The organism is Paraburkholderia oxyphila NBRC 105797 (assembly GCF_000685075.1).
In the GTDB taxonomy this organism is placed as follows: domain Bacteria; phylum Pseudomonadota; class Gammaproteobacteria; order Burkholderiales; family Burkholderiaceae; genus Paraburkholderia; species Paraburkholderia oxyphila.
In genome coordinates this window covers 1-56,390 of record NZ_BAYD01000065.1, presented here as the reverse complement: position 1 = coordinate 56,390, position 56,390 = coordinate 1, and the positions used below count along the sequence as shown (strand labels likewise).

Sequence of the window (56,390 nt, the reverse complement as noted above, 5' to 3'; positions counted from 1 at the left end):
CTAATGAGCGGCCGAAAGCACGCCGCGGATGTCCGTGGAGAGGGGTATTGCTTTGCCGGCGCAATCATTGGTACTGTCGTTTTCTATTTTGCACTGTCACTCTGCTAGCTAGAATATCAAGCGGAAACGTCGCCTGGAGGAACTGCGAGGCAAGCCGGCCATTCCGAAATAGTGCATCGTTACTGCCGCGGGATCGACCATATAGACTGCAATCTGGTCCTTTCGGCGTATCGCTGCGACTGATGAACACGGTGCCATTGTTGACGTGGCGGAAGAATTCGGCCATTGGGATTTCGGTTGCGATTAGCCGCTACATCGATCATTTCGAGGTGCACGATGGAGTATAGGCGGCCGCCGGACGTGTGTGTATTACCAAATCTATTAAAGAGTTGATGCTGTGGGCGGCTATATGGCGCGGAACCATCATGTGTTACCGTCAAAGGTCACGTGAGTTGAGTGAAATATCTTATCGAAGATCGCTCAAGATGTGCGATTAAGCATACCTAAACGAGATCGCAGCCAAGGAGTCAATCAGGCTTTCGGTCTTATAGTCGACCTCGTATAAGTCGCTACTGGAGTATCGGCGTGGCATCGACTCCTGTTCAAGTCTTTTATGGTGGAGCATGCAGGGTTTGCGGAAGTGAGAATCGCTTTAAAGGCCTATAGGGAGGTGCTGGGCGATATGCGGCTCGGGCCGGGTGTTATAGACGGCAACGAGGGTGACCTCAAAGTGACTCCCTTCATTTCGGATCTGATGAGTATTACCTTGTCTCAGTTAGCGGAGAAGAAGCCGGGTATCGGAGCTAGGCTGCAAATTACCCCGGAATCTCGCGAGCGACTGGCGACAGCTTGCAATCCCGGCGTATCGGTCGCGAAGCTGGTTGGTAGGATGGGATCAAAGCGCGCATGCTGCTCAGCCGGCGGCGATGATACCTTGCAGATCAGCAAGCCCCGGTTTGCGGGTCTCATTCCGGACGTATTGCGAAGTGATATGCCAACGGAGGTCATGGCATCATCTCTTGTAGAGCCGTAAGCGCAGGGCACGGAGCGTGTATCACATGTCGGCGCAATCGAGATCAGAATTGGTGGTGAGGTGTTTGGAGAGTCAAAGGGACTTCCCCTCCCGCTGGTGTCGATGAACGTACGCGACTTCATCTTGGCAGATTGATGCAGACACGCGGCTTTCGCCGCAGTCTCGGGACGGTGAAGTCGCTCTTTCATTCTCTAGTGAGCAAACCTCTTTTGGATCATGCGTAGAATGCGCAGCGGATTCGAAATTCTTCCCTGTAAATTACTCTGTACTCTGGAGATGCGATGTCTTTGTTGGATGATCACTGTCACGACGCTTGCACAAGGCTGGGTAGCATTGGCGTAAGACGTGCACGTGCGTTTGACGCGGCACGGTTTGAGGCAGCCGTAATAAGCCTGCTTGATGCGAGCGGGGTTGATATGGATACGGTGCATACATCCAGGACTGCGCAGCGCGTACGGGAGCTGTGGCAAAAACGCCTGCTGGATGGCTACGATGTGGGCCTCGCTGAAGCGCTGGGCAACGGATTCGAGGATGCACGACGGGACATGGTGGTCATTCGCAACATCGCTGTGCACGGTGTTTGTCCGCATCATCTGCTACCGTTCCGGGGTGTCGCGCATGTTGCGTATCTGCCCGGCGGTCGTCTCCACGGCTTTAGCCGTATTACGCGCATGGTGGACGCCATCAGCCACCGGTATACCTATCAGGAATGGATTACAAACGAGATTGCCCATGCCCTGGTGACATATGGACAGGCGCGCGGTGCGGCGTGTCTTGTCGAGACCGAACAGTTATGCCTGCTGATGGGAGAAAACCGTCGCGGTGATGAGCGGGTAATCACTCAATGCTACACGGGTGAGTTCGAGCAGGACATGCAGGTGCGTGCAGAGTTCCAGCGTGCCGTCGCCAGTTGATGGTGACCACAGACGGCCTCCAGGCGAACGGGTGGGCTACTCCCGCTATAGTCCGTCCTGCGAGGAAAAGTCGGAAAGATCGGAAACTCCCGAGATCCAGCAAAGGTACGATGCTGGCCTTGTTTCCAGCCGAGACGCGCCGACAACTCCCATAGATCCTCGACTGGATGAGCGGCGCGATCGCCAAGGATGCTCGTTAGCATGAAATATGACAACCCGACCCCTCCGACCGACGGCACCCGCCGGGTTACGACACCGCACTGGTCGTTCGTCGACGTTCGGGGTGTCGTTGCGTTTGTATTCAAAGCCATGACGCGGTGCGCCCCCGGGTAATAGTGCATAGGCAAAATGAATCTGAGTGAGACCGAGCGCGAAGAACCGATGTCGATGCAGCGCAGCCGCACGAGGGCCATCGCCCGAGTGAAGCGTGCGCGGTAGATCCTGCTGCTCGACGAAGGTGTATCGCGTGCGACGAATCATGGCCGAGTTGCGTTGCGATTCGCGTTTCATCATCAAATGGCAAACACGTTTTGCGAGTGAGCAATTGGCCGGCTTGTACCGCAGACATCCGGGCCGGGCGCCGCGACCCGACCTTGCGGGTCTTGAAGCGAGAGTGCTCGACTACACGCTACGACGTAAGCCGGCCGACGGCTCGACACACTGGAGCAGCCGCAAACTGGCGGCACAGTTGGCCATGGCCTTCATGACAGTGCAACGTACCTGGCGCAAGCACGACCTTCGGCCACATCGTCTCGACACCCACATGGTGTCCAACGATCCCGATTTTGAGGCCAAGGCCATCGATGTGATCAGGCTGTAGCTCAATCCGCCGCTGCATGCGGTGGTGTTCTGCCTGGACAAGAAGACAGCCATCCAGGCGCTGGATCGCGAGGACCGGATGTTGCCGCTATCAAGCCTGTTCGCCGCATTGAATGCCCAAGCAATTCGCTGAGCGGTCAGCATGGCGGATCGATGCTGCGTTCGTACACCATGATCGCCGCCGCCAGGTCTTCCAGTGCCGTGCCCACGGCCTTGAATACGGTGCGTTGCATCGAAGCAAACCGGTTCGCGCGTGTGCCTCGGCACAGATCGAACATGGTCCCCTTGATATCCGCTACGCTCAGGTAACCGTCACGAACGGCATTCAGGATATCGCCGGACTTCTGCGTGGCCTCGTTGGTATCGACCCATACAAATGCGTCGGCAAAGCATGCCGGCGCCGCTTCCGTCATCGTTGGGGTGAAACTTCCGATAAGATCGAGGTGGCTCCCCGGCGGCAACCAGTCAGCCTTGATCAACGGCGAGGTGGCAAGTGTGGCGCAACTGACAATGTCGGCGCGACGAACGGCGCTTTCCAAATCGTTGACGGGGATAGCGGGTATGCCCATTTCCCTCCATTGCGCGGCGCATCGCGCAGCAGATGGAGGTGTCGGATTCCACACCTCGACTTCACACAATTCTCGAACGCTCGCTATGGCTGGAGCGACGAGGCTGGCGACGCGGCCCGCGCCGACCACCAGCAGGCGCGACGCATCTGGCTTCGCAAGGAGCGAGACGCCCAGAGCGGTGGCCGCAGCCGTACGCCGGGAGGTGATGACGTCGCCATCGAGTGTGGCCAACGGTACGCCCGTACTGCCGTCGAAAAGCACATAGACCGAATGAAGGCCCGGGAGCCCTTGCTTTGCGTTTTCGGGGAATATGTTCACCAGCTTGACGCCGTAATACCTGCTTCGATTCCAGGCGGGCATCAGCAGAGAAGTGCCCAGCGGCGCCGTTTCGTCGGGGAGTTTCAGCGTCTGCCGCAGCGGCACTGATATGTCCGCGCAGAACGCTTCGCGCAGCGCGGCAATCAGTTCGGGAAACGGCAGCAGGCGCTCCGCGCTGGCTTTGTCGATATGCTTCATGTTGCGCTGATCTCCTTGTCGCACTGCCGTGTCGTGAGCGCTCAACGCACGAGGAAGCCGTGCCTCATCGGATCGCGCTCGTCGATGACCCAGTTGGCGAAGCCGCACAGGTGCGCAGTGCCTTCGACCTCGGGAATGACGGCGTCGAACTCGCCTTCGCGCGTGCGCGAGAGCACCTTGGCGCCGAAAGCCGATCCCACGATTGACTCGTTGACGATGCGCTCGCCCAAGCCGATTTCGCCGCGTAGGAAGAGCTGCGCCACGCGGCCCGCCGTACCGGAACCCGTTGGCGAACGGTCCACTTCGCGGTCGGCGAAGATGCAGCAATTAGCCTGCGTGGAACCCTCGAAACGCGGCGCGCCATGGATGATCGTGCCGTAAATGTGATTGATTTCCGGAATATGCGGATGGACGACCTTTACGGCTTCGTTGGCCGCGGCCTTGACCTCGGCACCGAAGCACTCGAGCGCCTGGACGTTGGCTTCGCGGATAGCAAGGTCGAACGGTGCGCCGTCAGTGTAGAAATAGAACGCGCCGCCGAAGGCGATGTCGCCGGTCACCGCACCGAAAGTTGGTGTTTCTACGGTCACGTTGCAGCGGTAGATGAACGACGGCACATTGATGAAGCGGACCGCGCCCGCATGGGTGCCGTCCCACTGGACGAAGGCTTCGACGAAGCCGCAGGGGGCGTCGATGCCGACGCGCGTTTCCGGTGACGTGCGCGTGACCCAGCCCAGTTCGACCGCCGCCGTGGCGAGCGCAATGACACCGTGGCCGCAGTGGTCGCTATAGCCCGCGTTGTGGAGAAAGATGACGCCAAAATCCGCCGACTGCGATACCGGCGACGTGAGGTAGCCACCGTACATGTCAGCGTGTCCGCGCGGCTCCCACATCAGGAAGCGGCGCACGTCATCGAGGTTGTCGGCCAGCCACGCACGACGCGCGACGATCGTGTCGCCGGGCAGGCGCGGAAGGCCGGACGTGACGATACGGAACGGCTCGCCGCCCGTGTGCATTTCCACAGTACTGACGGTCCGACTAATTTGCATGGTGCTCACCAGGAGATGTGAAGAGGGCGCCGCAAAGGCGCGAAACAAGCGTGAGAGAGACGTCGGCCGCCTTGCCGCCAGGCGGCCGGAACAGCGCTACGCAGATTCGCAGAGCCGGCCATCGCGCTTGACGAGCGTCCCGCCCTTCAAGACAACGGGAATGTGCTCGCCCTGGCCAAGCAACAACGAAATATCCCGCAGCGGGTCGCCTTCGACAATGACCAGATCCGCAACGGCACCAACGGCCACGGTGCCGCGTCTGCCTTGCTCGTTGATGATTTCAGCGGCCACCGATGTCGCGGAACAGATCGCCGCCTCATTGCCGACGACCTTTGCGCGTGCAAGGAACTCGTCTGACTGATGCTGGTGCAACTCGCCGAGCATGTCCGAGCCAAAGCCGATTCGCACGCCCACATTCGCCAGCATCGCCAGCGCCTCGCGTCCCACCGAGCGTGCCGCGTCGATTTTCGCAAGCGACGCGGCTGGAAACCCCAGCTTCGGGCCGTATTCCATCAAGTGATCGAGCGTTGCGAGTGTCGGCACCATCGACACATCGCGCTCTACCATCAGGCGTGCCGTCTCTTCATCGACGAGATTGCCGTGCTCGATGCATTTCACACCGGCGTCGATTGCCCGGCGGATGGCTCGTGCGGTATACGCATGCGCCATCACATAGGTGCCGGCGGCTGAAGCTTCCTCTACGGCCGCACGCAGCTCGTCTTCCGAATACTGCGTGTTGGTAATCGGGTCATTGGGAGAAGCGACACCCCCCGACGCCATCACCTTGATTTGCGCAGCGCCCTTCAGGATCTCCTCACGCACCGCTAATCGCATGGCGTCCACACCGTCAACGACTCGAGCAATGGCACCCTGACGGCCGAGGCAACCGCATGCATCGTCAAGCTGATCGCTACGTTGGCGGAAGTCGCCGTGACCGCCGGTCTGCGAAAGCGCCTTGCCGGACGAGAGGATGCGTGGACCAGCGACCACACCGGTGTTGACGGCCTGGCACATGCCGAAGTCCGCACCACCGGCATCGCGTACCGTGGTGAAGCCACGATTGAGCATGCCGCGCAGGATAGGTAGCGTGCGTAGCGCGGCGAGAAAGTTGGGCTGCGCCGCATTGGCGCCGAGATTCGTGTTCGACGCCACGACGTGCACGTGCAGATCGATGAAGCCGGGCAGGACGGTGTGTCCTGAGAGTCGCAGCCGGACTGCGCCATTAGCGGCCTCCGCCGCAATCGTGCCGATTGCGGCGATGACTCCGTCCTGAATCAGAATGTCGACGCCGCTACGGCGCTTGCGGCTTTCTGGATCGAAAACATCGACGTTCTCGAGAACGCAATTGCTCATGGAAATCAACCTCGGGTGGAATAGGGCTTCATCAACATCGCGCCTATCAAACTGACCACGGCGGCAAAGAGGATGTACCAGGCTGCGGACTTCGGGTCGCCCGTGAGCTGGATGAGCCAGGTAATGATGAACGACGCGAAACCGCCGAAGATTGTGACGGCACCGTTATAGGCGAGCGAAAGGCCGGTTGTGCGCACACGGCTCGGGAACATTTCGGTGAACAGCGCCAGTATCGGTCCCGTGTAAGCAGCGATAAGGATACCGAAGGTTACCTGGAAGATAAGCAGCGTCGCGAAAGTCGGCGAGTCGTTCAGCCAGGCGAACAAAGGGTAGGTCAGTGCGAGGATTGCCACAGCGGCCACGCGCAGCACGCGTTGCTTGCCAATGCGGTCGGACAAGGCACCAAACATCGGCGCCATCGCCATGAGGACCGAGCCGCTGACAATGCCGGAGATGAAGCCCTGCTGTTGTGGCATGTGCAGCGAGCGTGTGGCGTAAGTCGGCACGTAGAACAAAATGACGTAGGTGCACACCGTCCAGAGCACGACCATCAGCAGGCTCGAGATCACCTGGCGCGGATACTCGCGAATCACGTCGCGAAGCGGACTCTGCGCATGCACTGTTTCCGTGGAGAATTCAGGTGTTTCGTCGATCTTCAGGCGAATGAAGTAGCCGACGGGCGCCACGAGCGTGCCGATCACAAACGGGATTCGCCAGCCCCATTGCGTCAGCGATTCGGTCGGCATGGCGGAGACGATCAGCGTGCCGACCAGACTACCGATGACAACGGCGAAGCCAATGCTGGTCTGGATCCAGCTGGAATAATAGGCACGCTTGCCGGCTGGCGCGTGCTCTGTCAGGAACGCGGTGGCTCCCCCCATCTCGCCGCCCGCCGAAATGCCTTGCAGCATGCGGGCGAGGACGATCAGGCAAGGCGCGGCGATACCGATGGCTTCATACGTTGGCGCGAAGGCGATGAGGGCGGAGCCGGTCGCCATGACAAGCATTGCCAGCGAGAGGGCTTTTTTGCGCCCGACGCGATCGGCGTAGATGCCGAATACGATGCCACCCAGCGGTCTCACGACGAAACCTACGCCGAAGGTCGCAAGCGCGAGCAGCAACGAGGTTGTCTCATTGCCAGCCGGAAAGAAGAGTTTGCCGATGATGGCTGCAAAGAAGGCGTAGCCCGAAAAGTCGAACCATTCGAGGCCGCTGCCGATGACGGTTGCAAAGATCGCGCGGCGGCGTGTGACCGTACTGGAGGTGCGCGGCACAGCGGCCATTACGGCTTGAGATGCACCAGATGACATGATTTCCCCTTTATCCGAGACCCTGCCTACTTGTTCCGTTGACGTGAACCGGACAGCCCCGCGCGTCGGGGCCTCCATGAGGAATCAATGTAATTTTTGGCGCGTCGGAACGACAACGATAGTTCTGCAAAGGCGTTTGCGAAATTTGCATGCAGAACGCCGCAGACCGCGAGCAGGACTGTCGAGCGACAGGAAGGGGGCAATACGTCAGTTCATTTGCTCGACGACCCACGCACGAAAACGTCGTGCCGCCGAACTTTCGGCTCGCTCGGAGGGCCACGTCAGGTAGTATGAGCCACCCATCGTCGCGCTGCCGTGCGACGCCCTCACGAGTGCGCCGCTATCCAGCAGCGGATCGATGACACGCTCCCAGCCGAGCGCAATGCCTTTGCCGAAGACCGCAAGTTCGACCAGCAAGGGATAACTGTTGACGATGATTGTCGATGCGGGCGAGACACGAGGCACACCGTTCCTTTCGAACCAGCTGTGCCACGACATCCAGCTGCGCTCGGCGTCCTCGAGGACAAGAAGGGTGTGGGACAGGAGTTCCAGAGGTTCGACGCTGCGTCCTCCGAGATAGCCGGGCGCACAGACAGCGTGCACTCTTTCGTCGAACAGCTTCTGCACATCCGTGCCTGGGAACTCGGCGTTGCGCAGGTAGAAGATGCCGACATCGTATTCCGCAGGCGAAACCACGCCGAAATGGTCTCGAACGATGATGCGTAGATCGATATCCGTATGACGTGCGAGAAAGTCGCCGATGCGCGGTGCCAGCCAGAACGCGGAAATGCCTGCAGTACATGACACCGTCAGCCTGGATTTGACGACACGCGCCATCAGGCTGGTGGTTGAACTGACACACATTTCAAGTATGCGCCTGACGTCAACCGCATAGGTTTCGCCAGCGGGAGTGAGGCGTAGAGCGTTGTGCTCCCTGACAAACAGTCGCCTCCCGAGGAATTCTTCGAGTTGTGATATTTGTCGGCTAACCGCACTGGGCGAAAGGTGAAGTTCTTTGCCTGCCCGCGTGAAACTAAGATAGCGGGCACTGGCTTCGAAGGCTTGCAGGCATGCTAACGGCGGTAGAGGCGTCAGTCCCATTTCGCGTATGAGAAAGTTGCGGTTATCGTCACGAACCTGGCATTGCGATGTCGAAAGGCGGCTACAGTCAGTGTCTGTCGGGAGATTGCGTCACTTCAAGAACTCCGGTGTCAAGTATCGTCTATTTGCGACATAGGCAGGCTATCGACTATCGAAGTGAAGGGACGTCTTCGTTGGCGGGATACCAGAGGGCCAGTGGCATCGACTCGACAGGACAGCGAGACGTGACAACGTTAGTTGCAAAGCCGTCGGATGAATCGGTCCAGGAGTACCAACTGTGCAAATGTCGCCCGTCTCGTAGTGCGCAGGATAACCGGCGCAAGACGCGGGCGAATGAATACTATGCTGGGGCATCCGGAGGATCGGGACGCAGTTCGGCCTCGATCTGACCGATGGTCGGGAGGCCGGGTTAGAGCGACGGGGCACGTAGCGTATGAACTGGAATGCGGCGCCTCCCAACGGTTTGGTCGCACCGCGCAGAGCGTATTCCGCCATGTGCCGGTTTCTCTCCTGGCACGATTGAGGTGGAGGCTGGCGTTCGGCAAAATTGGTATCCCTTTCCGAGTGTCAGAACCAGTGCACGACCGCTGAGCGAGAATACGGTGAATGTTGCTTTACGTAGGCTGGGTTACCGGGCGATGTTGGGACTGGGTGCGTCGGAAGTCGACGCACAGCGGCTGTGCGCGAACAGTCGTAGTTGGTTGGCGTAGCAGCCGCCTGTTGCTGAACCGAGCCATGCCGATCGCCTACTTCGACCGCCTCGGCATACCTCGGCTCCTATAACCTCAACTGCTCGAACCGCCCGGTGCGGACCCGAATGCCGGGTGGTGTAGAAGGGGATCGGTCAGATTGCCTGACCGCCCCTATGCCGATTTATCGGCACTTTTTCCATGCCAACCGATAGCTTGGCGCCACCTTGACGGTGGCTAAAGTCGCGACTCTCCTCGCATACCCGTGTTCGTCGGGGCGGCAGCGACGTCGCCATTCGTGGCGTTTTTACATTCATTCCGCATACGCAGCGCCTCGCTGACCATGTCCCATGCACGCTTGAAAAGCAATTGGCGCATTTGTCTATAGAATGGCTTGGCCGGTGGCAGAATGAATGTTGGCTACCAGGCGATTGCGTTAAGGTGAGTAACGCTTGCGCGGGAGGTTGTATGGGCTTCGACCGTCAGCAGCTGGAAACATTAGCCGCAGTCGTAGAGTTGCGGCATTTCGGCCGGGCAGCTAGCGCATTGAACATCACCCGCGGCGCGGTATCCCAGCGAATAAACGCGCTGGAGGAATCTCTCGGGACACCCTTGCTAGTGCGAGATGGGGCTGTACCTACCCCGGCGGGTGAAGCGCTTCTGCGGCATATCCAGTTGCTTCGGACGCTCGAATCCGACACGTTGAAACAAATCAAGCCGGAGGCGAGCCAACGTACGCGGGTTGCCATCGCGGTCAATGCCGATTCGCTGGCAACCTGGTTCGAGCCTGTCGCATGTGCTATTGCAAAGGAAGAGTTCGTGCTTGAACTCATTGTCGACGACCAGGATCACACGCTGCCCATCTTGTCCAGGGGGGAAGCGATGGGATGTGTCTCGACGGATAGTGCTGCGCCGATTGGATTCGTAGCTGAGCCCATCGGCGCTATGGAATATGAATGCGTCGCCCATCCGGCATTTGCGCAGACCCACTTTGCTCAGGGGCTGGGTTTGCACGATATCCTGGCCGTGCCGGCCGTTCTATTCAACCGCAAGGACGGCCTTCACGCTCTGTTCTTGGAGCGTTTGCTGGGTTTCCCCGTGAGCGGCTATGCCACGCATTATTTTCCATCGCCCACAGCTTTGCTCGCAGCCATTCAGGCGGGGGTCGGTTATGGTCTCGTGCCGTCCATGCAGGTTCAGGCGCTGAAGGACTCGGGCGATCTGGTTGCCTTGGCGCCGCGCCGCAAGATACTCGTCGATCTGTATTGGCATCATTGGGAGGCAGCGCCGCCCAACGCGCGGGCGGTCAGCGAAATCGTGATGTATCACGCTCGACGGAGTCTGGTTCAGTTGTCCCCTGTGGTACCTGGTAAGGGAGAAGAAAGCGCCGCTGGGACATGAGCGTCAGCCATAGCGAGCGTTTCGGATGTTCGGAGTCGCGATATGGCGAGACGGTGTGGTTGTGGCGCGCAATTGCAAGCACAAGCGCAATAAGTAACGAGAGAAGTGTGGTGGCCCCTGACGGTAGCGAGATCACGCCCATCCAGCGTAACAAGTAACAGCTCAGTGCTATTCCGCATCCCGCCGCCATCGATGTGTTTGCCGCGATGTCGCATACACGCAAGCGCAGCAGCCTGAGAACAAGCAGCGGTCCGACTGCCGCGAGATAGACCATGTTGAGGTCGACCATCATGTCGACAAGACTTTGCCCACGCGCTGCCACGAGCAAACTGAGGACGACGGGCAAGATGCGTGATGAGATGGGCCGCCGAACGGATTGGGGCCCAATTGCGGCGACTACTTCTGACATGGCGCGCAGGATCGCGCACCCCGCACCGAGGGTCGCGGCACTCAATAACGCGATGACAACGTTCGAGGCCATACTGTCCGACAGACTGCGCATGAGCAGTATCGGAACGACCTCTGCGGGGTCACTCACCTCGTTTAGATGCCAGAACGATCGGGCGGCGATGACAGCGGAGGCGGGCAGAAAGCCGATGATGAACACAAATCCGGCTGCGACGAGGCATCCCGTACGAGCTGCGCTCGGTTTATCCGCTGCAATGACAAACTGCTGGTAGTCGGCACCGCAGATTACCATCGCAACGACAGACGTCACAGTGATGCCGACACGGCCAAGCGAAGTTTGTCGCATTGCATCGGCAAAGAGCATCGGGGCGTGCAACCAGACACCAATTCCCCCGGTTTCGAGCAATGCGCTGACGAGCATGGTACCGCAACCCAACATGCAGATGGCTAACCCCGCTGAAAGCCATGAGAGCCGGACGAGGGATAAGCCTATCAGGATGCTGGCGATCAACGGGAGCGCGACAGTCTCGGGCAGGCCCGAGAGGGCGAGTATCGCCGATCCTCCACGGATTTGCGCACCAAGCGCACCTGTCATCCAGATGAGAGACAACAGCGCTGCGCTGTGACTAACCGAAGGGCCGTAGAGTTGACCGAACAAACCCCAGATGGATCGACCTGCGTTCCATAGCGCGGATGAGCATACTGCGAGTATGGCGAGTCCCAGTGCGCTGGCGAGGGCGTAAACGCAGCCCACCATCCCTTGGTATAAGGCAAGCTCGCCCGTTCCCAAGAGAAAGCCGATGCCGCAACTCGTGGATGCCAGCATGCTTGCGACCTGCCTCGTATTCAGTGAGCGTTCAGGCATGATTCGCTCCCCATCCATCGACGCCGGTATGTGTACCGTTGAAGTACGCCTGGCAAATTATTGCGCGTTGGCTGAACTTAGAGTCCCGTATCAAATGAGCGTGTGCGCGAGGTAGGTGGTGGTACGGAATATGCGGGAATAAATGGTGTGTGAGGTGGTACCCGTTATGATGTGGATGGAGCAGAACAGACAGCAATCCGTGAGTGGGGATCTCCCTTGTGTATTGAAAGATCCCGCCCGGTTTCAGGCCATAGTGATCCGTCATCTCACGGAAGGTTGTGATGGCGTGAAAGATGGTGCCTTTGGCGGCTATCCAGAGTACGAAGCATAGCCACGCCATATGCACACCTAATAATATTGCGATTAAGGTTTCAAACAAGATCCACCAAAACACGATAGCGGACCATTGGCGCCAAGCGAGGCGCCAACCAGTCAAGTGCCCGAGGAGCGAGCCCTCCCAAACCGGATAGTCAAAGACCACGCGAGCATAAACATCGAGCCAGCGGTCACCGTCCTTGACGGGACAAGCAATGAAATCCGGGTCATGGACAGAATCGCCAAGCCAGGCATGATGCATTGCATGTTGACGGCGGTAAAAGGCCAAGCTGTTGAAGAGGGGCGCTGCCAGCAGAATCCAGGCGAGCGCGTCGTTGAGATGGCGCCAGGGACTTAGGTTTTGATGACTGGCTTCATGTAGCAAATTGCCAAGCGCTCTCTGCCGGTTTCCGATAAAAATAATGGAGAGCGGCGCAGTCCAGCCACCGATTCGGTAGGTTGCCCAGACGGCCAGACAGATGATGCCCCAGTCAAGCACGATATCTCTGACTGACCGCCATGTACTCGCAGTTACAGCCGGAAAGTTCTCTCCTAAGGCAGATTGTAAAATCGCTTGATCGGCAATAACCGACGCTGTTTGGGGTGACCACATCGCATTCTCCTTCCGATGGGATGTATGCCCCGATGGTTCGGACTCTGAGTTCCGTTCGTGAGACAAATTAGAAGCGATGACCGGATCATAGGAAGTCAGCGGCATAACGGAAGGGGCAATCAAAACTGCTATCGGCCGGTTAGACTTTCTATATGCATATGCGTATCGATTGAGTTGATGGCATAAAGCAATCAGGAACATAGGAGGACCAGACATTGGGCGAGATCGATCTTGTAAAGCTGTGCGCGACGCTGAAACCGGTGATGGCACCGGCAGTGTACGTCTACTGCTCGTTTCCCGAATTCAATATTCCGGAGGGCTTGCCCTGCTTGTGCACCATCCGGGAAAGTGAGGGGTTGACCGCGATTGTCGAGCGTACTGAGGCTCAGCGCTTGGGCGTGCCCTACACTTACGTTGCTCGCCTCATTACCCTCTCTGTGCATTCCAGCCTTGAGGCAATTGGTTTCATCGCGGTGATTAGTCGGAAGCTCGCGCAGGCGAAAATTCCCTGCAACGTGATCGCCGGCTATTACCACGATCATGTTCTCGTGCCCGTCGATCAGGCGGATGAAGCGATGACTCAGTTGCATGAGATCTCGGCTTCCGCGTTCTGACGCAGAAATTCAGCCAAGCGAATCACATTTGGTTGGCATGGTATGGGCCGCCTGTTACTTTTTCTATTCAGCCGATAGCACTTCTTCAGTTTGCGGATTTGGCCTTGCGGTGCACGCGATCCCCCAATAGATTGAAAGAGCCAAAACACTGACCCGTCTGTAGGTGGCTGATTCCCGGAATCGACGCACGCGAAATTCCTGACGGCGTCGTCAGAAGTTACTTGATGTTGAGAGATTCGGTCGAAGTCGATGGAAATTGAGATTTGGATACCGACAACTCAAGGCGCTTCATTCTCTGGTTCGTAGAAGCACTTTCGCGACGTACCTGTGCGGTAGCGTGACGAGATATCTGATCCGGTTGTGCGGGTTCCAAGTCGTTGCACGGACATCAAGTAACTCCGCGAAGACCGAAAGGAGGAGGTATGTCCGAATCGACCGACAATCAAAGTCTAAAGTTGAACGACTCTCCGACGGCGTCTGACGAGGAGGTTTTGCGCCGAAGCGCTGAAGCATCACAGGCGGCGGTGTTGCGTCTCACGGGGCGCTTGAGAGGACGGGATCGCCGTATCCAGCTCCTGGAACGTGCATTGGCGCGGACAGTCGTTATGCACCACATATGGGCAGTGCATTTGGAGCGTAAGCTCGATCGTGCGGCCCCAGAAACCCTAACTGAACTAGCCGATCGCGTACCGGTGCGCGCCCAAGAGGTAACGAAAGGTGTTGTCGTACATCTGCCTCACGTGACCCAGACACTTGCTGCCCTCTTCGAGGTGATGTGGTCACACTGGTCTGACTGGGACCCGGAACGCCCTCCAAAGTCCTCTACAGTCGCTCGTGCTATTGACGAGAAACTCGGGTTAAAGAGTCAAGCGAATGGTGAGGCCTCACGGAGCGCACAAACGTTCGCCGCGGCATTGCGCCCGGATTCGGTCAACGAGGTCGACGGCCGCCATCGATGACCCGCTTTTCCCGTCGAAATCTTCCGACGGCATGACGGAATTGCCGGTCTGGCGCTTCTGCTGCTTGAATGAGAGCCATGCAGCAACTCTTTCGAACAGGACAGCGGGAGGTTGGCCATGTCGGTCCAATTGAGGGGAGCAGGCGCAATACTACGGCGCGGGCAGGTCGAACGGGAAGTTGGACTAAAGCGTTCGACGATCTACCAGCGGATGCAGGAGGGCACGTTCCCGCGCCCGATCCGCCTCGGCGAGCGCGCGGTGGGCTGGCGCGCATCGGATATCGAGCGATTTCTTGAGGATCCCGCCGGGTATCGCGTCTCATCGCCAGCTAAGGACGGCGGCGATGTGTGAGCGTGCCTCACAGCGATCCCTCGATGCGCGGCTGGACAACTGGGCGAGTGCTAGCCGCGGCTCTTACGATCCTGTCGATGCCCAGTGCATCGAGCATGCATGGCAGCGTTTATCTGTACGCCAACGTGAGCTGCTGCGCATGGCGTATCTCTGGCGTGCGGGTCGCGAGGTGATATGCCGCCGCTTAGGAATTTCACGGTATCCCTGGCACGGGTATGAGCTTGAACTGTCGTCTGCAAAGCGGGCACTGGCGGGCCTGCTGGCGGAGAAGCCATGAATTGAAGCGTCGGGGGGCATGCCGGAAGAACACGCGGTCGGTCGATGCGACACGATCTCGCGCTTTGGTGGCATTGCTCCGGAAGTAATTTGACAACCTGTTCCGGCCGACGTGCGACATGCACGGCCGAGTACGCATGAGCGGCCCCGACGTATCGACGGATGCGTATGAGAATGGCCGTTGTTTTCCGATCCGAGACCTGCGTTTGCAGGTCTTTCTGTTTCTGTGCCTGATCCGGACGACTGATCCCCCTTGAGCCCGCGGTTTGCCTGCAAGGCGACGCGGGTTCCTTTTTTCCCCCATCCGGTTCGACACCTCGGCGTTGCATCGATGGGAGGAAGCGGATCATGAACTTGTCCCGACTGAAAACGAATGGCTGGCGGTTTCAGACGAAGCACGGTATCGCGCATCGGTGGGCAATTGCCCTGGCACTGTTCGCCGGTACCTCGCTTCTCGCGCCTTGCGTGGCGCGCGCGGACGACTGGGGCTGTCAGGTGCTGCTTTGTCTGTCCAACCCGGGTGGCCCAGAGCAATACGGTGCGTGCGTGCCACCGATCGAGCGACTCTGGAGCGCGCTGCGCCATGGCGATCCGTTTCCGACATGTGATTTCGGTGCGGGCGGCTCGCACGGGACGTTCGCGACCAATACCTTCGCGAGCGATGCCTACTGCCGCGAAAACCTGCTGTACTGGGGCGGCCCCGAGCAGAGCGAACTGTTGTGCTGTGCCACTGGGGCGATCAATGTCGACATCGACAATCAACTCTATACCCGTGTCTGGTGGGACGTTGCGGGTGCGGGGTCGACGATCACCGAGTTCTACGGCGCGGGCAGTACGCAGGTGCCATACGACCCGTCGCAATCTGCTGCGCTATTTCTCCAGCAGAGCGAACAGCAGAACAGCGCCGGTGGCGGGGGGCAATGATGCTGCCGCTCGATTTTGCCACGCTTGTACAGCAGTGCGCGCCCCACGTCTCGCCGGTGACGATGGCCGCGATCGTGCAGACGGAGTCCGGGTTCAATCCCTATGCAATTGGCGTGGTGCACGGCCGGCTGGTTCGCCAGCCGTTGAGCCAGGCCGAGGCTGAGGCTACCGTCCGCGCGCTCGAGTCCGGCGGCTGGGACTTCAGCGTCGGTCTCGCGCAGGTCAACCACGCGAACTGGGCGGCGCATGGCCTGAGCGAGCAGAACGCCTTCGATCCGTGCCGCAATCTGGCAGCGGGAGCTGGGGTCCTCGAAGGCTGTTTTGCTACAGCACGCGCTGCGCGGACCGAAGGCCGACGCGATCCGCAGGCTGCATTGCGATCGGCTCTCTCGTGCTACGTGAGCGGCAATTTCTCGACGGGGTATCGCACCGGGTATGTGCAAAGGGTGGTCGATAACGCCCGCCTGCCCGCGTCGATTCCCGTACAGACAGTCGTGCCGGCGATTGAGCCCATTCCTGTTGTTCCGGTTGACCGGGCCGTGCCCGGAGCGCGGGCGTCGTCACAACCGGCGAGCCATCGGCCGCCGAATCCGCCGGATACCGCATCCGGCACGAATGTCGGTGACTCAACCGGTAGTGCAGTGGTGTTCTAGCCCGGTGTCCCTTCGATTGCAAATCCAATTCAGGCGGAAAGGAGTTTTGTCATGAATTTAGGAATCCATATCACAAATGGAAAAACTGGACACATACCTGTCCCGCTTTCTTCTAACCGTCGGATGGCGCGGTGGGCTGCTGTCATCGCGACTGCACCGCTGATGGCATCACCCGCTTGGGCGCAGCTGTCGCAGGTCAATACGCTCCTGAGCACGATCCAGACGACCCTTTTGGGTGTCGGCGGTGTGATCTGCTCGATTTCGATCATCTGGGCGGGCTTCCGGATGATGTTCCAGCATGCCCGGTTCGGCGACATTGCGAACGTGTTCATCGGTGGTCTCTTCGTCGGCTGCGCGACGGTGATCGCCGGCATGCTCATTCCGACGAGCTGATCCGGGGCCAGCAACCATGAACCCCATCATGAACTCGCTCAAGGATCCGGTCTTCAAGGGGTGCACGCGACCCGCGATGCTCTGGGGTGTACCGCTCGTGCCATTCCTCATGGTCGGTGGCGGCATGCTGATCCCCGCCATCTGGGCATTGCTTGCCAGCCCACCGCTCGGTGTCGGGCTCCTGTTCCTGATGATCCCGGTGTTCGTCGCCATGCGTGTTGTCACGCGCCGCGACGACCAGCGCCTCGCACAGTACGCACTGCGCCTGCGCATGGTCCTGCGACAGGGCAATCGGCGCTTCTGGGGTGCGCGCGCCTACACGCCGGTTCGCCTGAAGAGGAGGGTCCGACATGCTGGCTGACCCTAGCCACGGCGCCGTTGCCAGCCGCGAGGTGGCGCTTGCCGACTACATCCCTTACTCGACGCACGTCACGGATCAGGTGATCAGGGCGCGCGAGGGTGACTACCTGCGGATCTGGAAGCTTGCCGGTATCGCATTCGAGGCCGCCGATCCGGTGGACATCCTCGTGCGTCATGATGGATTCAACCAACTCGTGCGCGCACTGCCTGGTGGTCACGTCGCACTCTGGGTACACCGTCTGCGCCGGCGTGTATCGGACCAGTTTGCCACGCCTTATAGCAACCGCTTCTGCCAGGAGTTGGCGACACGCTACTACGCGAGCTTCGCGGGGTACCGGATGATGGCCAACGAGCTGTATCTGACGCTTGTCTATCGTCCCAGCCGCACGAAGCTCGGACGTGTCTTCAGCCGCGCGGCGCGCCGCACGCGCGAGGACATCGGGCGCGACCAGCAGGAAGCGCTGAAAGTGATGGGCGAACTCGGCGTCCAGGTCGAAACGGGGCTGAAGCCCTACGATCCGGTGGCACTCGGGGTCTATCGCAAGTCGAGCCCCTTTACGAAGCGGCCGCGCCGGTATTCGTCGGCGCTGGAGCTGCTCGGCTATCTCGTCAATGCCGTCTGGGAGCCGGAGCCGGTTCCCGCCGGAACGATCCGTGAGGCGCTGCCGACTTCGCGCCTGTTCGTGGGCGTCGAGAAGGTCGAGATCCGCATGCCGGCCATGACGCGTTACGCCGCGCTGCTCGACCTGAAGGACTATCCCGAAGAAACCGAGCCTGGCATGCTCAATGGGCTGTTGTATGGCGACTTCGAGTATATCGAGACGCAAAGCTTCACAGTCCTCGACAAACCCGGTGCGAAGGAAGCGCTGGAGCGCCAGCGTAACCAGTTGATCGCCGGCGAGGATGTGGCTGTCTCCCAGGTCGAGGCGATGGACCGGGCACTGAACGATCTGATCAACGGCGATTTCGTGCTGGGCGAATATCATTATTCGCTCGCGGTGCTGGCTGATACCCCCGCGGCAGTCTCGAAGCACGTTGCGAAGGCCCGCACGCAGCTTGCCGACGCCGGATTCCAGACTGCGCTGATTGACCTCGTGGCGGACGCCGCATGGTTCGCGCAGTTGCCTGGCAACTGGCGCTACCGGCCGCGCGAAGCGAAGCTGACGTCCCGCAATTTCTGCGGCTTGGCCAGTCTGCACAACTTCGCGACCGGCAAACGCGACGGCAATCCGTGGGGTGAGGCGATTACGATCGTCAAGACGCCGAGCGGCCAGCCACTGTACCTGAATTTTCACGTCACGCCGGAGAAGCAGGATTCGGCCGACGAGAAGGCGCTCGCCAATACGCAGATCATCGGTCAGGCCGGTGCGGGCAAGACGGTACTTGAACTGTTTCTGCTCGCGATGGCGACGAAGTTCGGGCTGACCGCGGTGCTGTACGACAAGGACCGTGGTACCGAGATCGCAATCCGGGCGATGGGCGGAATCTATACCGTGTTCCATCGTGGCGAACCAACGGGACTCAATCCGTTCCAGATGACGCCGGACGAGTCCGTGCTCGACTTATGGGAGCGGCTGGTGCGCAAGCTCGTCGCTACGGGTTTGCCGTTGTCCGCTAAAGACGAACTCGACATCTCGCGCGCCGTGCGCGAGGTCGCCCGCATGGAGCGACCGCTGCGACGCCTGTCGATGGTGCGGCAGCTTCTGCCGAACGTCGGTGAGAACAGCCTCCATGCACGTCTCGCGAAATGGTGCGCCGGTGGGCGTCTCGGCTGGGTGCTCGACAACCCGACGGACACTGTGAACCTCGCGGGTGCAAGTCTCTTCGGTTTCGACGATACCGAGCTGCTCGACGACGCGGAAGTCTCGACGCCCGTCACGATGTATCTGCTGCACCTGACGGAAAGCCTGATCGATGGTCGGCGCTTCATCTATGTGATGACCGAATTCTGGAAACGGCTGGGTGATCCGGTTTTCACGGACTTTGCGAAGAACAAGCAGAAGACGATCCGCAAGCAGAACGGGCTGGGCATTTTCGATACCCAGTCACCGGCGGATGTGCTGCGCAGCGATATCGCGCGCGCGCTGATCGAGCAGAGCGCGACCTTCTTCTTCCTGCCGAATCCGCGGGCCGACTACGACGACTACGTGCATGGCTTCAAGCTGACCGAAGCCGAATTCAACATTGTGCGCAATCTCGGCGAGAGCAGCCGCATGTTTCTGGTCAAGCAGGGGCACCGGTCGGCGATCGGAAAACTCGATCTCGCGGGGCTTGGGGATGTCCTGGATGTCCTGTCGGGTACGACCGACAACGTCGAGCTTCTCGACACGATCCGTGCGCAGGTGGGCGATGACCCGGACGTATGGCTGCCGGTCTTCCACGCACAACTAGCGAAGCGTCGGGCGACCCAGGCAACCCGGGCGGGAGGTGCGTAATGAGTGGCCTCTTTACCGCGATCGGCGGCACGCTCGAAAACGGCATGTCGACCTATGTTACGAACGTCTCGTCGGCGCTGTCGGGCGCGCTTGTTCCCGTCGTGACGACGGCTGTGACGATCTGGGTCATCGCCTATGGTCTTGCAATCGTGCGCGGTGAGGCGCACGAAGCCGTACCCGCGTTCGCGTGGCGCGGATTGAAAGTGGCCGCCATCCTCGCGTTTGCGCTCGGTAGCGGCATCTACCAGCAGCAGGTCGTGACGGCCATTAGCGGTGCCACGTCGGGGCTGGCCCAGACGATCCAGAACGCCGCCAACACCACGAGCGGCGGCAACCCGGGTTGTGGATCGGTGAGCGGCAGCAGCGTGACATCGACGAGCGCAACCAGCATCTACCAGACACTCGACTGCTACGACCAGCAGATCGATCTGGTTCTGGATGCCTATTCTGAAAAGGCGACTCATGAAGGGCTCAGCCCAAGTGGCCTTGCTGCCGCCATAGGCGACATCGTGTGCGGGTTCATCGCAGCGATCGGCGGCTCGATCTTCCTGATCGTGCTCGCGTTCGAGGTCGTGATGGGTCGCATGCTGCTCGACCTGGTGCTCGGGATCGGTCCGATTTTCATTGCCTGCGCCGCGTTTGCGCCGACTGCGCGCTTCTTTGAGGCATGGACCGCGAAAGTCGCGAACTACGCGTTGCTGCAGGTACTGGTGGCCGCTTTCCTGGGGATGGCGCTGACGGCGTTCTCGACCGAGCTCGCGCCATTCCAGGTGACGACGTCAGCGCCCGGTTCCAACGCGGCAGCGCTGGTGGCGGCCAGTCAGGCGGCGCTCGAAGCCGCGTCGGCCTGGGGCGCGGCGCTCGGCATGTTCGCGACCTCGATTTTCCTTGCGATGGTCGGCTGGCAGTTGCCGTCGGTGGCGTCTGGCCTGTCCGGTGGCGCGACCGTGTCCGGCTTCGGTGCGTTTGTGGCGGGTGTGGCGTCGCGGCGTCTCGCCACCGTGATCGGTCAGGTGCTCACCCGCGGCGGGAACGGTCCGCGTCCGGGCGGCACGATCCGCGACCGGACAGGATCCGGCGGCGGACCGGGAAATTCATCGGGCGGCGTGGTGCCAGCGTACCAGCGGGCTGCGCACGCCAACCTGGGACAGGGCAGTTGAGAGAGGTGGACATCATGAGAGCACGATTGAATGTAGCCGCTGCTGCGCTTACCTGGGCGGCAGTTTCTCCGGTGGGCTACGCCCAGGGCATTCCGGTATTCGATGCCCAGAACGTAGCCCAGGCCATTGCGACGGTGGGCCAGCTTGAGCAGGAGGTCCAGCAGGAGATCCAGATCTACCAGTCGACGGTTGGCACACGGGGCTTCGGTGCGTTGCTGACCAATCCGGTGGTGGCAAATTCGCTGCCGTCGAACTGGCAGAGTGTCTATACGGCAGTCCAGAGCGGCGGCTACGCGGGTCTGACCGGAAGCGCGCAGGCGCTGCGTTCGGCCAGCGAGATCTATAACTGCGAGGACCAGGCCGGCATTGACCAGCAGGTGTGCCAGCGGGCGCTGAACAAGCCCTTCCAGGACAAGGCGTTCGGCCAGCAGGCGTACCAGACGGAACTGCAGGAACTGAACCAGATCCAGAGCCTGATGCAGCAGATCGATGTCACGCAGGACCCGAAAGGTATTGCGGAACTGCAGGCGCGCGTCCAGACCGAGACCACGGCGGTCGGTGACGAGATGACGAAGCTGCAACTCTTCCGGATGCTGGCCGATACGGAAGACCGGCTCGTCGCCGAGCAGCAGAGCGAACTGGTATTGAGTCGTGCGGGCAATACCGTCCGGCTGCAGGACCAGATGGTGCCGGCTTCATTCGGAAACTGAGGGGGCGATCATGAAAACATCGCTGATCGGATCGCTCCTTGTAAATTTCGTCATCCTTATCAGTGGATGCTCGTCGGGACCACCAAAACCCGTCCTGCCGGATGGCTCGCGTCGCGTGCCGATCAACCGCGAGCTTCCCGTTCCGCCGGCGCCGTTCGCCGCGTCGGGAGTGGGGGCTGGATCATGAGCATGGACAACGACTATGGACGCGTGCTCGACATCGAGGCGTCGCTGACGCACCTGCAGGAGCGCTCCGAGCGACGGGCGTGGCACGTGGCGTACGGGGCGGTTGGCGTGGCCGTGCTCAGTGTGATGGCGCTCGCCGTCATGGTGCCGTTCTACCGCGTGGTGCCGTTGCCGATCGAGGTCGATCGTCTGACAGGTGAATCACAGGTGATCGACGTGCTCGATGCACGTCACGTGCATACGAAGGAAATCCAGGACAAGCATTGGGTTGAAGCGTATGTGCGCGAGCGTGAACGCTATGACTGGGGGCTGCTGCAGATGGACTACGACAGCGTGCTTGCCATGAGCGATGACGTGGTCGCGCGCGACTACCGCGGCGTTTACAGTGGTCCCGATGCGCTGGACCGGCAGCTTGGCCCGAACACCGAGCGACGCGTGCGGATTCTGTCGACCACGCTGCCGCCCGATGAACCCGGGCACGCGGTCGTGCATGTCGAGCGTACGACATTGAAGAACGGTCAGGCGAACGCCGAACCCACGCAACGGTACGTCATCACGCTGGCCTACACGTACCGGCCGCCGGTCTTCACACGTGAAAGCGTGGCCGTCGCGAATCCGTTCGGCTTCAAGGTGACGGCTTACAGCCGGGATCCCGAATATACGCCGCCGGCATCATCGTCGAGCGCGAGAGGTGCGCCATGAGAACGCGCTCTGTTTCGATGTTCTGTCTTGTGAGCCTGCTGGTGATGAGTCCGGTCGCCCGTGCCTGGGACGTGCCGGGCTGGTCCGATGACTCGCGGGTGCGGAAGATCGTGTACGCGTCCGACGCCGTCGTGCGCATCGAGGCGCAGCGCGGGTTCGCCACCCATATCGCGCTCGATCCACACGAGCAGATCCAGGTGGTCGCCCCGGGCGATCGCGATGGCTGGCAGGTGGTGGCGAATAGGGGTGACCATGACGTTTACCTCAAACCGCAGCTCGTCGCGCACAACTCGAACCTCGAGGTCCGTACGGATAAACGCAGCTACAGCTTCGACCTGGTGGTGCTGCCCCTGAAGGCGAAATTCGGCAACGACGAAGAGATGTATCGCGTGACGTTCGTCTACCCGGATGAGGTCAGCGCCCAGACGCACGCTCAAGCCGATGCGGCGCTGGTGGCGCAGCGCCTGGTCCAGCCTTCCGTGGTGCGCAACACCGGGTACTCGATGCAGGTCATGCCGCATTCGGACGACATCGCACCGGTCGCGGCGTGGGACGACGGACGGTTCACCTGGATCCGCATTCCTGCCAATCGGCGTATTCCGGCGATCTTCCGGGTGGCGGATGACGGCACGGAGAGCGTGGTCGACAAACACATGGAGAACGACACGATCGTCGTCCATGAAGTGGCGAAGCGCTTCGTACTGCGGCTCGGCGACGAGGTCGTCGGTATCTGGAACGACGCGTACGACATGGATGGTGTACCACCCCGCGACGGCACAACCGTCAACGGCGTGAAGCGCGTCTCGCGGAGTCCGGATCATGAGTGACGATATCCGCAACACGATCGAACCGGACGATCCGTCCGATAGTCGCCTGGATGGTGCGGACCGGAGTGCCATGAACGAGGCCGCGGAGCCAGTCGATCGCGGCATGCCCGCACTTGGTCAGTACCGGGGCACACGCCCGCGCGCCTGGTGGTTGACGCCACTTGTCGTCGTCCTTGTGGCCGGTGCCGGTGCGGTCTGGACGGTTCACACGTTCCTCGCACGTCACGACGCGGAAGCGAAAGCGCATCGCGATGCGGTCGAGGGCACTGCGACGCAGGGACGTGTATTCAGGGACGTGCCAGTGGCCGCAAGCGCGGCGTCGACACCAACCGAGGCAAGTGCGCCTGCTGCGGTCTCGGGGCCGGTCGTTGCCCGTCCTCCCGTTGCGGTTCAGCGTGCGGCACCGGTCCGCAGTTACTACGATGCGCCGTTACTCGCGAACGGTGGCGCAACCGGGGTGAGTGGTCAGGGTGGAAGCCTGAAGGGCATGCTCGCTGCGGAGGGTATTGCTGGCGGCGCCGCGGTAGCAGCCTCTTCGGTGGCGGCATCGGTATCCGGCCAGCCGTTGACAACGCCGGGCCAGAGTGGGATTGGTGCGCTTGCCCAGGCGTTGACTCCGACCGCCACGCCACGGGTGCGTGCCAGTACGCTCGGTGACCGCAGCCTGGTTCTCGCGCAGGGCGCGAAGATCGATTGCGCAGGCGATACCGCGTTCGATTCGACGGAAGCGGGGTTGTCCACCTGTACGGTGACGAAGAACGTCTATTCCGATGACGGGCGGGTTGTGCTGATCGAGCGAGGTTCACAGATCAACAGTCAGTATCGCTCGAACCTGTCGCCCGGACAGAAGCGGACTTTCATCCTCGCGGCCCGCATCGAGACGCCGCAGGGTGTGACCGTCGAGATAGACTCGCCGGCGGCCGACGCTCTCGGCCGCATGGGGATTGACGGCTACGTCGACAACCACTGGGGGCAGCGCATCGGCGCCGCGATGATGCTGGGCGTTACCCAGGACGCGATCGGGTATCTGGCTACGCGAGGCGGCAACAGCAACGGGCCCGTCGTTTACGAGAACACGCAGCAGCAGGGCAACGACATGGCGACGCGGGTGCTCAACAGCACGATCAATATTCCGCCGACGCTGACGCAGAACCAGGGCGCTGAATTTACCATCGTTGTGGCCCGCGATCTGGATTTCGGAACGGTCTATGCGCTTCAACCGGAGCGTGCGCCATGATATCCAGTGCTGACACGCCCGATCGGTCTGTCGATACTGTGCTCGCGCGGCTTCCCGACGACGCGTCGGTACGCGAGTTGATGCGGCCGTTTGCGCCGCTGCTCGACGATGCCGACGTGACTGAACTGGTCATCAACCGGCCGCAGCGCGTGCTGACCGAGACCCATCTCGGCTGGCGCGGTCACGACTATGCCGATCTCGATTACGAGCGGCTGATGTCGTTCGCGGTCGCGGTCGCAACGCTCACGAACCAGGAGGTATCGGCGCAGCATCCGGTGCTCTCCGCGTTGCTGCCAGGTGACGCGCGCATCCAGATCGTGGTGCCACCCGTCGTGCCGCCGCGCACGGTCTCGGTGACGATCCGCCGGCCGTCTTCGCGTGAAAAGAGCCTCGACGCATATCGCAACGAAGGGCTGTTCGACGACACCGTCTGGCACCGCCCGGATGGGCTCGATGCCGTGCTGCCGGCGCTGCGCCCGACGGACCGGAAGCTCGTCCAGTGCCTCGAAGCGCGGGACTGGAGTGCCTTCTTCGAGTGGGCCGTGACCGGGCGCCTGAATATCGTGGTCGTTGGCAATACGGGGTCAGGCAAGACCAGTTTCATGAAGACCCTCTGCCGGTCGATCCCCTCGACGGAGCGCATCGTGACAATCGAGGATGTCCGGGAACTCTTCATCCGGCATGTCGAAAACTGTGTGCACCTGCTGTACAGCAAGGGCGGTCACGGCCAGGCGCGTGTGACGCCGGCCGACCTGATCGCGAGCACGATGCGCATGCGCCCGGATCGCGTGCTGCTCGCCGAACTGCGCGGCGCCGAAGCCTACGACTTCCTGAAGCTGCTGACGACCGGGCACGCCGGGTCGATCACGAGCTATCACGCATCAAGCGCGACCGTTGCAATCGAGCGCTTTGCACTGATGGCCAAGGAGCACCCCGAAGCCGCAGCCTATAACGAAGCGGCGCTCAAGCGCCTGCTTGCGCTGACGATCGACGTCGTCGCGCACATGGAGGCATCTCCGCTCCACGATGAGGCGGGCAAGCAGGTTGGCAAGCGCTGGGGCATGACGGAAATCTGGTTCGATCCGGTGCGCAAGGCGCGTACGACGTTTTCGTGAGACCGGCATGGATACGAACCGTCGATCCTCAATTTCTTCCGACACCGCGGGTCCGGCAGCACATCATGTGCGTACCGCCCTGGTCACGCTCGTAGTTCTGGCGATTCTCGCGGGGGCTCTGCTGGCCTCGTCATGGCTCGCATCATTTTTCCTGTACGCGAGCCTGCGGCTGAACCCGTTCCACGCGGGCCTATGGGGCTGGCCCGATGCACTGCTGGCATGGCATGGCGGCCTGATGCCGAACGGCGGTCGGCGTCTCGCGGGCGCGGCCTTGCTCGGCGTGCTGGTCGCTGTGGGTAGCCCGGCGATGGCGTTGTATTCGATCTGGGAGCGGACTGGACGGCGGCGTCTCTACGGCAGTGCCCGGTTCGCCAGCGAAGCGGAAATCCGCGCGGCGGGGTTGCTATGAATGCGCGGACACTGATCGATGCGCCGCCCATTGTCGTCGGGATCTGGCGAGGGCGCTATCTGCGCTTTGCCGGACAGCAGTTCGTGCTGCTCGCGGCGCCCGCGCGCTCAGGCAAGGGCGTCAGCATCGTGATCCCGAACCTGTTGAGTTATACCGGTTCGGTTGTGGTGCTCGACATCAAGCGCGAGAACTATGCGATCACGGCAGGATTCCGGCGCGCGCACGGGCAGGAGGTCTATCTCTTCGACCCGTTCGCGGAAGATGGCCGCACGCACCGGTTCAACCCGCTGTCGGCCATTTCGGATGGTCTGTTCCGGGTGGGCGACGTTCTGGCGATCGGCTACGCCCTGTATCCGCCAGGTGGCCACGACGACTTCTGGAAGGACCAGGCACGCAATCTGTTTCTCGGCATCATCCTGCTGCTCAGTGAGTGGCGTGACGCGCGGCGCACGGGCAGGGGCGAATCCATTCCCGACTATCCCGTCACGATGGGCGAGGTGCTGCGGCAGTCGTCGGGCCACGGCATGCCAGTCAAGGCGTATTTGCAGCGCGCACTCGTCCAGCATCGCGCGCTGCTCAGCGGCGCATGCGTCGATGCCCTGAACCGCTTCCTGTCCAACGACGACAAGGTGCTGGCGAGCATTCTCGCGACATTCCACGCGCCGCTCACGATCTGGGCGAATCCCATCGTCGATGCGGCAACGAGCGCCAACGACTTTGACCTGCGCGACGTGCGTCGGCGTCGCATGTCGGTCTATATCGGCATCACGCCCGATCACCTGTCCGAAGCGGCGCTGCTCGTGAACCTCGTGTTCTCGCAGCTCGTCAACCTGAACACGAAACAGTTGCCGGAGGCGGATCCAACCCTGCGGTTCCAGTGCCTGTTGCTGCTCGACGAGATGACCGCGATCGGCAAGATCCATATCATCGCGCGCGCCGTGGCCTACATGGCTGGCTACAACCTGCGTCTGCTCTCAGTCGTGCAGTCGATTGCGCAGCTCGAGTCGGTCTACGGCCGGGCCGACGCCCGGACGTTCCTCACGAATCACGCGATGCAGATCCTCTATGCGCCGCGTGACCAGAAGGATGCGAACGACTATTCCGAGATGCTTGGTACCTTCACGGACCAGTCGCGCAGCACCAGCCGCCCGAGCGCGATGTTCGGCGGCCGCGGTGGATCGAGCGAAAGCGTGTCCGAGCAGCGTCGCCCGCTGCTGTTGCCGCAGGAGCTCAAGGAGTTGGGGCGCGACAAGGAAATCATCGTGCTGGAGAACACGAAGCCGATTCTCGCCGACCGGGTTTGCTACTGGCGCGATCCGGTCTTCGCTTCGCGGGTCTCGAGTGCGCCATCGGTGCCGGCCATGGACCTGGTCCGCTTCACCGCCCAGATCGAACGACGTGTGCGCGAAGTCGGGTCTGACGAGATCGATCCGGACGGTGCGGGTCTCCTTCCTCTGTCGGCCGAGTATCTGGAGGTGCTGCAGGCCTGGGACCCGCGCGATCTGCCGCCGCGGCTCGCCGATCTCAGTGAGGACGAGGTCACGACCTACGTCGAACGGCACTTCATGCTGCTGGGCGTTCCGGCGAAGCGTATCGGGCAGGCGACGCGCCGTTTGTCGGTTGCGGACCTCGACGTCGCGGAGCTGGTGCCGCCAAAGTCCGCGCGAGCGAGGCGTGACCCGGTGACACGTGCCGGGACGAACACGGCATCGATTGAGGGAGTCCGGCGATGAGTACGCCCCATGCGGACGAAACCGCCCGTGTACGGGCTGCCCTTGCCGTGATTCCGGCGGAGGACTACGGCACATGGGTCGATATGGCGTTTGCACTGAAGCACGGTCTGGGTGACGCAGGCTTCGAGATCTGGGACGAATGGAGTCGCACAGCCGGCAACTATGACGAGCGGGCGGCCCGCACGACCTGGCGCTCGGTGAAGGAATCAGGCGGAAAGACGCTCGCGTCGCTCTTCTGGCTCGCGCGAGAGCATGGGTTTGACCTGAGACGTGGGCGCTACCCGGACCAGATGGCAACGACGCTCGTGCCGGGTCCCGATGTGCTTGAACGTCGCGCGCGGGAAGCGGCACGCCAGCAGGCACGGCATGCTGACGCGGCTCGCGAGGCACAGGAAATCTGGCAATGGGCACGACCTGTTGGTCCGGAACATCCCTATCTCGTGCGCAAGGGTCTCGATCCCGTGCCGACACTGCGCGAACTGGAAGCGCCGGAACTGCGCGCGTTGCTGGGCTATGCCCCGGCGAGCGAGGAGCGGCCGCTTTCCGGGCGCGTCCTGGTTGTGCCGGTCTGGATCGGTCCTGCCGTTTCCACACTGGAGCTGATCGACGAAGCGGGCAACAAGTCGTCGCTGGCCGGTGGCGTCAAGAAAGGCGGTTACTGGATCGCCGGGCCTGCGCCCACAACACGCGAACAGGCAGTGCCGATCCTGATCGGCGAGGGCATGGCCACCATGCTCTCAGCGCATCGCGCAACGGGATGGGTGGCGCTCGCGGCACTCTCCAGCGGCAATCTACCTCCCGTCGCGGAATCCGTGCGCGAGCAGTTCCCGGACGCAGACATCGTCGTGCTGGGTGAGCTGGGGCCGGGCGAGGCCAAGGCCCGACAGGCTGCGGACTCATCTCGCGCGCGCGTGGTCTTGCCCGCATTCGCCGCCGACGCGCGCATTGACGACAAGGCTCCGACCGATTTCAACGACATGGCAGTGCTGTCCGGGTTCGATCATGTGGGTGACCATTTGCGCGAAGTCGTGGGCCGCCATTTCACGCGGGTAGTCGATGGCAATGAGTCGCTCGCGGGCACAGCAACCGGCAGGGAGCCGGACGAACCGATGGAGGACATGATGGGCAACGTGAAAGAAAAACTCATCAATGCTGGAGACGACACACCGCGTCGTCGCACGTCGAAGCGCGGCGCACCGAAGCCGGCCACTCCGTCGGAAGCACCAGAGCCGGTGACGGCATCGGCGGAGGCACAACCGACCGGTGAGCGGTCTACGGTTGTCCCAGCGGGTGGTACGCCGGCTGCTGAGCCGAGGCGCTTCGCGCCAACGCGTCCGCCCGTTGGCGAACCATTGTTCGCTGTAGCGGATGTGCCTGATGAGGTAAGGGCACTGGCCGAACATCGGTTCGGTTCACCGCTCCGCATGGGCACACCACGGGAAAACGGTGGACCGTATCGTGGCGAAGTGTTCAACACCGGGCACTACCTGATCCAGGAGGTGGCGACGCGCAGCGTTGTTTTCCATCCGAAGACGCAGATGGAATTCGTCTCGGAGCGGCTGCGATGGATGGACGAGAACGCCCGGCTCAATGGATCGGAACTGCAGGTCGGCTACGAGGGTGATCGGCCGAAGGTTTATCCGTGGGATCGCGCGCGTGACCTGCTCGACCGCACGGTGGGCTCGCTCAAGAAGTCTGCCCGGGAACTGAATTTCAGTCCGAATCTCGAGGGGATGCTCGATCAGTTACAGGCACGCTCGTGGGCCCGCATACGCGAAGCGCGTACAGCGGCGCTCGAGCAGTCGAAGGGGCGGTCGGCATCGCAGGATCCGCCTGGGCCGGATCGCTAGACCAAAGCATGTGTCGCCCGGAAGCATGACCGATAAGAAAGGAGCTCCATCATGTCTGAAACCCTGTCGCCTGCCGAGCCGGTCATCAATCTGATCGAGCAGGATATTCCCGGGCATTCGGCATCCATTGAACCCCCGAAAAGTGATGGCGATACCAGTCGCCTCGACGCGGCCGCTCTGGATGCCGTGTCGGCCCGGCGCCGGCGTGAGTTTAATGCGGCGCGGGCGCGTCTGCGTGATCAGGCCATCCGGGACGATGCCGGTGCGGCCCGTCAGTCCGCCTCCCGCCCAACCGGCGATGCTCCAACGGAGAGGGACGGTGCCGATGCCGTTCGCGCGCCGCTTGATCAGGTGCCGGAGCGCGTGCGCAAACGCTACCTGCGCGCCGGCAACCAGTATTTCCTGAAGGATGCTCCGTATCAGCTCGCGTTCGAGGATATCGGGCCGTACCTCGTCACGGAACACAACCGGCCGGACGTGGTGGAGTCGATGGTCGACATGGTGGCGGCGAAATCGTGGCGTCGCATTCGCGTGGCGGGGCATGAGGCGTTCCGCGGCGAAGTGTGGTTGCAGGGCTCGCTGCTCGGTATCGAGGTTAGCGGGTATGAGCCAAAGGCCGCCGATCTGGCGCGACTGGCCGATGCGCGACAGGGCCGTCTGAACAACCGGATCGAAGCGGATGCGTCGTTGCATGCAGCCGGTTCGCCGATAGAAGTAGCAGAGCGCAGTCGTGCAACGTCTGCCCCCGCGCCAGCCGCCGGGCCGCCGAATGTGGCGGATGGCGCCGCATCTGCAGCCCTGCGACGTGATGCTCAGCGGGGTGAGCCTCTTGACGCGAAGCGACAGCCGGCACCAGGCGACGAAGCCGATACCCAGAGGCGATATACCGGCGAGCTGCGCGAGCACGGCGGCGCGCCGTACCAGAATAATCCTGCGCGCAGCCAGTCGTACTACGTCTTGTTCCGCGATGCGACGGGCGCGGATCACGTGGTCTGGGGTGTGGATCTCGAACGCGCGGTGCGAGAGTCCGGCGCGCAGCCCGGGCAGCAGGTCGCACTTGAAAACCTGGGGCGACGGCTCGTCACCGTCAAGGTACCGATCCTGGGCGAGCACGGTGTGGTGATCGGTGAAGACGAGCGCGATGTGCACCGGAACACCTGGCAGGTTGAGGTGATGCGGCAAGAGCGTACGGCAGCTGAATCTGTACCGAGGCCCGGACGCGTAGCGGGAGCGGAGGAGGCACCAACGGGCACAAACGCGCGCGAAAGCGGCCAGGAGTCGCGGCGCCCGAGCGTCTCTGATGAGGACAAGGTGCTGCACCTGGCTGTGCTCGTCGGCGCGATGCGGGAGCAGGGTTTCAGCGCGCGATCGATTGAGCGTGTACAACGGCGTGCGGAAACGCTGCTCGATGCATTTGGTCGCGAGGGCATTCCTGTACCACGGCCGAAGGTTTTCGATCCGAAAGCGCCATCGGAACGGGATCGCCGGACACGCACGGCGGTTGGACGTACGCCTGCAAGGGATATCGAGCTCGAGTTAGGGCACACGCCTGCCGAACCTTCGCCTGGACGCTAGGAGCTGTCATGCGTGTGCGCGATCGCCTGTGTGTCGAGCTTGGTGGCATGCGACGGGATTGGGATCGCTGGTGCGTGCGCAGGGGCTTGACCGTTGGTGAGGGCGCGCGACAACTGGTGGCCGCCGCGTTGCGCGCAGACGCTGGCGATGGTGATCCAGGGATAGACGCGGACGTCCGTTGGAGTGCTGTCGGTGATCCTCGTACCCGGATCGAACTCAGGCTGACGGCTGCCGAACTTGAGGCGGTTGGGTTGCGCGCAGAGGCGTCAGGCCTGAGCGCTAACCGCTGGATCGTTGCGCTGATCCGTGCGCAGTTGATGCACGAACCCCAGCTCGGCGTGCGGGAGATGCGGCTGCTGTCGGATTCCAACCTGCAGCTCGCTTCGATCAGCCGGTGGCTCGGGCAGCTTGTCCGTGGCGATCAAATACCACGTGCCGGACGGGACAGAAACGGGGATATCGAGGCCATCCGTGGAGTGATCGACGCGCATCTGCGTGTCGTGGCGGCTGTGATGCGTGCGAACCTGGATCGATGGAGCCGGTGACATGCCTTATCCGAAAGTCTACATCGATGCGATGCTTCTGAACTGGGGTGACCGGTTGTTTCAGGAACCGTTCAGGCACGCGCGCACACAGCGCCTCTCGCAGGCGAGCTTGGGCGACGAGGCTGCGCGTATGCGTGAGCAACTGGCGCGTACGCTCAGGCGCACGCCGGAGGTGATGATCAAGATCACGAACAAGGCATCGGGCGCGCAGGGTATCGGCGCGGTGCGCCGGCATCTTCGTTATATTTCCCGAAACGGTCAGGTGGAGCTGGAAGACCAGAACGGGGACCGGATCGCAGGAGCCGAAGCGGTACTTGATCTCGTGCAAACCTGGCAATTCGGCGGATGGGGGATCCCAGAAACGAGTGCCCGCCGCGAGGTATTCAACATCCTGCTGTCGATGCCTCCTGGTACGAACCGTCAGGCCGTGCGGGACGCCGCACGGGATTTTGCGGCCGTCGAGTTTGGGGATGGGCGCGCCTATGTGTTTGCCGCCCATGATGACGAGGCACACCCGCATGTTCACCTGAGCGTGCAGGTGCGTGGACCGGATGGCCGGCGTCTGAATCCGCGAAAGCAGGATCTGCGGCGCTGGCGCGAGCGGTTCGCGGAGCAGCTGCGCGCGAACGGGGTGGACGCAAATGCGACGCCCCGACGGGTGCGTGGCGAGACACGACGGTATCCCGTTCAGGGTGTCAGGCATATGGTGGAGCGTGGCGAAACACCAAAGTACTGGTCCGCCGTGGTGAACGAAAAGCAGCGGCAGGCTGGGTGGCAGGCTCACGACAGGGCATTTGCAGCGTGGCGGGAGGTGGCGCGGACAGTGGCCGCGTCCCCAGCCGGTGCGGACCGCGCGATGGCCGTCGGCATCGTGGAGTTCGTGCGTGCGATGCCGATCCAGAGGAACGCCGTTGTCCCCGACATGAGGCGGGATCCTGCACCAACGCGCGAGCATCGAACGGCGCCAGAGCGCGATAGTAAGCTTGTCGGGCCCGACCCAGACATTGAATGCTAGTGCGGTCAAGGCGAACATAGCCTTCTAATGGGCGAAGTGAGCGACGCGCAGTCCGGTATCAGCATCTACGTACCGCGACAGGCTCTATGGGCTAGTCTTGAGTGATGCGTCTCGCATCACCGTGCATCCGTCATCGTGCGCTCGCGAAGATGACGTTGAAGTTACGATCGGTATGAAGGTTGTGCTCGCGTAAGACGCAGCGAAACCGCGCGGAGCATGCAGGCCCGTTTGTTATCAATTGCAGGCTGTTCACAGATCGATGAGCCAAACGGGCGCGCCTTTGTAGGTTGCGAAGAGCAGGAAAATCAGGGCGATCGCGAGGAGCGGCAGGCCGTAGAGTGCCACCGGAAAAAACAGCACGAACTGGAGAGACGAGCCGACGACGCCGTAGAGGGCGTTTGTTGCGTGAACGTTTTCATAGATCAACCAGCCCGCTGCGGCGATACCCAGAGCCATCAGGGCTAGTCCTCCCGACGGTTGCGCGTGATGGAGTCCAGCTGTCGCCCACGCATAGTATCCCCACCAGAGGAAATTGATTGCGATGGCGGCGAGCCAGAATCCGCGCGCAGTGAAAAAGCTGTGGCCGAAACGATGCCGGCAGTGGCGACCGCATAACCGGATTGCCCTGGCAGTAACAAGAAGAATGCCGACAACGACGACAAGTTTCAGCAGAGCCATATGACGTTCTCCTATGAAACGTGAGTGCGCGGAATTCGAGAAAAACACATAGCCTCAATATCCCTTCCAAGCAATATAGACGCGTGCCCATGCGAATGCCATGAAGGGTTAGAAAAGATGACTGGTGGTTAGCGTGCCGCTCGTCTACCACGAGCGCAGTTGTTGTTGTATCAGTGCGATGTCGATACATACCGTACCGATGCTCAGCACTTTCGCTATGTCCTTCTGCAGTGCGCGTTCGTATAGCTCCAGAAACGATGCACACCAGTTTTCGCGGCGATCCCGAAACGGCCAGGCCGCTCGTGTGCCATTGCAATGGACATCCTCCTCACGAAGGGTTGCGGGCAGGATAGGGATATCGATTCGTGTCACAACACTATGGTGCCCGGGGTCAAAATCAGGGTGATCGTTCCGGAGCAGGGCCAATACGGTAGCGATAAGTTCCACGTCTTTGTCCAGCCGGTCAGTGTGACGGGTCTGGGCGGTAGCGAGGTCGTACGCCGCGACCATTTCGCTGCTGCGGCGAGGATCCACTGTTCTGCCTGCGCCAACTCGCCGTTGAGCAGGCGCAGGCGGCCGCAATCCTGTTCGTTGAGGTCGATGCTGATGTTGGTGGGCAGTCGCTTGTCCTGCATTTTTCGCTTCCTGCGTTTCCGGGCGTTGAGCGTGAAGGGCGCCGGGCCGTGGTCGTGCAGAAACCGCCCTGAAGCGGCACGCGTCCCAGGCGGTGCCCCGTGGGGCGCTTCAAGTACCGTCGAGTCGCGCTTAGATACTACGATAATCGTAGTATCTAAGCAGACGCTTTGCAACGATATTCGTAGTTTCGTATGTACCGAGCTACCAGCGAATGTCTGCGGCGTCATCTTCTATTTTTGGAGCGCGACTGAAAGAGGCTCGCCTGGTGGCGGGGCTGTCGCAGAAGCAACTTGGAATAGAGGCGGGTCTGGCTCCGTTCGTTGCGAGCACCCGCATCAACCGCTATGAACTGGGCATTCACAAAGTCGATTACACATTCGCAATTTGTCTTGCGGCGATGCTCCATGTGCCAGTGGCCTTTCTCTATGCTGAAGACCCTGAACTTGCCCAGCTAATCCTGGCATTTGGCAGGCTTCCGAAACGAAAAAGAGCCGATCTTCTGGCGCTTGCGCGGGCATTGGAGTCCGGTTCGTAGCCGGCCTTACAAAGCGCGATGGCGACTATCAGCGCGATATCCTCTACGGTCGGGCACCCATGTCGCGGTGCTCAGGTTAGCTGCTTACCAATTGCTTCAGACTGTTGAGCAACTGGTTGGCGATCGCTGGCGTGGGCATGCCAAACAAAGTGGCAAGTTCCGCTACCGTCCCAACGACATCCCGTGGTCGAGCCGGGCGGTCGTCATTAAGGACAAATGGCCCATCGGTCTCAGTGAGAAGCCGCTCCAGCGGGAGTTCGCTGACCAATTTTCGATGTTTGGGCGAGCGGAGCATCTCGCTGTTAATGGAAAAGTAGCAGCCCATCTCGACAGCTCGCCGCGCTTCGGCCGCGGTCCCGGTGAACCAGTGCAGGACGACCCGACCGCGGTCGACGGGCAGAGCCTGCTCAAGGTGCGCGAGGACCTTGCCCACTGAGCGCACGCTATGGATCGACAGGATCTTGTCACCGTGTTCGGCGCAGGCTCGCAGTATGCGATCGAAGACGCGTTGCTGTGCCGCGAAGCTGCGATAGAAACGTGGCCCAGCATCCAGTCCAATTTCCCCGACGTAGCGTGCCTCGGGCAGATAGCGCTCGAGTATTGCGAGCTCGCTCTCACGTTCGGCGACGAGCTGTGGATGTAGTCCGAGCGCCACACGCACATGTGTAGAGTTCAGCGTTAGATCACGATTCCGAGGCCAGGCTTTAGGTGTCGTCGTGACGGCTAGCGTCGCCACACGTTCACGGTCGCACTCTGCGATCAGCGCCTCGTGGTCTGGGTAGAGATCCAGGTGGCAATGGAAGTCTATCCATTGCGGCTTTGATCCTGTCGCTGTCATAGCGGCTCCGCCCGTACACCGTTCAGGAGTCGTCCAACCTCCCGCAGCCCGGCCACGTAGACCGCTTCATAGTCTGCCAGCCGTTCGGGGTGATCGATCAAGGGGCCGGGGCGATGGATGTCGAACCGTGCTCGACCTGGTTTCTGAGAAAGTCGTAAAAGCGCTAGCTGGAAGGAACGTATATCCTTGCCCTCAGCCTTGTTGGTGTTGAGTACCTGTGCACGCAGATCGGCAATGCGATACGGCGTGCTATCGGACTCCATGGCTTCGCGGATGGCCGCGCGCCGGATTAGACATGGCACGCAACGACCGCAATGCTTTGGCAGGCGCTCTTCCGGATCGGGATCGTAGCGTCGGCTTCCCGGTGAAGAGCATGACATGGTGTTTTCCGCCTCGCGCCGAAGGAAATCCTGATCAGCACACTGTACAGCCATCTGCCCCTTCGTCATGAAGGCGTAGGGATTGTCCAGGTGGACGGTCAGCCCAAGGCCACGCAACAGGTCATCGAAACGCGCCATATAGTATGGATGGGTCGTACGGGTGCTCAAGGCACCTAGGCGCAGCGGATCGAGTGGCACGTTCAGCGAGATCAATCCGTTTTCCGGCACATGCACGACCATCTCTCCACCCGCTGAATCCGCAGCCATCGCGGCAAGCGAAAAGAACAGGAAAGAGCGGCCCCGCAGGGTATCCTCGACGTGGCCTCCGTCCACCGTATCGGTCGGGAAGCCGACGCGCGCACGGATATGCCGAAAGTCGGCGTCAGGATATTGGTGTGCCAGCGCTTGAGCGCAGTGAGTCTGATGCGTACTGGTGATGCCATCCCAGTAGTGGCTCACGAGCAGCGGTGACTGCGCGCTCGCCAGCAGGTCGATTGCACCGATGAAACTGTCGAGCCCCCCAGAGAAGAGGCACACGGATGTCGGCTCCACTAGGCGCAACTGGGCAGGTTGCGGCGCCAGTTCGTCGAAGCCCGGTGGGCGTGGACGGAAGTAGACTGCCCAACGATCCCCTGTCAGGAAGTTCAGCGTGGTTTTGATTAGTCGCGTGAGGTGTGTCCAGCGCTCCGGATCATGGACCGGCAGGTGCAAGTCGATTTCCCGGGTCCACGCGTCCTGCGAGTTCTCCGTCCGGGAAATGCGGGTATCGGCCGCGGTAACTGTGGCGGCCAGCAATGCAAGATCCACGGCTGTTTCGGACGGGCGAAGCCCTAATAGGGCGAGTTGCTCGAGTGCGTGGCCGAGTCCATAGCCGAGGCGACGCTCGCCCTCGATAAAATTGATGCCGGTATTCTGCGTATCATTGCGGCTCAATTCAACCGGAGCCGAATCTGCCGGGCCAAGTCGTGCGACGATGCTGTGATGTCTCATGTTGCTGCCTCTCCGGCTGCTGCGACCAGTTCGAACGCTGTTTCGTAGATATGGGTGACCACTGTGTCGAGTTCTTGGTCGGACAGGTTTTCTAGGCCGGTCAGGCGGCCTGCCAACTGCCCTCGCGTAGCCCCTTCGACGAAGTCATGCAACTGGTCCTGTGTGTCCTGAACGGCGGACACGTCATCGGGGAGATTTATGCCGCGCTTGCCGATGTCGGCCATCACTCGCCCTTCGATCGAGCGGACGACGAAATCTAGAAAAAAGTCCTGCAACTGCTCGCGGGTGAGTGTATCGAAGCTGCCAACGTCGGCATCGGCCAGATCGCCGATAGCCTCCAGCATAGCTTGGCGGGCGACGCCTTCGTCCACTGTGCCTCCTGGCGGGCAGATGAACTCCAAGAGTGACACGAAGACGTCGGTCGCGGGTTGCCCGGCCATTCCCTCGAGGTTGAGCCGACGCAGCGCCTCGGCTGCCCCTATACGCTGTACATCTCGAACCATGCCGAGCAGCCCACGGGCCGCAGAGCGAGATGCTCCCATCCGTCGACCGGCACGCGCAGCACCACCAGTCCCATTGCGGACGTAGCGGGCGACGGCGCCGCCGAGCGAACTGCTACTGCCCGTTCGCACAAAGCGCGAAAAGCTACCGCGTGCACTACCGAGCGCGCCGCCACCTGTCATGTCAGAATGCTGTGGAGCCGGTTGTACAACAGGCGCGGCCGTAGTCGTCGGGTCGGTGGGCTGTGTGGTTGGCTGGGGTGCGGTTGGCGGATTGACCTCAGGTGCAGGCATGGCTGGCGGCGTTGGGTCATCGACGAACGAGGGAACAAGACCGCTTGCGGGGCCACCATAGGCTTTGGATGTGCCCATCGCTTCAGCTCCGTTTCGTCATTTTGGTTATTCCTTCTGCTGCTTTCTGCAGAGGTTTGTTCTCTGTCTGTTCGGACCATGTCCTTAGCATCGTCTGGAACTCGTTAACAACTGCAGTATCGGTCAGACACTCCCCCCAGCGTGCAGGCGCCCAGGTTCCAAGCTTCCCAACAGGCAGCTCGCGCATGAATTCCAGCACCTTGCGCTGCAGCCCTTGATGGACCTTGACGAGCTGCACGAGTCCGTCGATTCCCTTTGGTTTGCTGGAGAACTTATCCTCCTGCATGATTCGAGCACGGATCGCGTCGAACACCTCTTCGGATTCGGGAGCAGTGAGCTTCGCAATCTCGTCTTGAGCAGCGCGTACCATCAGGGTTGGTCCCATGAGCTTTTCGACGAGTGCCTCAAGGTGGCTGGCCGCGACCAGACCACCCAGCGAACTGCGCTTGTCGCGCGTGACGAAAACGTAGGGGCGCAGATCAACGCCGGAGAGGGACGGTTCGATTACAGCCCACCCGCGTGCCCACTGGTTCTTGTCCCACTCTGCTACCTCGGCAGCGGGTTGCGGAGGGGCAAAACCGGAGGACTTGCGTTTTTTCGCATCGGACTGTTCACCTTCTTCGTCGACCTGCTCGGCGGGATTACGCACGTGTTCCTCGAACTGGCGCACGGCTTCTGGCTTGCCGTCGGGGTGACTGGCGGCAAGTCGGGCAATTTGCTCGTAGAAGTCGGGATAGAAACGCTCCGCGAGCATGATCTTCGCGAGCACCGGGCGTAGGATGTCGGCACCGAAGCCACGCTCAACGGCGATGGCCTGCCGCAGCATAAGCGAATTCAAGAAGCGTTTGATCTGGCGAGGATTGCCGCGCGTGCCCTCGCTCAGGATCTGGGTGACCTGTGTGCTGATGATGAGGGCCTGATCCACTTCCGGGGGCATCGAGTTGTTCATTGCCGCCTCAACGGTCCGCCGGTCAAGGCCTTGACTTTTCCAAGGTCGCTTCATGTCTTCGCGCGCCGTCGAGAGCAGGGCAGCGAACCGCAAATCGCCAGCGCCGAGCGCGTTCTCGGTGAGCAGTAGTGTTATGTATACCCGTGTCTCGGCAGCTCCGAGTGCGGGAATCCGGAAAGGCACCTGGATCAGCTTTTCAAGGTAGTTGCGCGCATAGCTTACCGGCCCAGCGCTCGGAGGCAGGTCGGGAAAGTGCTCGCGGACCGCGTATTCGATCATCAGTTCGTCGGCACCGATAACAAATGCACTCCGCTCGACAAAGAGAAATAGACGGATGGCTTCCAGAGTGGCGATTGCCGTCTTCGGCAGACACCGGTCTAGGTCGTCCACGATAACCACGAGCCGCTCGACTTCGGCGGCATCGAGCAGTTCCTTGAACTCTTCGCGAAAGGCGTGAATATGCTCCGGGAGGTAATCGCTTTCCTCCGGCGCGTCCTTGATGAAGTCGCTGGCTTTCTCGGCGGCGGATTTCAGGTCTTCCGCGGTGATATGCTCCTGAGGCTTTGCGATAAAGCTCTTTGCCAACTGGTAAAGCCCGGTGACTTGGTCGAAGGTCGGTATGCCGGTGGCCGCCGTCAAGGCAAACCCACCAGCCTTTCGCGCGAGCTTTAACCAGTCGATTCGCTTGAGAACCTTCTTCGCCGCCTCGGCCACCTTGGTGGACAATGGTCGCGCACGACGAAGTTCGTCGACAATGGTTTCAAGGACAACCGTCTTGGCGTCCTCGAAGCCTTCGAATGTCCAGCCGTTAAACCACAGGCAGACGACCCGGTCGTCGCCGGCAAACGATGCCTCCAGCATCTTGAGGACGCTCGATTTCCCTGCCCCCCAGTCGCCATGCACACCGATCGTGACTGGCACGTCGGGCGTTTTCCCGATCAGTTTGACGATCGTCTTCGCGATTGCGTCGTAGTACAGCAGATCAGTAGCTGTCTCCTGGTCGTTCAAAAACATGCGCTCCCCCTATTCGTCTCATCGCCGAGTCTTGCAATGACAACAGTATAGCGGGCTGATCTCTGTCCGAGTTGGTGGTCTCCCATCGCCAACCGGCGCCCGAAACCGGCCCTCGCCAATCCTGCCATCCCTCGTTTTTTCGTTGTTCAGTTTGCCGTCCGCAGATCCCGTGAGTGGGGTAGCCGATGCTGCACGAGAAGAACGACTGCCCCGCGCAAGAAAGACGATCCATCGGCACAGAAAAACCATCTGCGGCACGCAAAACATCGAACCGCTCGCGGGGGAAGGTGGTTGACATCCTACGGTTAGACTTCCTTGCCCGCGCAAATTGACCGACCAGTCTGGAGAACGAAACCCGTAGGTGCTAGCGCAATATGAAGAACGCAGGGTTCCATGCTTCGCGCAGAAAAATTCAAATGACCTGTTGGTTTTCTAAGCGAGAAGGCAGCCTCTTCCGCAACTTGAAGATGCAAGGTGTTGGCGAGCTGCGCAGGAAAAGCCCGCGTAACGACGCGGGTTAAATTGAATCTTGCGATTGCCCGGCGCAACCTGCGCAACCGTAGTCTCCTACGGTGAGCAATGTTGCGACCGGTCGAACCTGTATCGGCGCGCAACCATTGATTGCTACCACCGGTTAGCCCGGACAGTCGTGCCTTCTCGCGCGAATCCCTGCGCGTTGCCCATGCACCACGACGCAAAAAATTTCTTGTTCCGGTCAGTTCCTCTGTATTCCGCCCTGTTCCCGTGCCTTGCTTCACGCATGATTCGGGGTATTGACGATCGCCGGGAATTGTTTGCAAGATGGCACTCAGCCCGTACACCGGAGCGAGTCATGCCGATGGTGAAGAGCTTTACCCAGGCGCAATGGGACGCCGCCTCGCGCCGTCTCGATACGCTGCCGGTGAAGCCCGCGCATGAGCATCGCGTCAATGTCCGGGATGCAATCAGATCAATGCAGGCCCAGATCAGGAGCGCCCAGAAAAAGGGGTACACGCTGGAGGAAATCGTGCAGCAGCTTGCCCAGGATGGCGTCGAGATCAGCGCAAGCACGCTGAGATACGCGATGCAGCACGCGGCGAAAGAGAATCGACCTGCGCAGATAGAAGCGACCGCTGTGCAGAGGGCGACAACAGCAACACGCGCGAAGAAAGGTAGTCAGGAACGGTCATCACATACCGGCAACAAGCCTGCCGGGAAAACGCAGGATGGGGGAAGAGCGGTCGGTCAGCAGGGGTCAATGGTGATTCGGGATGCGTTCTCGTTCGAGATCACGCCCGATGTTGAAAACTTGTAGAGGGCTCAAATGGACACGACGATTCCCCCGATTTATCTGGTTGGCGGCAGCAAGGGCGGTGTGGGCAAGAGCTTTGTATCGCTTGCGCTGGCCGATTATCTCCAGTGTCAGGATATCCATGCCGCGCTGGTTGAAACCGACACCTCGAATCCGGACGTCATGAAGGCGGTTCAGGACGAGATGCATTGCGTTGCCTATAGTCTGGATGATGCAGACGGCTGGATTGGCCTCGTCAATTTCTGCGACGGACATCGGGACGCGGCAGTAATCGTCAATACGGCGGCGCGTAATCAGGCAGGTGTTGCGCGATTTGGTGCGATGCTGGCCGGTACGTTGGGTGAGCTTCAGCGCCGACTCGTCGTCCTGTGGGTGATTAACCGGCAGCGCGACAGTCTGGAACTGCTGCATGGTTTCAGCCGGACCTTCCCCGATGCGCTATCACACGTTGTGCGCAACGGGTACTTCGGCACGCCGGACAAGTTCACGCTGTATCAGAGCTCGGAGCTTCGCAAAACCATCGAGAAGAAGGGCAAGTCGCTTGATTTTCCCGAACTCGCGGATCGGGTTGCCGACGAACTGCGTGGTCAGCGTCTGTCGATACGCAAGGCTGTCGAGACGATGCATATCGGCGAACGGGCGGAGCTGCTGCGATGGCGCGCGCTGTGCGGAACGATGTTTGACAGGGTGACAGTCGATGGGTAACAGGCGGGGCAGGCCGCCGGATGAACTTGCCCGCCTGTTTCTCGACGTCACGGGCGAATTGCCCGACGACGCCAGTATCTTGCGGATGCGGCGGGTGTCGGGGGCGCTGAACCTGCGCGACAACGATGCGCTGTGGTCTGTGCTGGTCATGCTCGAATACTACGGACGGCTCTATGAGGTGATGCCGGAGCGCATCCGGCAGGCGGGCGCGGGCAGTCTCGATGCGGTACGGGCCGAGACGGGCACGGCGGTGGATGCGCTGATGGCGCAGCATCGCGACGCGCTCGCGCGCTGCAAGGCGACGATTGAACTGGCGGAGCAGATGATCAGCGAGCACGAAACGCGCTATCGGGCCGCGCTCGCGGAACTGAACCGCGCGGCGTTGACGTTGCTGTCGGAACGGGCCGCGAACCGGATTGCCCATGCAGCAGGCAACCGGCTCGTGGGTGCGATGGCTGTCGCGGCACGCGATCAGCGGCAACGGCTCGATGCAGCAGTGGCGTCGTATGAACGGGTTGCCGCACGGCGGTTCGCGAGGGTGTGTTACGGGCTGGCAATCGGCGGTCTGGTTGTGATGATGCTGGCCGGGGGCTTTGGAGGGCTGGCAGGTTGGTGGGCGAGCAGCCATTCTGTGCGGGCAGACGGTTCGCCGTCCGCCCGCACACCCTACACCTCATCGGTCTCGCCTTCCATGAACGCGGCGGCAGGGCGGAGCATGCCTGCTGCTGCGTCGTTCTGGTCGAAGGCAATCATCGGTGCCCGGTAGCCTTCACCTTCGGCGCGGGCGAGCGCCATCTCGTAGTGCTGCCCTTCGTTGTATTGCACGTCGGTCGCCTCGACGAACGTCAGATAGAGGTCGGGCGAGCCTTCGGCATTGGTGGCGAGCACGGTCAAGCGGATGTGGGTGGTCATGATGGTTTTCTCCGTTAGACAAGCAGACAGCAGGTACGGACCTGTCGCCCGTCTCGCCCCGTTGCCGGGGCGAGCGGTAGGGTCAGGCCACGCGCGGGCCAGATTGCGTGCCGTTCATGCCATCCGCAGTGGGGAAGGGCCACGGCGTCAGCGGACTGCTGGCGCCGGGAGCGGGTTCTGTGTCGGCAGGTGTGTTGTTGATGTGTTCCGTGCCGGTCCCGGCATCCGGTTCCGTGTGGCCGTCCTCACCCTCCGGCGTGTCGTTCCCTCCGTCCCCGGTATTGGCATCGTCGCTGTCGTCCTCATCGTCGTCGTCGTGGCTTTCCCACGAAGGCGTGGCCGGGACTTCGCGATCGGTGAGGATTTCCGGGACCCATGCGGCTTTCATGAGCCGCAGTTCAGCGGCGGCTGCCGCGTCGGTCTTCTTCATCTTGCCGAGGTCGGCGGCCACCTTCGGGGACACGGCGCTGGCGACGACCTCAGCGATGCGCGCCTTGCTGACGTGATCAAAATACGAGGTGCGCGTGGGCGTCCAGTACCGCGTCATGTCGAGGTTCAGGGCGCTCGCGAGCGCATTGATGGCATGAGGCTTCTCGTCACCCGCGATACCATCAAGCAGCGCGCCGGTGCAGAAGGCGAGCAGGTCGAGCAGGGTCGTGCCGGGATCCTGTTCAATCAGCCACGGCAGCAGGTCCGCGCGCCGCGCAGGGAGTTCGCGTCCCCACCGCTCGCGCTGTGTCTCAATGAGACTCCACGCAGTGCTCGTGGGCAGATCGTCCGCCGCGCTGAGCAGACCGTCGCGGTTGCTCGTGCAGGACAGTTTCAGGGCGTGCGGTGCGAACGAGACCCCGTACCGTTCCGGAAAGACTTCCGGAATCAGGCGTTGCAGGATGGCGGCGAGGGCGATGGTTGGCTGCGCGATCAGTTCCGCGTGAGCAGCGGCGGCGCGGTGCGCGGTGAGGCGCTGGCAGAGCTTCGCGCTGTGAACGGGCTTCTCCGCCACTTCGGGTTTCTCTTTCTCGCCGGATGCGCGTTCAGTTTCCGGCGTGCCGGTCACGGTCGCGCCCACCGCCTCCAGCGCCGCGCTGTTCTCACGTCGCACCAGACCCCGCGCGATGATCAGTTCGCCCTGCGGGCCGACCATCACGAATGCGCCCGCTTCGGCCATCTGCTGCACGTCCCATGTTTCCGCTCGGCTTTCGAGTGCGAAAATGGCCGCGTTGACCCTGTCGATTCCGGTTTCGAGCCGTTCGGCTTCCTCGTACGCGTTTTCATCATCCTCAGACAATGCTTCGAACTTTTCGGCCAGTTCATCCTGCTGCGCGGTGAGCGTGTCCATGTCTCGCCGTTCGTCGTCGGTGAAGGGGCGCTGCACAGGTTGCAATCTGCCGTAGCGGTTCAGTTCGAACACGTCGCGCTCGATACGCTGTTCGGTCCAGCCCCACCCTTCGATGCGGACTTCTTCGGCGGCGTCGTCGAGCTTCGCGGCGGCGAGGCGTTGCAACAGTTCGGGGTCGGCAATGTAACCCGCGTTTTCGTCGTCACTGAAGAGATCACGTCTCACGTAGCCGCCCGCTGCTTCGTAGGCGTCCAGCCCCACGAAGCGCACCAGACGGCTGCGGCTCGCGTCGATCTCGGTGCGTGTGATCGCCTGCCGCAGATAGTTGGGCTGACGTTGCCACTCGTTTGCTTCGAACCAGATACCCTCTTGCGTCTCGTGATCATCGGTGAGCGCGAGCGCCGAAAGCTGGTCGAGCGTGATGGCGTCCTCGCGCAGCAGGGCAAGCAGCTTTGGGGAGGCGCTGGCGAGCTTCATGCGCCGTTTGATCGTGATTGGCGCGGCGGAGAAAAGCGCGGCCACGTAATCGACGCTGCGACCTTCCTCGGCCAGCATCCGGTAGGCGCGCAGCACGTCGAACGGGTCGAGTCCTTCGCGTTCGCAGTTCTCGATCAGCGAAATGGCAAGGGCTTCGCCCTCGCTGACGATGCGCACCGGTACCGGATATTCGGCGGTAATGTGGCCCTGCTCGAACAGCAGATCGAGCGCGGCCTGTCGGCGTTGACCGGCACAGACGCCAAGCTTGCGATGTTTGCTGCGCGAGCCCTTTAGTTCGTGAACAATCAAATTCTGCAACAGGCCTTTTGCCCTGATGTTCGTGGCGAGCGAGTCAATGCCCGACAGCGGTTTCGTACGGGCATTGAGCGGCGAGCGCCGCAGGGCGGAATACGGTATGGTCACGACCGGCTGCTCGTTGCCGAAACTGGTTTCGAGCAGCGGCGCAGCATTGGCCGTCGCGTCGGTGGCGGTGGCGGTGTCGGCTTTGGCGGCGTTTGCGGTGTCGTTCATTTGCGTGTTGACTTCGGCTTGCATGATTCGCTCCAGATGGAAAAGTAAGGTTCCGGGTCACGGTGCTGCGGCTTGCCATCAGGGCTGACCCGGACAGGAGTCCTGATGGTATGAACCGGAGTTGGGCGGCAATAGGCTGCCGTCCGTGCCGTGCTTACGCCTTCATCTGGCGCATCGCGTCCGCGAGCATCCATAGCGCGCGGTTCAGTTTCACGTTCTGGTCGATGCCGGTGACGGGGCGGGTGGACATGGCGCGTCCGCTGCGCGAGCGCCCCTGCAGTCCGCCTTTTGTTAAAGACTCCTGAATGCGGTTAAAAACCGTCCAGAGGTCATCACGGCGGTCCTCGAAGCGGCGCACGTTCAGAAGCTGACTTTCCGTGATCGGGGCGGGCGCTTCCGCATCGGTCGGGTCGTAGCGCAGGGCGAGGGCCGAGCGGGCGAATGCGTGCTGTTCGTCACGGTTGAGTGTCACGGCGCGCATGCCGTCCTTCTGTTCCCGGATCAGGTCAAAGCCGTCGAGCACGTCGAACGCGCCATTGATGACGTTCTGCACGATGTTGCCCCTGTGCGGGACGCGAACCTCGCCGATGGTTTCGCCTGCAACCATGCCGTTCTGGCAGACGAAGCGATAGACGCCACCGAGTAGCTGGAATCCGCTGCTTCCGTCGTGCGAGTTGAGGAGGATGATTTCGTTGACGTCCTCGCCGGTAATCTCGCTTGCGGGGCGCATGCGGATCAGATGCCTGGTGAACTCGCGCCTGTCCTGATCGCGCACGCGGGTCTGGCAGACCATGAACGGCTGGAAGCCTTCGTTGCGCAGGCCACGCAGCACGTCGATGGTCGGAATGTAGGTATAGCGCTCGGAGCGGCTTTCGTGCTTGCCGTCCGCGAAGATCGAAGGGGCAACACGGCGGATCTGGTCGTCCGACAGCGGCGAGTCGGAGCGGAGCATCGGGGAGCCGTAACGGAAGGAAGAAGCGAGTTGCATGGCAGTCTCCAGAAAGAGAAACGGTCAAAAGGGTTGAACGGTGTTGCGCTGACCGGGCTCCAGGATTCCGCCCTGCTGCAGGGGGCAGGCTCGTCCCGGTGGAACCCGGGGTTGGCGTTGTTGCCGCCAGTCTCCTGAGTTCGCGCCCGTGCGACTGAAGGAGCCGGTAGCGGGCAGAGGTCAAGGAAAGAAGGCGAGGGAGGGGTGCGGGCAACACGGTCCCTCGCCCCTTGACGTCTGCCCGCTATCGGCTACGGTCGCGGGTGTCGGGCGGGAACGCTGGAGGCTGGCAGATGCCAGGCTGCGGGTCTGACCGGGCTTTACAGGGTTCAGGTGTTGCGTCAGGGGTTGAAGCCCGTCAGGGTCGAGACGCGATGCGCGGCTCGACGCGAAGCGCGAAAACCCGGCCTGCAGCGTGAGCGGAGGGAGACGCCCGGCTAGCAGGAACTTACGTGACGGGTGCAATTGCTGCAGTGGGTAAGCCGGCGAGTCGGTCACTCATCCCAGCGTTATCCCGGCGCCCGAGGCGACTGACCAATCTGGGGACAGGATAAGATCGGAATGCGCTAACATTCCTGCTACCGCCGGACGGCAAATCGGTTAGAACAAGTGGGCAAGGGAATCAGGATGCGGTCCGCACTGGACCGCCAGGGCAAGGTCTGGTCAGTCGAAGCGCTGCAGGCGCTTCACGACGAGCAACGGGGGGTTCCTGATCTTGTTTGCGATCACCTGCCGTGTGGATGCGCGGTGCGCTTTGTGCATCGCTACCAGCAGAACCGGTCCAACCGGATTGAGCCCATCGACGTACCGGCCTATATTGGGCTCACCAGCGACTCCGAACATATCGCCGGATGCCGGTATGACGCGCCGGGCAGGTTGACGGCCATTGTCGCGGACTCGGATCCGGATTTCATCAAGACACTCGAGACCGGAAAACGCGAACTGCGTCTGCTGGTCCTGCACAACGGTCTGCGTGGAAAGGGGCTGTCCGGTGCGACGCCGATGAGCACTGGTACGGCCACTGGAACGTCGGGTGGCAACACTGCGATCGATGTCACCCAGTCCGGGAAGAAGCTCTCCAGCTATCTGCGCACGACGTCCGATCTCGTGGCCTTGCGCGCGCTGTGTGAATCGGATGCGTTCCTGGCATCGGAACTGGTCCTGCGTTTTGGTACCCGGCGTATTGCGTGGAAGGAATTCTTCTTCGAACGGGAACGGTATGACGACGCCTGGGAGCTTGTGAGGGCGGGCGGGTCCAATGCCTTCCCCAATTGCACTGGCGGGTACTGTACGCACACACCACATTCCGGCACCGGGCGGAAAGTATAGAAACAGCTTTCTGAATTGCCACGCGCTGTATCGCAAAACCGACAATCCCGACCGGGTGGAAACGTTCGAAGTGAGCATTGCCCATGAAGACGGGAAATGGCTCGCCGACTTTCCAGTCGACGCCGACATCGTGATGTTCGGTATCTGGCGGGTGCTGGACCGGGTAGAGAAAGAGGGAAAGGACCCACGCAATCCTTCGAGGAGCGTCACGTATGTGACGCACAAGTTGATGCTTGAACCGAAATTCCGGCACCAGCTTATCTGCGCACGCGCTTAGAAGATGCGCGTTCGCCCAGCAGCCCGCATTGACGGGAACATGCGTTCCTGGACTCTTCAACGGAGGCAGACGGGCCATCACCGGCGGTCCTCCGCAAGGCTGTTACTGGTCCCCCACATTAAGTCGATGGCAAGAAAAAATGCCGTTGCGTTCAAGCTGCCCATAGATCATCAGGGCCAAGATAGCTCACGTCGAGGTGGCCGGGCTCCAGCGCCACAGCGGCGCGAACGAGCCCACGGCGGTTGGGATTGAGCGGATGGTTCAGGACACCTCGCAACAGGCCTTCGGCTGAGAGCACGACCGGTCGCCCGTCCGAATGATAGAGCGTCATGGGCGCGCCGGGGGGCGGCGGCACCCCTTGCCATTGGACTTGTGCCCGGTACCGGCGCTCGGTCCATGTCCGGCCATCGGGAGGGGCGAAATCACGCGTGAAGTCGAGCCACAGCGTTCTGGTTTCCGGGGTTGGCCATCCGGGTTGAGCGGAGAGGGCCGTGACGGCCGCCGATCGCAGCCAGGCACGGAGTTCCCCGCCAGTGGTGAATGTCGCGGCTGTGTCATTGACGGCCTTGATGGCGGCGAGTCGTGAGCTGAAGCCGGCCTGAATCAGGATGGAGGCAGAGCGATTCATTGTGCCGGTTTCCACCGCTGGTACAGCCAGACCGAGTTCATGGTCTTCCAGCGTGAGCCCGAAGTCACCGACTACATCACCGTTCGCAACTGCGCGTACCCGCACCGCTTCCATGGCCCACGGCAGGCGATAGACGAGGCCGCCTTCGATAAACTGGAGCGTGTCGCCTTCCTGCCCGGCGACGAGTCCGGCGAGCGGCTGTCCCAACAGCCAGGAGCGCAGAATCTCCCGCCAGTTGTCCGGAAACGGGTCGGGCGTGAAAGGATAAAAATTGAAGACGTGTTCGGCGAGCGCTGTGATTGCCTGGATGGCCGCCTCACCGTCAGACGCGAGCAGTGAGGCATTGGCCTGGACTAGCAGGTGATTGACGGTGGGCGCGACCGCATCGAGGGCGAGACCTGCCTCAAGGCCAAGACCGGCGAGGAAATAGCCTCGGCGGGCGACTGGCGTCGAATGCGCCCAGATGTACCGGCTGCGGGTCAGGAGCGAAGCTCGATAGGCTTGCCGGGAAGCGTCGTTCAGGCGCAACAGCCGCCTCTGCCATAGGGATGACTGCAGGATGGCATCCAGTGCCGCCTCGATGCCGTTGTCAGGGACGTCGACGTCGCCAATAAGGCCGAGTATCGCGGTGTCGAGGGTCGGGAGATTGCGTTCCCATTCCTTCAAGGCGCGTTCGCGCCTGTCGATCCTTTCGCCCACGACCTCGGGAAAGGTCCATGCATCCGCGTTGTTGACGACGTAGTCCATCAGGTGATTGAGGTCGCCCCCGACGCGTGCATGCATGCGCACGAGCAGGGCGGCGATAAGCTGGATAAGACCGCTTTCCATCTCGCGCGCGCCGAGGTCTTCGATCAGTTCTACCCATTCGCCGTGCTTCCTGTTCCGCACGTCCTCGAAAATCGGAAAGAGTATCAAGCCCTCGACATCGACGTAGGCACGTCCGGCGCGACCGATGACGTTCTTGAATTCCGAAACCTTGATCCGTTCGCCACTCCTGTAAAGCGAGTGAATGATGATGACGGTTGCCGAGAGATTGAGCCCCTGGGCGAGTGTGGGCGACGAGACAGTGACCTTCAGGACGCCTTCGCGTAGAAGCCGCTCCACTTCCTTGCGATAGGCCGTGGGCAGAGCGCCGTGGTGGAGTGCCACGCCGAGCCGGAGGCACTTTAGAAGATCGCTATCGACGCCGAGCCATTCCTCGCCGAGCGCGATGGCCGTTTGCAGTACAGCAGCGTCGACGTTGAGCAGGGACCGTAGCGCGCCCCGTTCATGCAGGTCGACGATCACCCCGGCAAACGGTTCGACGCTTCGCCGTTCGGGGCAATAGATAAGGACAGTCTGCCCATCGTCGACAAGCCGCCAGGCGGTGGCCAGGCTCAGCTCCCGTTGATCGTCCGGGAACAGCCGCGTGCGGATCCTCCTGGGCCTGACAAAGAGCGGCGGCGCGGTGCCGGTCAGAAAGCGGGGAACGAAGGGGCGCTCCTCGCCGACACGCAGGTTCAAGCGCGCGGAGGGGGCGTTCCAGATCACTTCGCCAAAGCGTAGGCGGGTAGGGCGCCAGTCGTGCTTGATGGCGCCACCAGGATGGTCGCGGCGCAGCCATGCGGAGAAATCCTCCAACTGGTCGCCATCAGGCAGGATGGCCGACAGGCATACGATCCGGCGTTGACCGGCGTCTGGCCGGCGAAGAAGGCGCTGGATCTGAACCTCGTAGCGAACTTCGCGCTCGCCAGGGCCAATCATATGTCCTTCATCAAACACAAGCAGGCCGACGTCGTCGAGCAGGGACGGGTCGTTCCGTAGGGCGAAGTCGAGTTTTTCGGGCGTCGCGACCACGATATTTCTTCCGCGTATCGCGTCTTCGTCGAATCCGGAAACTCCGATACTGCCGTAGAGTGCCGAGATGGTTTTTCCGAGCGGGCCAAAGGTGCGCTGCAGGGTGGTCTCGGTTTGCGCTGACAGGGCGCGTAGTGGGGTGATAAATACGACCCGGCGGTTCGCGGCCAGGCAGCGAAGAATGCAGAGTTCGGCGATGCGCGTTTTTCCCGCACTGGTCGGGAGCGACACGACGAGATCGTCGGTCTGGTCCACGGCGCGGGCGGCGGCCTCAATCTGGGAGGGCCAGAGGTCCACCTCGGCTTTCGGGCGGCATCCAAGCGATGCGATGAACAGTTCCCGGAGACTCGTCCAGTCGGGGGCGTCGCCGCCGGCAGGCTGAAGTGGCACCTTTTCATGGAAGCTGTTCGACCAGAGATCAGATAGAAGATGGATCGCGACACGATGCGACCACCACTGCGGCAGAAGATTGAGCTCCGCACAGATGCTCAGGCTTTCCCGGAGGACGCCAATGGCATGGTCGACGAGTTGCCGCTCACCGCGCTCCAGTGCGAGCAGGAACTGGGCAAGTGCGCCGAAAAAGCTGTCCGTCAGAGCAAGGTCGAGGCCCTCGAACAGAAAGTCGTGGCCATCGCGTTGCGCATCGCGCGCTAGGTTTTCCTGTCCAAGGCGTTCCCGAAAAAGGCCCACTATCCGGGCATCGGAACCTCGGCCGTCAAGACGAAAAGTGTAGACCAGGGTGCGGAGCGTGGTGATATCTCGCCGCATGAGGAGCGCGAGCGCTCGTTCGACCGGCGAGAAGTTCTCGTCGGTGGCGACTATGGCGAGCAGCGAATAGGAGCGGGCCGACAGGTGGGCAAGATGGTAGCCGGCGGCCGCCATGACGAAGTGAAAGTCCCGATCCACTTCCAGGCGGTTGCCTTTTGCCATGACGGCTTCAAGGGCGGTCGCCGCCTGTTCAAATGCCAGACGGGCCTGACCCGGATCGCCGTCCATTTCCAGGAGGCGCAGCCCGAGGTTAAGGAGGGCGTAGGCGTAGCTGTGAAGGTCGAAGCTGAGCTGGGGCGAAAAGGCAGGCGCGTCGGCTGGCAGGATGCCGTCCCGCCAGATCATCGCACGCGCCTGGCCACGCGCGATCAACCGTCCGCGGAACCCGGCGGCCGCGGCGTCGGTGATGGCTTGCCCGATTGCGTCAGGGTTAGTTGGCATTGGCGATCACTTGTGCGTAGACGGCGCCGACAAAAGCGGCGTGCCCCGCGACGTGGAGGCCGATGCCCCATTGCGTAATGGGACCGGGATACGCCTGAAGCGACTGCTCCAGTAGCGCTTGTGGTGCGTTACCCGAAAAGGTGAATAACAGGTGGCGCACGCTTTCGACCGGGATCCCGTGTCGGAGCAGCGCGTCGTCGATCGCGTCTGCCAGGGGGAGATCCCCGAGCTCGAGTAGCCTCGCTGATATGAAGGAAAGCGCGTGGGCGGATGGAAGTCCGCCATCCTTGTCGAGGCCGGCTCGCGCTTCTGTCAGGGTCTGCGCACGCAAGTCGATCCGGCTCTTGGCCTCTGTTTTCAGGAAGCGAAGACGTTGGGTCTCGGGATCCAGAATCATGCCGATGACGTCGTCACCGCGCATCGCCATGTCACGATGATCTTTCCAGCGAAGCCGCTTTATGGGAGCGCGATAGCCGCTCTGGGCGTTGATCCATTCCGTCGCATAGATCTCACCGAGGTCTCCCGATCTGATTTGTGGCGCCTGGGGCAGCAGGTCCGTCACCATTCCGGCAGCCCCGGCTTTCCCCAGGCGTGCCAGTGCGCGGGCCACGCGCTCTTCCGCCGCGTAATGACCAGGGATGGCCGCTGCGGTCAACTGGATCCCGGTGGGAATACCTGCGGGCCTGCCGGTGATCACGCGGACATGGTGATTTCCCAAGGGCGTGTCGACAGAATCGCACCAATCGTTAAACTGAACCACGCTGCCCCCTTTCCGGCTCAGTTTGTAAAGAGGTCGCGCACGCGCAGGAAGGGTGCGCCAGTTTCGGCGGCACCGCGAACCTTGCGGGCGAGAACCTCGTCGAGTGCGATTTCGCGGTTGAGCATTTCATAGATGTCGTAGCCGTCCATGCAAATGACGCGTTTGCCCCGGCCGAAGGCAGCGAGGCCTTCCTCGGTGAAGCCGCTATTGCTCACAAAGAGGCCTCGGGTCCACGCTGCCTTCTGCTCGATTTTTCCATGAAAAACATGAAGCTCGGCAACTCCTAAAGGTTTTCCGTGCCACTTCGCTTCGACCAGGTAGGTCTCATTGCCGAACTGGAAGCTGCCATCGATCTGTTCGCCCCGAAGGCGAAACGGGTCCTGGGGGCACAATCCATAGACGTCAAACAGATCGCGAAGGAACTTCTCGAATGCATAACCGCGTGTATGCGGGTCAAGCGCTGTCATGCCTAGCAGATCACCCTTGATCTGGGCGATTCTTGACTTGTTGATGATGGGGCTGCCTGGCGGTGCTGAAGAAGCGTTGTCCGGACGTCCACCCAACTGACCGATAAGCGAGCGCAGCTTTTTGCCTGCGTCCTCAATTCTTTCCGGTTCGCTGGCGCGGGCGCGAAGAGCCTCGCGATACTCCCAGAGAGCATTGAGTGTCCGGACGACGGTCGGTTTGTCGACATTCTGGAGGAAATAGCGAAGGCGCTTCGCCTTTGAATTGCCACCCTGCGCGTAGCGTGGGTCGTCGATATTGACACCCAGCTCGCTCGCGAAGAACTGAGCGAAGGTGCGATCGGAAAAGTTCAAAACGTAGCCACCGCTCATGTCGAACAGGTCATCGATCAACATCATGTCGATGGCGCGGATGTTGGTCATGCTTTTTCTTTCCCAGTGGGTTGACTGCCTCGATCCGTCGGAAACCCTAAACCCCAAGGAACATCATCCGACGTCAGCCAAAACGGGTATCCATTATAGACAATGCATGGGGGCTACCCGCTGGGAGCGAGGAATACACATCTACTTCTTTGAGCGTGGCAAGTAATCTACCGGGGGTGTCTTCGGGCCGGCCAGCGCGGGCAATCTCCGTTGCCAGGCTGTGACATCGAGGCCACTCCGGGATCGTTGTACTTCTCGTAGCATTTCAGTAGCGGATCGCGAAACCCTGTTGTGCAGGCATAGCCGACGAGCATTCATGTCCCTCAGCAGTTTGCATGCTTTGGCCGGTAGGCAAGGACCGAAGGGCTCATCGTGACGCCGTCTGGATCAGTCAGGCGTACACTCGATGCCTGGTTTCACGTCCATCCAGTCACGACTGCCTGGATGGGCTCACTCCTGCCGCTTTATCCTCGCGGGCATTTAAACAGACGACATGTCTGGCCTGCGACAACAACGTAGATCCAGGGAAGACATGCAACGATGAGCAACGAGAGCGAACCGAAGAATCGCGAACCTTCGGCAGAAATGCTGAGCGAATTGGCCGCAGTTATAGCCGAGATGACACGGTTGGTTTCGCGGACTGAGTCAACCACCAGCCAGCGCATCGGCGCCTGGGTGATAGGAGTGACCGCGTTCGCTGAACTCGCGGGCCTTGTGGTCGTGGCTTTTCTACTCCGCTCGCAAGTGGCGGCGGCGATGGTTGTGCCTGGCGGTGCCCGCTGGCTCGCGGGGATGATCATGGCAGCCATAGCGACTACCGGTTTGATCCTGTTTTTAGTCAGCACGATACCTTCGCTGCTAGCGATCAGGAGAGATCCGTTTGGCGCGGTGCTCCGTGCCGTAGATACTGACATGAGGGAATACGCTCACTTCCTCGCGTTGCTGGCGAGCTATCCGAAATCGCTTCTTGAATACGCATTGATGCAGTACCGGTTTCATCGCGACGCGTTCGAGACTCGAATCGCGCTGACGAGCGGCGATCTTAAGAAGATCGGACTGTTTCCGGCATGGCTGGCTGTCACTGCTGGTGCCCAGAAGCTCACCACCACTGACAATCCATGGCTTTGGATGCCGGTCGTGCTGGCGGGCTGCTTCTACCTGCTGGCGTTCGTTTTTTCTGACAAACCTCAGCAGATGAGCAGGGTTGTCTCGTTGCTTGAACATGTCATGTCGTACTACGACGACTATTGCTGTGATGGTGAAACGGATGCTTCGGCGCCGACCACCGGGTTGCCAGTACAGGGCAGGTCCCGAGCCAGGCGAAGGGGCGCTCTGGTTGTTCAGCTCGCGCCAGATCCACGATGGCCTTTTGCTGGCGGAGGCATAGTCGCCGGGAAGTCGTGGTGGCGGGATCCGCAGGGAGGCGATAAATATACCCAAAAAACAAATCAATCGGGCTAATGCGCGCTTAGCTGCCCGAGTTACCTGGTAGCGCCGTAGACTGGCGGTTTGATCGTGTGCGATCAATGGTTACCGCCGTTGGCTGAAGGGCCAGTGCACTATGTCGAAAAATGGATAAGCGTCCCTTGTCACGGATGGAGCATGCACGACGAATTCCAGCTTGATGTGGTTGCGCTCGCCGACGTGTGGGCACTTCGCGATGAGATCCTCCGCGCCGGCCTGCCGCCCGGCGACAGTATGTACGCGGGTGATCAGAGTGCCGACACTCTTCACGTTGGGGCGTTCAGTCATGGGCACCTCGTGGCGGTGAGTTCGATCTGCCGTGACGTTAGCGGCGAGCGCAACACTCACGTATGGCGCCTTGGCGGCATGGCCGTCAAGCCCGAATGTCGGAACTGCGGAGTTGGCACGACGCTCGCCAGATACTGCATCGCATATGCCAAACGCTCCGGCGCCGAACGTGTATGGTGCACAGCCCGGATTAGCGCGTTGACTTTCTATCAGAATCTTGGCTTCTCTATGATCGGTGAGATCTGTTCGCGAGCCGATATCGGAGAAGAGAGATTCGTCCGAATGGAGTTGGCTTTTCCAAGCTGACGGCTTATGCATGAAGGAGATCGACGGTGAAGTTGGCGTCGCGGGGAGGCAATGCCATGCCATGAAGCCGGCATAAACAGCTACCGTTTTCCACGGAGTTGCGCTGTCCCGGCATCACTTTCGGGCATCGCACGGCGAGTACCTTTTGGCGCCGCGGCGCGGATATGCGCGGACGTTCCCGGATTGCCTTCACGATCGCTGTCTGAATTCAAGTCGATGGCGTGACGGCGGTATTCAGGATCCAGGCAGAGTCAGCCAGCTTGCTTCGCGATCTGGAGTTCCAGTAAAGTCGCCTCGCTTCTTCTGGGCCATCGGCCACGACTACTCGGACATACCGCTCGCTGCCCTTGAGTTGGCAGCGAGGGGCTGAGCTTCCCGGTATGACCGGCGCGGCCAGAGCGAATTGAAACGGGTGCGAACGCTTCGTTATCTTGCAAGGGGAACGACGAATCGGGATCTGGCCGCTCTTTCAGGTGATGCAGTGCAGTGCTTTATCTCGTTGCGCGGGAAGCAGTCGATCCCGGTGGGTGGCAGGTCTACTTCAAACAAAGCGTCTGGAGGGGCAATCTGGGGTTTCTGGCCAAACATTCACAAAGGCACTGGCAAAGCTTTTCGAAGGCGGACTTCATAGGGTGGGCGGCTGAACTTTGGTGCCGAAAATCACCCGATCGGCCGCGATTGTAGCCAGTGGCGGCCCGGGATGCCGTGGAACTAACCTCGCCGCCTCACCCGAAGGCTGTATTTTGGTGTCCACGCAGAACGGACCTACCCGAGCCAATACTGCTGGCTCAGGTAGGTCATCCCAGCCTGAACATCAGCACTCGGAGACTTGAAGGAAGCAGTTCCCCTACATAAACAGGCGGTAATCGTACGAGTGGTCTGAGAAGCGATCGAGAAGTGCGCCGATCTTCGCGACGCGCCGAGACGTCTCGATTGTTGCCGGAAGTTGCCCGTAAAGGTCGAAACTGTTGAAATTCATTTTCGACAAGCCGAGAACTTCGTCGGCAATGGTCATCAAATCGGTCGTGCCCGCATGACGGCGAATTACCAAGGGGGCTGGGATTCGCCGCTTGCCCTGGAAATAGTGTCTTCTGGGATTTAGAGCAGTAGATGCGCCGTGGACCCACAATAGAGCCGTGAGATCGTCGATGACCACTGTCGTTCCCCGCCGTATGGGATAGTTGTCGATCTCGAACTTTCCGTCGGAGGTCGGATGAGACGCCACATACCGTAGCGTGTCGTCAACGAAGATCTGCAATAGCTCTACGCACGCAACCCCCTCAAGTC

Annotated in this window: 50 protein-coding genes and 2 pseudogenes; 32 read left to right on the top strand and 20 right to left on the bottom strand. The window is 61.2% G+C overall.

Annotated elements, in window-relative coordinates:
• Window positions 1-613 precede the first annotated feature (613 nt).
• The 3 genes and pseudogenes from BO1_RS53645 to BO1_RS53640 all read left to right on the top strand — a co-directional run.
• Window positions 614-1,033 (top strand): hypothetical protein, encoded by a 420-nt coding sequence (locus BO1_RS53645; RefSeq protein WP_052409681.1) that lies wholly within the window; start codon window positions 614-616, stop codon window positions 1,031-1,033.
• Between the two features lie 281 nt (window positions 1,034-1,314).
• Window positions 1,315-1,947, top strand: coding sequence for a GTP cyclohydrolase I FolE (folE, locus tag BO1_RS31950; protein ID WP_028221031.1), 633 nt, complete (start codon window positions 1,315-1,317; stop codon window positions 1,945-1,947).
• Window positions 1,948-2,295: 348 nt separating this feature from the next.
• Window positions 2,296-2,881, top strand: a pseudogene (locus BO1_RS53640) (helix-turn-helix domain-containing protein); the annotation flags it as partial.
• A gap of 22 nt (window positions 2,882-2,903) precedes the next feature.
• On the opposite strand, the gene lhpI reads toward BO1_RS53640, so the two are convergent.
• The 5 genes from lhpI to BO1_RS31920 all read right to left on the bottom strand — a co-directional run bounded on the left by lhpI (window position 2,904) and on the right by BO1_RS31920 (window position 8,664).
• The gene (gene lhpI / locus BO1_RS31940) at window positions 2,904-3,851 is read right to left on the bottom strand and encodes a bifunctional Delta(1)-pyrroline-2-carboxylate/Delta(1)-piperideine-2-carboxylate reductase (protein ID WP_028221029.1); all 948 of its coding nucleotides are present in this window, start codon (window positions 3,849-3,851) and stop codon (window positions 2,904-2,906) included.
• Between the two features lie 41 nt (window positions 3,852-3,892).
• Window positions 3,893-4,900 (bottom strand): trans-3-hydroxy-L-proline dehydratase, encoded by a 1,008-nt coding sequence (gene lhpH, locus BO1_RS31935; protein WP_028221028.1) that lies wholly within the window; start codon window positions 4,898-4,900, stop codon window positions 3,893-3,895.
• A gap of 96 nt (window positions 4,901-4,996) precedes the next feature.
• The gene (locus tag BO1_RS31930) at window positions 4,997-6,253 is read right to left on the bottom strand and encodes a metal-dependent hydrolase family protein (protein WP_028221027.1); all 1,257 of its coding nucleotides are present in this window, start codon (window positions 6,251-6,253) and stop codon (window positions 4,997-4,999) included.
• Between the two features lie 5 nt (window positions 6,254-6,258).
• Window positions 6,259-7,563, bottom strand: a complete 1,305-nt coding sequence (locus tag BO1_RS31925; protein WP_028221026.1) for an MFS transporter — start codon at window positions 7,561-7,563, stop codon at window positions 6,259-6,261.
• Window positions 7,564-7,770: 207 nt separating this feature from the next.
• On the bottom strand, window positions 7,771-8,664 hold the full coding sequence (locus tag BO1_RS31920; protein ID WP_028221025.1) for a LysR substrate-binding domain-containing protein: 894 nt from the start codon (window positions 8,662-8,664) through the stop codon (window positions 7,771-7,773).
• 1,157 nt (window positions 8,665-9,821) lie between these two features.
• Here BO1_RS31920 and BO1_RS58190 point away from each other — a divergent pair.
• Window positions 9,822-10,754 (top strand): HTH-type transcriptional regulator ArgP, encoded by a 933-nt coding sequence (locus BO1_RS58190; RefSeq protein WP_084688329.1) that lies wholly within the window; start codon window positions 9,822-9,824, stop codon window positions 10,752-10,754.
• Here BO1_RS58190 and BO1_RS53635 read toward each other — a convergent pair.
• Together BO1_RS53635 and BO1_RS31900 are read right to left on the bottom strand one after the other, a co-directional pair.
• Window positions 10,660-12,027: an SLC5/6 family protein gene (locus BO1_RS53635; RefSeq protein ID WP_052409680.1), complete on the bottom strand. Its 1,368-nt coding sequence runs from the start codon at window positions 12,025-12,027 to the stop codon at window positions 10,660-10,662. The two genes, BO1_RS58190 and BO1_RS53635, sit on opposite strands and share 95 nt — an antisense overlap.
• Entirely contained in the window at window positions 12,020-12,955 is a 936-nt protein-coding gene (locus BO1_RS31900) for a fatty acid desaturase family protein (protein WP_028221022.1), read from the bottom strand. Before BO1_RS31900 ends, BO1_RS53635 begins: the two co-directional genes overlap by 8 nt.
• A 215-nt stretch (window positions 12,956-13,170) precedes the next feature.
• Here BO1_RS31900 and BO1_RS31895 point away from each other — a divergent pair, with 215 nt between their 5' ends.
• The 20 genes from BO1_RS31895 (at window position 13,171) to BO1_RS31800 (ending at window position 32,984) form a co-directional block, all read left to right on the top strand.
• Entirely contained in the window at window positions 13,171-13,569 is a 399-nt protein-coding gene (locus BO1_RS31895) for an ACT domain-containing protein (protein WP_028221021.1), read from the top strand.
• A 1,076-nt stretch (window positions 13,570-14,645) separates the two neighbouring features.
• Entirely contained in the window at window positions 14,646-14,879 is a 234-nt protein-coding gene (locus tag BO1_RS31890; RefSeq protein ID WP_028221020.1) for a helix-turn-helix transcriptional regulator, read from the top strand.
• Between the two features lie 624 nt (window positions 14,880-15,503).
• Window positions 15,504-16,079, top strand: a complete 576-nt coding sequence (locus BO1_RS31880; RefSeq protein ID WP_028221018.1) for a hypothetical protein — start codon at window positions 15,504-15,506, stop codon at window positions 16,077-16,079.
• Window positions 16,079-16,732 (top strand): lytic transglycosylase domain-containing protein, encoded by a 654-nt coding sequence (locus BO1_RS31875; protein WP_028221017.1) that lies wholly within the window; start codon window positions 16,079-16,081, stop codon window positions 16,730-16,732. The genes BO1_RS31880 and BO1_RS31875 overlap by 1 nt, the downstream gene beginning before the upstream one ends.
• Before the next feature lie 123 nt (window positions 16,733-16,855).
• Entirely contained in the window at window positions 16,856-17,125 is a 270-nt protein-coding gene (locus BO1_RS31870; protein ID WP_245643960.1) for a TrbC/VirB2 family protein, read from the top strand.
• Between the two features lie 28 nt (window positions 17,126-17,153).
• Window positions 17,154-17,486 (top strand): type IV secretion system protein VirB3, encoded by a 333-nt coding sequence (locus tag BO1_RS31865; RefSeq protein WP_028221015.1) that lies wholly within the window; start codon window positions 17,154-17,156, stop codon window positions 17,484-17,486.
• Window positions 17,476-19,920 (top strand): VirB4 family type IV secretion/conjugal transfer ATPase, encoded by a 2,445-nt coding sequence (locus BO1_RS31860; protein ID WP_028221014.1) that lies wholly within the window; start codon window positions 17,476-17,478, stop codon window positions 19,918-19,920. Before BO1_RS31865 ends, BO1_RS31860 begins: the two co-directional genes overlap by 11 nt.
• Window positions 19,920-21,080, top strand: a complete 1,161-nt coding sequence (locus tag BO1_RS31855) for a type IV secretion system protein (protein WP_028221013.1) — start codon at window positions 19,920-19,922, stop codon at window positions 21,078-21,080. Before BO1_RS31860 ends, BO1_RS31855 begins: the two co-directional genes overlap by 1 nt.
• 14 nt (window positions 21,081-21,094) lie before the next feature.
• The gene (gene virB5 / locus BO1_RS31850; RefSeq protein WP_043287430.1) at window positions 21,095-21,790 is read left to right on the top strand and encodes a P-type DNA transfer protein VirB5; all 696 of its coding nucleotides are present in this window, start codon (window positions 21,095-21,097) and stop codon (window positions 21,788-21,790) included.
• A 10-nt stretch (window positions 21,791-21,800) separates the two neighbouring features.
• Window positions 21,801-21,977, top strand: coding sequence for a hypothetical protein (locus BO1_RS60355; protein WP_167338413.1), 177 nt, complete (start codon window positions 21,801-21,803; stop codon window positions 21,975-21,977).
• On the top strand, window positions 21,974-22,678 hold the full coding sequence (locus tag BO1_RS31845; RefSeq protein WP_028221011.1) for a virB8 family protein: 705 nt from the start codon (window positions 21,974-21,976) through the stop codon (window positions 22,676-22,678). The genes BO1_RS60355 and BO1_RS31845 overlap by 4 nt, the downstream gene beginning before the upstream one ends.
• Complete coding sequence (locus BO1_RS31840; protein ID WP_028221010.1) at window positions 22,675-23,505, top strand: TrbG/VirB9 family P-type conjugative transfer protein; 831 nt, start codon at window positions 22,675-22,677, stop codon at window positions 23,503-23,505. Before BO1_RS31845 ends, BO1_RS31840 begins: the two co-directional genes overlap by 4 nt.
• Entirely contained in the window at window positions 23,498-24,742 is a 1,245-nt protein-coding gene (gene virB10, locus BO1_RS31835; protein ID WP_028221009.1) for a type IV secretion system protein VirB10, read from the top strand. Before BO1_RS31840 ends, virB10 begins: the two co-directional genes overlap by 8 nt.
• Complete coding sequence (virB11, locus tag BO1_RS31830) at window positions 24,739-25,857, top strand: P-type DNA transfer ATPase VirB11 (RefSeq protein ID WP_028221008.1); 1,119 nt, start codon at window positions 24,739-24,741, stop codon at window positions 25,855-25,857. The genes virB10 and virB11 overlap by 4 nt, the downstream gene beginning before the upstream one ends.
• Before the next feature lie 7 nt (window positions 25,858-25,864).
• Window positions 25,865-26,266, top strand: a complete 402-nt coding sequence (locus BO1_RS31825; RefSeq protein WP_043287421.1) for a hypothetical protein — start codon at window positions 25,865-25,867, stop codon at window positions 26,264-26,266.
• Window positions 26,263-27,999: a type IV secretory system conjugative DNA transfer family protein gene (locus tag BO1_RS31820; RefSeq protein ID WP_028221006.1), complete on the top strand. Its 1,737-nt coding sequence runs from the start codon at window positions 26,263-26,265 to the stop codon at window positions 27,997-27,999. Before BO1_RS31825 ends, BO1_RS31820 begins: the two co-directional genes overlap by 4 nt.
• Complete coding sequence (locus tag BO1_RS31815; protein WP_028221005.1) at window positions 27,996-29,849, top strand: PriCT-2 domain-containing protein; 1,854 nt, start codon at window positions 27,996-27,998, stop codon at window positions 29,847-29,849. Before BO1_RS31820 ends, BO1_RS31815 begins: the two co-directional genes overlap by 4 nt.
• 51 nt (window positions 29,850-29,900) lie before the next feature.
• Window positions 29,901-31,424 (top strand): LPD7 domain-containing protein, encoded by a 1,524-nt coding sequence (locus tag BO1_RS31810; RefSeq protein ID WP_028221004.1) that lies wholly within the window; start codon window positions 29,901-29,903, stop codon window positions 31,422-31,424.
• An 8-nt stretch (window positions 31,425-31,432) separates the two neighbouring features.
• On the top strand, window positions 31,433-31,969 hold the full coding sequence (locus BO1_RS31805) for a hypothetical protein (RefSeq protein ID WP_028221003.1): 537 nt from the start codon (window positions 31,433-31,435) through the stop codon (window positions 31,967-31,969).
• A gap of 1 nt (window position 31,970) precedes the next feature.
• Window positions 31,971-32,984 carry a relaxase/mobilization nuclease domain-containing protein gene (locus BO1_RS31800; protein ID WP_028221002.1) on the top strand — a complete coding sequence of 338 codons (1,014 nt, stop codon included), beginning with the start codon at window positions 31,971-31,973 and terminating at the stop codon, window positions 32,982-32,984.
• A 249-nt stretch (window positions 32,985-33,233) separates the two neighbouring features.
• Here the strand turns inward: BO1_RS31800 and BO1_RS31795 are convergent, their stop codons facing one another.
• Window positions 33,234-33,662, bottom strand: coding sequence for a hypothetical protein (locus BO1_RS31795; RefSeq protein ID WP_028221001.1), 429 nt, complete (start codon window positions 33,660-33,662; stop codon window positions 33,234-33,236).
• Window positions 33,663-34,030: 368 nt separating this feature from the next.
• Entirely contained in the window at window positions 34,031-34,297 is a 267-nt protein-coding gene (locus BO1_RS59635; protein ID WP_156992506.1) for a hypothetical protein, read from the bottom strand.
• Window positions 34,298-34,509: 212 nt separating this feature from the next.
• Between BO1_RS59635 and BO1_RS31785 the strand changes: the two genes are divergently transcribed.
• On the top strand, window positions 34,510-34,833 hold the full coding sequence (locus BO1_RS31785; RefSeq protein WP_028220999.1) for a helix-turn-helix domain-containing protein: 324 nt from the start codon (window positions 34,510-34,512) through the stop codon (window positions 34,831-34,833).
• A 76-nt stretch (window positions 34,834-34,909) separates the two neighbouring features.
• Here BO1_RS31785 and qatD read toward each other — a convergent pair whose 3' ends face one another.
• The 4 genes from qatD to qatA all read right to left on the bottom strand — a co-directional run bounded on the left by qatD (window position 34,910) and on the right by qatA (window position 39,876).
• Complete coding sequence (qatD, locus tag BO1_RS31780) at window positions 34,910-35,671, bottom strand: Qat anti-phage system TatD family nuclease QatD (protein ID WP_028220998.1); 762 nt, start codon at window positions 35,669-35,671, stop codon at window positions 34,910-34,912.
• Window positions 35,668-37,041, bottom strand: coding sequence for a Qat anti-phage system QueC-like protein QatC (qatC, locus tag BO1_RS31775; RefSeq protein ID WP_028220997.1), 1,374 nt, complete (start codon window positions 37,039-37,041; stop codon window positions 35,668-35,670). The genes qatD and qatC overlap by 4 nt, the downstream gene beginning before the upstream one ends.
• Window positions 37,038-37,724 (bottom strand): Qat anti-phage system associated protein QatB, encoded by a 687-nt coding sequence (gene qatB, locus BO1_RS61850; protein ID WP_304622587.1) that lies wholly within the window; start codon window positions 37,722-37,724, stop codon window positions 37,038-37,040. The genes qatC and qatB overlap by 4 nt, the downstream gene beginning before the upstream one ends.
• Window positions 37,725-37,917: 193 nt before the next feature.
• Complete coding sequence (gene qatA / locus BO1_RS31765; RefSeq protein WP_028220995.1) at window positions 37,918-39,876, bottom strand: Qat anti-phage system ATPase QatA; 1,959 nt, start codon at window positions 39,874-39,876, stop codon at window positions 37,918-37,920.
• Window positions 39,877-40,708: 832 nt separating this feature from the next.
• Between qatA and BO1_RS31760 the strand changes: the two genes are divergently transcribed.
• From BO1_RS31760 to BO1_RS31750, 3 genes are read left to right on the top strand one after another with little or no spacing between them, the layout of a single operon-like run.
• Entirely contained in the window at window positions 40,709-41,170 is a 462-nt protein-coding gene (locus BO1_RS31760; RefSeq protein ID WP_028220994.1) for a hypothetical protein, read from the top strand.
• Between the two features lie 9 nt (window positions 41,171-41,179).
• A complete protein-coding gene (locus BO1_RS31755; protein WP_028220993.1) occupies window positions 41,180-41,872 on the top strand; it encodes a nucleotide-binding protein in 693 nt (230 codons plus the stop codon).
• Complete coding sequence (locus BO1_RS31750) at window positions 41,865-42,638, top strand: hypothetical protein (protein WP_028220992.1); 774 nt, start codon at window positions 41,865-41,867, stop codon at window positions 42,636-42,638. Before BO1_RS31755 ends, BO1_RS31750 begins: the two co-directional genes overlap by 8 nt.
• On the opposite strand, the gene BO1_RS31745 is transcribed toward BO1_RS31750, so the two are convergent.
• The 3 genes from BO1_RS31745 to BO1_RS31735 all read right to left on the bottom strand — a co-directional run bounded on the left by BO1_RS31745 (window position 42,539) and on the right by BO1_RS31735 (window position 46,119).
• Entirely contained in the window at window positions 42,539-42,784 is a 246-nt protein-coding gene (locus BO1_RS31745; RefSeq protein WP_028220991.1) for a hypothetical protein, read from the bottom strand. The two genes, BO1_RS31750 and BO1_RS31745, sit on opposite strands and share 100 nt — an antisense overlap.
• An 82-nt stretch (window positions 42,785-42,866) precedes the next feature.
• Complete coding sequence (locus BO1_RS31740; RefSeq protein WP_084688323.1) at window positions 42,867-45,155, bottom strand: ParB/RepB/Spo0J family partition protein; 2,289 nt, start codon at window positions 45,153-45,155, stop codon at window positions 42,867-42,869.
• 130 nt (window positions 45,156-45,285) lie between these two features.
• Window positions 45,286-46,119: a DUF932 domain-containing protein gene (locus tag BO1_RS31735; protein ID WP_028220989.1), complete on the bottom strand. Its 834-nt coding sequence runs from the start codon at window positions 46,117-46,119 to the stop codon at window positions 45,286-45,288.
• A 609-nt stretch (window positions 46,120-46,728) separates the two neighbouring features.
• Here BO1_RS31735 and BO1_RS53630 point away from each other — a divergent pair.
• The gene (locus tag BO1_RS53630) at window positions 46,729-47,448 is read left to right on the top strand and encodes a hypothetical protein (protein ID WP_245643959.1); all 720 of its coding nucleotides are present in this window, start codon (window positions 46,729-46,731) and stop codon (window positions 47,446-47,448) included.
• Between the two features lie 70 nt (window positions 47,449-47,518).
• Entirely contained in the window at window positions 47,519-47,725 is a 207-nt protein-coding gene (locus BO1_RS61415; protein WP_245643958.1) for a hypothetical protein, read from the top strand.
• 151 nt (window positions 47,726-47,876) lie between these two features.
• Here BO1_RS61415 and BO1_RS31725 read toward each other — a convergent pair whose 3' ends face one another.
• From BO1_RS31725 to BO1_RS31715, 3 genes are read right to left on the bottom strand one after another with little or no spacing between them, the layout of a single operon-like run.
• Window positions 47,877-51,398, bottom strand: a complete 3,522-nt coding sequence (locus BO1_RS31725; protein ID WP_028220988.1) for a DEAD/DEAH box helicase — start codon at window positions 51,396-51,398, stop codon at window positions 47,877-47,879.
• Window positions 51,388-52,158, bottom strand: coding sequence for a Hachiman antiphage defense system protein HamA (locus tag BO1_RS31720; protein ID WP_028220987.1), 771 nt, complete (start codon window positions 52,156-52,158; stop codon window positions 51,388-51,390). Before BO1_RS31720 ends, BO1_RS31725 begins: the two co-directional genes overlap by 11 nt.
• A gap of 17 nt (window positions 52,159-52,175) precedes the next feature.
• On the bottom strand, window positions 52,176-53,045 hold the full coding sequence (locus tag BO1_RS31715) for a restriction endonuclease (RefSeq protein ID WP_084688321.1): 870 nt from the start codon (window positions 53,043-53,045) through the stop codon (window positions 52,176-52,178).
• A gap of 540 nt (window positions 53,046-53,585) precedes the next feature.
• Between BO1_RS31715 and BO1_RS31710 the strand changes: the two genes are divergently transcribed.
• Window positions 53,586-54,506 (top strand): hypothetical protein, encoded by a 921-nt coding sequence (locus tag BO1_RS31710; RefSeq protein WP_156992504.1) that lies wholly within the window; start codon window positions 53,586-53,588, stop codon window positions 54,504-54,506.
• 141 nt (window positions 54,507-54,647) lie between these two features.
• On the top strand, window positions 54,648-55,103 hold the full coding sequence (locus BO1_RS53625) for a GNAT family N-acetyltransferase (protein WP_052409679.1): 456 nt from the start codon (window positions 54,648-54,650) through the stop codon (window positions 55,101-55,103).
• Between the two features lie 847 nt (window positions 55,104-55,950).
• Here BO1_RS53625 and BO1_RS60350 read toward each other — a convergent pair.
• Window positions 55,951-56,390 (bottom strand): annotated as a pseudogene (locus tag BO1_RS60350) (SIR2 family protein); the annotation flags it as partial.

Excerpts from the sequence above, each read along its gene's own strand:
- BO1_RS53645 (WP_052409681.1), top strand. The coding sequence starts at position 614 with ATGGTGGAGCATGCAGGGTTTGCGGAAGTGAGAATCGCTTTAAAGGCC.
- folE (WP_028221031.1), top strand. The coding sequence starts at position 1,315 with ATGTCTTTGTTGGATGATCACTGTCACGACGCTTGCACAAGGCTGGGT.
- lhpI (WP_028221029.1), bottom strand. The coding sequence starts at position 3,851 with ATGAAGCATATCGACAAAGCCAGCGCGGAGCGCCTGCTGCCGTTTCCC.
- lhpH (WP_028221028.1), bottom strand. The coding sequence starts at position 4,900 with ATGCAAATTAGTCGGACCGTCAGTACTGTGGAAATGCACACGGGCGGC.
- BO1_RS31930 (WP_028221027.1), bottom strand. The coding sequence starts at position 6,253 with ATGAGCAATTGCGTTCTCGAGAACGTCGATGTTTTCGATCCAGAAAGC.
- BO1_RS31925 (WP_028221026.1), bottom strand. The coding sequence starts at position 7,563 with ATGTCATCTGGTGCATCTCAAGCCGTAATGGCCGCTGTGCCGCGCACC.
- BO1_RS31920 (WP_028221025.1), bottom strand. The coding sequence starts at position 8,664 with ATGGGACTGACGCCTCTACCGCCGTTAGCATGCCTGCAAGCCTTCGAA.
- BO1_RS58190 (WP_084688329.1), top strand. The coding sequence starts at position 9,822 with ATGGGCTTCGACCGTCAGCAGCTGGAAACATTAGCCGCAGTCGTAGAG.
- BO1_RS53635 (WP_052409680.1), bottom strand. The coding sequence starts at position 12,027 with ATGCCTGAACGCTCACTGAATACGAGGCAGGTCGCAAGCATGCTGGCA.
- BO1_RS31900 (WP_028221022.1), bottom strand. The coding sequence starts at position 12,955 with ATGTGGTCACCCCAAACAGCGTCGGTTATTGCCGATCAAGCGATTTTA.
- BO1_RS31890 (WP_028221020.1), top strand. The coding sequence starts at position 14,646 with ATGTCGGTCCAATTGAGGGGAGCAGGCGCAATACTACGGCGCGGGCAG.
- BO1_RS31880 (WP_028221018.1), top strand. The coding sequence starts at position 15,504 with ATGAACTTGTCCCGACTGAAAACGAATGGCTGGCGGTTTCAGACGAAG.
- BO1_RS31875 (WP_028221017.1), top strand. The coding sequence starts at position 16,079 with ATGCTGCCGCTCGATTTTGCCACGCTTGTACAGCAGTGCGCGCCCCAC.
- BO1_RS31870 (WP_245643960.1), top strand. The coding sequence starts at position 16,856 with ATGGCGCGGTGGGCTGCTGTCATCGCGACTGCACCGCTGATGGCATCA.
- BO1_RS31865 (WP_028221015.1), top strand. The coding sequence starts at position 17,154 with ATGAACTCGCTCAAGGATCCGGTCTTCAAGGGGTGCACGCGACCCGCG.
- BO1_RS31860 (WP_028221014.1), top strand. The coding sequence starts at position 17,476 with ATGCTGGCTGACCCTAGCCACGGCGCCGTTGCCAGCCGCGAGGTGGCG.
- BO1_RS31855 (WP_028221013.1), top strand. The coding sequence starts at position 19,920 with ATGAGTGGCCTCTTTACCGCGATCGGCGGCACGCTCGAAAACGGCATG.
- virB5 (WP_043287430.1), top strand. The coding sequence starts at position 21,095 with ATGAGAGCACGATTGAATGTAGCCGCTGCTGCGCTTACCTGGGCGGCA.
- BO1_RS60355 (WP_167338413.1), top strand. The coding sequence starts at position 21,801 with ATGAAAACATCGCTGATCGGATCGCTCCTTGTAAATTTCGTCATCCTT.
- BO1_RS31845 (WP_028221011.1), top strand. The coding sequence starts at position 21,974 with ATGAGCATGGACAACGACTATGGACGCGTGCTCGACATCGAGGCGTCG.
- BO1_RS31840 (WP_028221010.1), top strand. The coding sequence starts at position 22,675 with ATGAGAACGCGCTCTGTTTCGATGTTCTGTCTTGTGAGCCTGCTGGTG.
- virB10 (WP_028221009.1), top strand. The coding sequence starts at position 23,498 with ATGAGTGACGATATCCGCAACACGATCGAACCGGACGATCCGTCCGAT.
- virB11 (WP_028221008.1), top strand. The coding sequence starts at position 24,739 with ATGATATCCAGTGCTGACACGCCCGATCGGTCTGTCGATACTGTGCTC.
- BO1_RS31825 (WP_043287421.1), top strand. The coding sequence starts at position 25,865 with ATGGATACGAACCGTCGATCCTCAATTTCTTCCGACACCGCGGGTCCG.
- BO1_RS31820 (WP_028221006.1), top strand. The coding sequence starts at position 26,263 with ATGAATGCGCGGACACTGATCGATGCGCCGCCCATTGTCGTCGGGATC.
- BO1_RS31815 (WP_028221005.1), top strand. The coding sequence starts at position 27,996 with ATGAGTACGCCCCATGCGGACGAAACCGCCCGTGTACGGGCTGCCCTT.
- BO1_RS31810 (WP_028221004.1), top strand. The coding sequence starts at position 29,901 with ATGTCTGAAACCCTGTCGCCTGCCGAGCCGGTCATCAATCTGATCGAG.
- BO1_RS31805 (WP_028221003.1), top strand. The coding sequence starts at position 31,433 with ATGCGTGTGCGCGATCGCCTGTGTGTCGAGCTTGGTGGCATGCGACGG.
- BO1_RS31800 (WP_028221002.1), top strand. The coding sequence starts at position 31,971 with ATGCCTTATCCGAAAGTCTACATCGATGCGATGCTTCTGAACTGGGGT.
- BO1_RS31795 (WP_028221001.1), bottom strand. The coding sequence starts at position 33,662 with ATGGCTCTGCTGAAACTTGTCGTCGTTGTCGGCATTCTTCTTGTTACT.
- BO1_RS59635 (WP_156992506.1), bottom strand. The coding sequence starts at position 34,297 with ATGCAGGACAAGCGACTGCCCACCAACATCAGCATCGACCTCAACGAA.
- BO1_RS31785 (WP_028220999.1), top strand. The coding sequence starts at position 34,510 with ATGTCTGCGGCGTCATCTTCTATTTTTGGAGCGCGACTGAAAGAGGCT.
- qatD (WP_028220998.1), bottom strand. The coding sequence starts at position 35,671 with ATGACAGCGACAGGATCAAAGCCGCAATGGATAGACTTCCATTGCCAC.
- qatC (WP_028220997.1), bottom strand. The coding sequence starts at position 37,041 with ATGAGACATCACAGCATCGTCGCACGACTTGGCCCGGCAGATTCGGCT.
- qatB (WP_304622587.1), bottom strand. The coding sequence starts at position 37,724 with ATGACAGGTGGCGGCGCGCTCGGTAGTGCACGCGGTAGCTTTTCGCGC.
- qatA (WP_028220995.1), bottom strand. The coding sequence starts at position 39,876 with ATGTTTTTGAACGACCAGGAGACAGCTACTGATCTGCTGTACTACGAC.
- BO1_RS31760 (WP_028220994.1), top strand. The coding sequence starts at position 40,709 with ATGCCGATGGTGAAGAGCTTTACCCAGGCGCAATGGGACGCCGCCTCG.
- BO1_RS31755 (WP_028220993.1), top strand. The coding sequence starts at position 41,180 with ATGGACACGACGATTCCCCCGATTTATCTGGTTGGCGGCAGCAAGGGC.
- BO1_RS31750 (WP_028220992.1), top strand. The coding sequence starts at position 41,865 with ATGGGTAACAGGCGGGGCAGGCCGCCGGATGAACTTGCCCGCCTGTTT.
- BO1_RS31745 (WP_028220991.1), bottom strand. The coding sequence starts at position 42,784 with ATGACCACCCACATCCGCTTGACCGTGCTCGCCACCAATGCCGAAGGC.
- BO1_RS31740 (WP_084688323.1), bottom strand. The coding sequence starts at position 45,155 with ATGCAAGCCGAAGTCAACACGCAAATGAACGACACCGCAAACGCCGCC.
- BO1_RS31735 (WP_028220989.1), bottom strand. The coding sequence starts at position 46,119 with ATGCAACTCGCTTCTTCCTTCCGTTACGGCTCCCCGATGCTCCGCTCC.
- BO1_RS31725 (WP_028220988.1), bottom strand. The coding sequence starts at position 51,398 with ATGCCAACTAACCCTGACGCAATCGGGCAAGCCATCACCGACGCCGCG.
- BO1_RS31715 (WP_084688321.1), bottom strand. The coding sequence starts at position 53,045 with ATGACCAACATCCGCGCCATCGACATGATGTTGATCGATGACCTGTTC.
- BO1_RS31710 (WP_156992504.1), top strand. The coding sequence starts at position 53,586 with ATGAGCAACGAGAGCGAACCGAAGAATCGCGAACCTTCGGCAGAAATG.
- BO1_RS53625 (WP_052409679.1), top strand. The coding sequence starts at position 54,648 with ATGCACGACGAATTCCAGCTTGATGTGGTTGCGCTCGCCGACGTGTGG.